The following is a 44,070-nucleotide window of genomic DNA, read 5'->3' on the forward strand; positions in this document are numbered from 1 at the left end:
GATCAGCCCATGGTCTACGCCAGCATTGCCAACAAGAGCGAAGCCAGCCTCGACGGTTCGGGTCGCTTGTGCATTGAAGATGATCACGCGACGCCGCGCGACCGCTTCGGCGAAGGACGCGTATTTCATGTGCGCCTCGACTTCGTCCTCGCTGCATGCGAAGAAGTAGACGGTGCCCGAGCGCACGAGGTCGACACCGGTGCCGTCGCGGAAAACCCCGGCCTCCACGAGCGCTTCGAAGGGACCCGTCACCTTGTCATGCACGCGCACCAGATAAGGAATGTGCGGCAGCGATTCGGCATAGTGCGCAGGATACGTCTTCGAGATCGCCAGATACTTGCGGAACATGCCGAGGCGCAGCGCGAGTTCCGCCCGCAGCGCGTTGATGCGCGCAGGCCACACTTCCTCGAGCGCCACCAGATTCTCGAGCAACATCGAGTGCAGCGTGCGGATCGCGGGTGCGTACTCAGTCACGTTGAGCAGTCGTGCGTGAGCATTGTCGAGGAACGCTACCCGCTCCTCGGGCGCCTCGATCGAGCGATAGAACCGGCCGAAACGCTCACTCAAAAGCACCCGCGTGAGGGTCGCCAACAGCTCATACTCGCTCTGACGGCGCATGGCCGATCCGCTACTGAGATTGTTGGCGTGCACGCGATAAAGGCAGGTCGATGCCTCGGAACCGACGAAGCTGCCTTCAAACAAAAGATTCAACCATAGTTCGAAGTCCTGCAGACGCTCATTCGACACACCCCAGAACGACTGCCTGAAGTGGTCGCGCCTGAACATCGAGGCAGGAGCGCACAGGAAGTTGCCGCTCAGCAGTTCAGCGAATAATTCCGCTCGCGTGCTCGTTCTCAGCTTGTCATGGCTAAAAATCTTGACGTTGGCGGGCATGCCGTCGGCGTCGATGTAGGTGACGTCCGCGAATGCAGCCGATGCGCCGGGATGACGTTCGAGTGCATCGGCGAGTGCGTTCAAATGACCGGGCAACCAGACGTCGTCGTGGCCGATCTGCGCAATGAAGCGGCCACGCGCCACGGCTGTTGCATCAACTAAAGCCGCGCATACGCCATAGTTGGTCGGCTTGCGAATGGTGCGCACCGCGAACGGCTGGGCGCTGGTCCAGCGCGTGATGATGTCCCAACTGTCGTCCGACGAGCCGTCGTCCACGATGACGACCTCGACATCGTCGCGCTGTTGCGCGCTGATCGACGCGAGTGTATCCCCGAGAAAGCGCTGTCCGTTGTAGACGGGCAGAACAACGCTGATTAGTGGCGTGTTTGAAGTCATGTAAGAGTACACCGGGTCAAACGACGAGAAACATGAGTTCGGACCGATCCAGCACGGCCCCGGCACCCTTGCGCACCAGCGCCGCGGGCCGCTGAAGCAGAACGGCGTCGAGAGCGGCGTCATCCAGCGTGTCGGCTGAAGCAATGAACGGCACGTCGGCGACATGCCGCGCTGCCTGCGTCGCCAGCTCACTTCCTTCTGGTACGGCCTTTCTCGGCAGAACGAGACAGTATTCGCCCACATAGTTCGCGAGATAGCCGACCGGCACGCGCGCAAGCAGATTGAGCATGAGCGGATCGGTCTCCGGCGTGAAGTCGACGCGACGTCCATCCGTCGTAGCCGAACCGGTCTCGAAGTGCGCCGCGATCAGCGCGGCAAGCGCCTCCTGCGATTCGCCCGACGAAAGCGGATGGTCATAGCGCACTACATATCGCGCGACAGGATCGACTGCAATTGCCGCTGTGTCGTCGAGCGGCTTGTACAACGTGACGGCAATCTCGAGGCGCTCGGCCTCCGCCTTGGGCTTCTGCCCAAGATCCATGGCCGTGCTGGCCGGATGCACTCGCCACCCGTAGGCGGCGTAAGGCAAGTGGACATGCCTGATTGACTTCACGCCGAAGTGCTGCTGATAGCCGAAGGCTAGCCAGATGTCGAAGCAGCTGCGGTAGTTAACTTCGGCGTCGGGCTGCGCGAGAATCATCTGCTTGCAGACGTCCGTGCGGAAGCAGGTGATGTGATGCATGTAGAAGTAATGCATCGCGCTCATGCCATCGAAGGCGGGCTTCCAGTAGCGCTCCCTGGTCTCGGGCGCGAACTTCGTTTCATCGGTGAAGATGAGATCGTATTGCTCGCGATGGCGCTCCAGAAACTGCACAAGCGGCACGAGGTCGACTTCGTCGTCGTGATCGAGAATGGCGCAATAAGGCGCGCTGGCGGCGACCAGCGCCGATGTGTACGCCGCAAAGATGCCGCGATTGCGGTCGTGGCGGACATACGTGAAGTGCGGGAAGCAGGACCCCATGCGTTGCGCGAAGGCATCGATGGTCGCGTCGTCGGGTGAGTCGTTGACGACCACCCACTGCACTTTGGACTGCACGGGCCACAACGACGTGGCGAGGCGCTCCAGGTAGTAGGCAACCGTCTTGTAGCAAGGCGTGACGATGGTCAGCAGCGGCATGTCAGCAGATGACTTTAGCGGTTCGTTCAAGGTGTTCATTTTCCTTCGTCTTCATCCAGCGCAATGCCACGCGCGGCAAGACGCGCCTCGAGCGCGTCAACGCGCTGCCTGCTCGCGGCAAGCTGCTCACGCAGGTCGCGCAGCGTCCTTTCGCTTTCGAGTTGTCTAGCCGCAGCCGCGCCGACGCCGGCACGTGCCTGCTCCGCCTCCGCCGCCCAGTGCGCGATGCTGTCGCCGAAGCGCCGCGCAATTTCCGGCGTATCCACGATGCGAATGCCCATCTCGAGGACCCATCCCGGGCCTACTTGCGACGCGATGTCGGCAGGCGGCACCGGCAGCATCTGCGGATCGTTGTCGGTTGCGTAGAAGAGCAGCCCGGCATCGCCCGGTGCGGAGTGCAGCGCAATGATCGACGGGGACAACACCAGATCATCCCGCAACGCACAGCACCAGCGGCGGATACCGCCTTCATCGAACAATTCGATGGCCGATATTTCGTACCAAGCTGGCCGATCCGACGGATCCAGGCGCAGCATGCTGGGCGACGACGCATCCCTTGGAATCGGGAAGCGAACGTTCTCCGGGCCGCCGCTCACCTGCAGTGCCACGGTTCTGCCGTCCGCAAATCCGGCGTCCGGATGGCCGTGATACACCGTCGCGGTAAAACGAGCGGGAGCGGCAGCCGCTAGCGGCAGGCCGTCCTCGGCCCAATCGGCCAGGAAGACCGCAGCGTCGCGGCCCGTGGCGAAACTCTGGAACTCGCTTTCTTCTGTCGCGTAACGATCGAAATCCTCGTTCCCGATCACGATCCCCGCCGCCCGTGCCGACCGGATGAAAAACTGCTTGCGGTCGAGCAACGCCGCATCGCTGTTCGGCGAGAAGCTGAAATTCCGGTTGATCAGCGACAGCACCGCCCGGAACATCAGGAATCCCAATTCGATGCTGTCCTCCGCCTGCCACTCGAGATCGATCGCCTGCGCGTGGCCGTCGTCGCGCAGCACGATGTTCTGCGGGATCAGATCTAGGTAACGGCCCGGCACGGACGCCCGCGCCGAATCGAGCGCGCAGTCATGCCCGTGTTCGCGCATCAGCCGCTCGGCGATCGTCAGATAGCGCCGCAGGAACGCACCGATCTTCGCGACGGTCCAGCCGTCCTGCGAGATGAGTTCGACGAAGTCGTCGGCGAGCAGGCGGCCCGTCGCATAAGCGTCCCTTGCATCGAGCACGAACCGGTAACGCCCCGATCGATGCGAGGCCTGGCTGGCGGGGGACAGGGCACGCGATTCGACGATCACCTGCGCACCATCGGCCCGAAACAGCACCTCCTTGCAAAACGGCGTTCGCCGCGTGGTGTTGTAGTAATGCGCGAGCACGTCGTGCTGCACACCGGAGCCTGATTCGCCGCGTTCAGCCACGACGATGAACGAATTGGCGACATCCATGCCCAGGCCGTTGCGGATCATCGTAGGCCAGGCGCGCTGCAGTATAAACGACAGATTCGGGGGTAGCTGCGGGTCCTGGTGCACGGTCTGGATTGCGAGCGCCGACGGCTGAAACGCGGGATGCGCGAAGCCCAACTCACTCACGACCGCCACGGGAAATTTATAGTCCGGAAACGGCGCGAAGAAGCGCGGCTCGGCAAAGGATGCCTGTTGGAAGACCGAAGCCAGTTCCGTCTTGCCGAAGGTGCGCGGGCCGATATCGTCATAGCGATCTTCAATGCCGAACATCGGCACGCCGACGTGGTCCTCGGGTGCACCAGCGAAGTATTTAAGGCCGACCTGATTCTCGATTGCCACGATCACCACACCTCCCGGCGCGAGCAGGCGCTGTACGCGTTCGAGCATTGCAACGGCTGGCCGGCTTCCCGACGTGAACAGCGAGGCGTATTCGAGCACGCCAATAAGCGTGACGACATCGAAGAGCTCGTCGGTTGCAAAATCGTCGAACCGTTCGGCGACGACAGTCACGTTTGCGAGGTCCCGCGACCGGGAAGCAGCGATGGCAGCGCGCCTTTGAGAGCCCTCGAGCGCAAGCAGTTGCGCGCCGGCCTCGCCGAGGTAACGGCTGATCGCGCCGCACCCGGCTCCGATTTCGAGCACCCGCCGCGACGCCAATCTCCCCTCGAAGGGTCGAAGAACGTTCGCGCGACCGCCTGATAGGTGATAGAGCGATGGCCAGTCGGTAATGCGCGCGGCAAGTTCCGGGGAGTGAAGCGAAACGTCGGCGGCGGCGCTGACGATATCGCCGATACGCTCTTCGACGGCATCGCCGTCGCTATAGGCGATTCCTTCATAGCCCGGCCGCCGCCATACCCGAGTGGCAGCATCGAACTGATATCCGAGTCGCTCCAGCGAAAAAGACATGCGTTAATCCTTGGTTCTATATTCGAGTGTTCTGCTGACCGCTGCCCTGCCGCGTCGCAGCGGCCAGGACTTTTGTTCAGGACGACTCCGCCCAGCGGTATGTCTCGTCGACACGGCCACCCGCACGGGCCCAGTTGCCGTCTGCAATCTGTCCGGTGTCGATGACGCTCATCCCCGCCCGTCGCACCGAAAGCGGAAGCACGCGCTCGAGCGCGTGAGCAAGCGTGCCATCGATCTGGCCTCCTTCTTCTTCGAAAGACTCGCGCGTGAGCCCGAGACCCAGCAGCGGTTCGAGCGCCGCCATTCTTGCCCAGAACATGGTGCCCGCCGCGAAACGATATCGCGCTCCCCTCGCGTCGAATCCGAGCGAAGTCGCGAGTTCGCGCACGCGGGCATCGTTCGATCCGCGGAAGCGGTCCGACCACACCATGTGTCCGGCCGGACCGATCATGCCGACCGACGGACGCGATTCGAACGCAAACAGAACACGGCGTGGGCATGGGTCTTCACCCAGTAGCTTGTCGAACAGATCTCTTCTCCAGGCGTCCCCGTCAAGACGGTGCAGCGACTTCTTCGAGTGAATCTTGCACACGAAGCGGCAGCCGTCGGCACGCGCTCGGGCGAGCAACTGCACGAAAGGTAGCAGATCACGGCCGCGATTTTCCAGCCGCTCTATCACCGCCCCGGGAAAGAGCGCGCGGATTGCGTCTTCGCATGCCGCCGCAGCGTATTCGCCGATGGACACGTAAAGCCTGAATCCGTCCGGCAGATGCGCGAGGTACTCGCTGATCTCCGGCCATAGTTCCGGATAGTGCAGATGCAGGATCACGGCAATGTCCCGCCCATGGGGCTGCCAATCTTCATGCATGGCGGCACCGAACTGTTCGAGCACCTGGCGCGTCTGTTCGAGATAGGCGAAGCCGTTGTCGCAGTCTGGCTCAAGCACCGCGCCATGCAGCCAGTCGTTCCACGATTGCAGAAAGACAAGAGGCGTGCGGTCAGGTTGGCTGACAGCGCGAGCGCATGCCTGGTGCAGAGCCGCCGCATATCGGGAAGGCGCCGCATCGGCGGAAATCCGCGCATGCTCGCGAGCGAGCGGGCTGTCGTCCATGGCTGCAGCGACTGCCGGGTAAGACGTCGAATGTCGCTTCTCATCACCGAGCAGGAGCCGTGCATCATCTGCATATAGCGAGACGGCGCCGGCGAAGGTCGAGTTGAGCAGCGTCGGCTGCATGCGCGTATCCGCCTGTCCCGGCCAGAGGCGCACCTCGGCATCGTAACCGGCGCCAGTAGGAACAGGCCCCGACACCGCGACCAGATGAACGTCGTCTATGTCAGTTTCAGCGAGCCAGGCTCGCCATTGCGACGCGTCGCCGTCAGTGGCCGACGCATCGACGAGGACCACCGGCCGTCCATCAACCTTGAGGCAGCGCGGATGCGTCAAGACCTGACGCCACGCCGTCGTCGAGGTCGGCTCGCTGCGGCGGTCAAAATGAACGCATACCTGCAGAGGCATGCCCGGGTCGTCCATTAGCGCGAACACCTCTGCCGCGGTTGCGCCATCGCCGCGACGTTCCGGGCCGGCTCCGGCATCGATGCAAAAGGCCCCAATGCCGTACCCGGCAGCAAGTCTCGCTTGTTCGATCGCAAGTTCTCGATCCGTGCGCGCGTAACAGCCGAACATCGCTGGCACTCTGGGCTGCCTGTGCCCGATGAATTGCGCCTGACTGCCTGTCACCGCTGCCCAGTTCCACTCACTGCTCCAGCGATACACGGCGACGGCAACAACGCGGCTTGGCGTCAGGCCGCCGACCAGACGCTCACTGTATTCCGGATGATGCGCCGCTCCCGTGGGCAGGAACGCGCGACGCAACCCGTCACGCGCGTACAGCGGCATTCTTACGATGAGCCGCTCCGCCGCCTCAACCTCATCCTTACCGACACGCTCGCCCATTGCGGCAGCGGCTGCGAGGGCGCGCGCGCCTACCACCTCTAGCACGGCAGACGCGGCACGAAGCATCGCCGTTCGGCCGCATAGCGAACGAACACGCCGCGTCCAGACGCTGGATTGAAAGCGCAGGACCGATTGCAAACGATTCAGTCGCGCGATGTCCATGGATCTCATGCCGGGCGATGCGTCCAACGCGATATGGCCCGACGGGTGGCGTCGAGGAAAGCGTGTTTGTAACGCATATCCGGTTCCAGGTGATTCCCCTCTCCCCACTCGTTCCACGCGTTGACGAAAACGATGCGCTCATCGCCGCAAGCGAAACGATCCGTATAGGACAGCGCCCGGTCCAGCCATGCTTCGTACGCCTCGGGGGATGCGCCGAGGAAAATGTGCCCCGTATTCTGCTTGCGTGCGGTGTTGTCCCACGACGGCATCGTGCCGCGGAACATCGGATATCCAGGATTGGGCTTCGCCAGGCAGACTTCGGCGGTGGCCTGGTAATCGAACAGCGCTCCGCGAAAGGCGGACGCGAGACCTTGTACATCTCCGGCGAAAGGCACGCCGCAGCCATGAGGTGGAAATTCGACGCTCGCATCGAAATCGAAATCAGCGGGCTTCTCACCGCGCGCCCAGCTGTCGAACGATTGCACGTACGCCAGGTACACGTCACCCAGTCCTGCCTCGCGCGCCATGCGCCGCCAGGTTGCCGCCGCTCTGCGCGGTTCCGGAAGCAGCGAAATGCGGTAGATAAGAACGAGCGGCTTCCCGTTGACGCGAATGTAGCGTTCGTCTCTCAGAAGCGGCAGCCAGTCACGGAAGAGCGCGACCTCATCTTCCTGCGTATAGGACTGTCCAATCAGAAGAGACGACTCCAGACCGTCCCAGCGACGCGTCCAGTTTTCATTGGCCCAGCAGATGCAGAACGGGAAGTTGGGCTTTCCGGTGTCGAGTACTTCCTGGAGTGGCCGTTCGAGAAGGCGATGACCGCTGAACCAGTAGTAGTAGTAGCAAAAGCCGGCGAGGCCGGCGTTGCGCGCGAGATCAGCCTGCGCTTGCCGGACTTCCGGCACGCGAAGATCGTAGAAACCGAGGTCGGCCGGGAGGTGAGGCTGATAGTGACCCTCGAAGTTCGGCCTCGCCTTCGAAACGTTGGTCCACTCAGTGAAACCCTTGCCCCACCACTCGTCGTTTTCGCGGATGGGATGGTATTGCGGAAGATAAAACGCCAACACGCGAATATCCGAAGCGGCGCGCGCCAGTGCGTCCGGTGCAGCCGAACGATCAGACTTCGCCGAAACAGAAATCGCAGGTGCAGGTGCAGACGGGGTCTCCTGGCATGCAAAGCGGGCTTCTGGTTCGAACACGATTGGATCGTTGCTCTGCCAGAGGGTGCGCATCAGCGCGTCAATGGCCGTCGCCCGAGGCTGCGTCCGGGCGGAATTCGCCGCGCGCAGCAGGACGTCGCGGCGAATCAGCACGCCAAGGTCGGTTGCGGCCGGCACGCGCCGGCTCACGCTGTAAGACGGATCGCTTGCGTCGTCGCCCTCGCCGAGACGGCGGAACGTCCCGTCAGGACTCCATGATGCGCCGGACTCGATTAGCGTCGCGTCTACTCGAAGAATGGCAGCGCATGCAGCGGCAGCCAGGACATCCGTGCGTAGCCGTCGCACGAGCGCGTCTATCGCGCCGGCCTGTGCTTGCACCGCGTCAGTCGTCAGCAACACGAATTCGCCGCGCAATTCCTGCGCGAACGCGTGGATGCCGTCCAGCAAGTCCGCTTCGGAACGGACCTGCGACCGACGCAAGCCCGGCAGCGGGTCGAGCGCTGCGTCGGCCTCTCCGCAACCGATGACACCGAATTCGATTGACTCTGGCACAACAGACGCGCGTTGCAGCGCAATCAGGGTCTCACGTGCAAGACGCGCGCCCTGGCGGTGAATCAGCATCACCGAGACTGTGGGCGCTTCGCCTGAAGCGAGAGTCGTCCCGCCGACATCGTTCATGAAAGAACCGTCGGTGGCGTTCAGCAGCGTCAACTGCGAAACCAGCGCGGCACGCGCCTCAGTGTTATCGCCTCGCACGTTGGAGCCTACTGGCCTTGTTCCGAGAACGTGCCGCGCGACTCGCGACCATAGGCCCGCCACGCCTTCGGTACGCAGCAGCCTGAGCGCATAACGCGACACAGCAGCTGGCCCGCCTGCGGCGGCAACGACGTTGCGCGCGCGACGGACGGTGCGCATCCTTGCGAGAAACGCGTCTTTCATGGCTGATGCAGTTGCATCGACATGTTCATGTCAAGCAATCCGAAGAAGGACGAATCGGGACTCACGACGAGATGAATCGAATCGTAGCGGCGGTCGTGCGGAACGATGTTCTCGCCCTCTCGCGTCGCGATTCCGAGCGAAATAAAGTAGTCGCCCTGCCCGAGTTTGCAGTCCAGGAACACCGTTGCCCGCATGCGCTCGCCGGCCCCGCCCATGTTGCGCACTTCGTCGCAGGCAAGTAGCTCCGAATTCGAGCCGAAGACCGTTACGCCTTCTTTCGTTTTCACGGTGACGCCAAGTATCGGCCGCACGAGTGTCCGCTCGAACGTCACGGCCACGTCGAGACGAAGGCGCGCGCCGGATTCGACCGAATGGGGATATTCAACGCCATCGCTTTCCAGCCGAAAATCGCTGATAACAGCGGATCCATCGCCCCATCGGTATTCGTAGGGGTTATAACCGGGCCGTTGCGCGAAGGCGTCCTGATCGAAAATCAGCTTGCCGGCCCCGACATCGATACTTTCGTCGATCCGTTTCTTGCCCTTGCCGTCCGCGCCGCCTTCGTCTCCATCGCCGTTCGACGCTTGCGCGCGCTTGCGGTTACTGTCTCGTCCGAACAGAAGATCGAGGTACCTGTTGACGATTTCGCGCGGCTTGCCTTCCTGCAGCATCTCGCCTTGGTCGATCAGCACTGCGCTGGAGCAATGAGTCACGATCTGCTCGCTGCTATGCGTGACAAGCAAAATACTGGTGCCGTTGTCCTTTAGTTGTTTGAGGCGGTCGAAACACTTGGCCTGGAAGCGCGCGTCGCCCACGGCGAGCGCTTCGTCCACGATCAGGATCTCCGGGTTCGTCTGAGCCTGAACGGCGAACGCGAGACGAACCATCATCCCGCTGGAGTAAGTCTTGACGGGCTGATCGACGAACGCGCCGATGTCAGCGAATGACACGATGCTGTCGAAGCGCTCATCCACTTCCTCGGAGCTGAGTCCGAGCAACGAAGCGTTCAAGTACACGTTTTCGCGGCCTGTGAATTCGGGATTGAAACCCGAACCAAGCTCCAGCAAGGCCGCGACGCGACCATGCACCGACACCGAACCCGTCGTGGGCGTCAGCGTACCGGCAATGATTTGCAACAGCGTGGACTTGCCCGAGCCGTTACGGCCCACGATGCCGACCGTTTCTCCTCTCGGAACCGTGAAGCCAATGTTCTTCAGTGCCCAGAATTGGCGAAACAACTGGCGGCGCCGGCCGACCAGCATCTGCAGCAAACGGTCGCGTGGGCGCTCGTAAATGTTGTAGCACTTGCCGACGTCGCGGATTTCAATCGCGGAATCACTCATAGGTCTATTCTTTCCGTGTCTGCGCTCAAAGGATGTCCGCGAAGCCGCCGCGCGTCCGCTGGAACCAGGCGTAGCCGAACCATGCGGCGATGTAGCCAAACACGAAATACTTCAAAATGCCGAGCCAATCCAGCGGATTACCCCAGATCAGCGCGTTACGAAGTTGCTCGATGACGAAGGTCAAAGGATTCCACTCGATGAGGAATCGCAGTTCCTCGGGCACCGATGTCGTCGGATAAAAGACGGGCGACAGGAACATCAGCAGCGAAGTGACGATGGACATGAGTTGGCCGATGTCGCGCAGAAAGACGCCGAGGGACATCAGGAACCAAGTCACGCCCGCAATCAGAAGCACGTAGGGAACGAGGATCAGCGGAACTGCCAGCGCGCTGATCGGAAGATGCTGCTGCCATAGCAATATCCCGCCGATCAAAATCAGAGACGCGATAAAAGTGTGAAACAGCGCAGTTCCAATCGTGATCCACGTCAGCGTCTCCAGCGGAAACACCACCCGTTTCACATAGTTCGTGTTCGCGACGATCATGCCGGGCGCGCGGTTGATGCACTCGGCCAACAACCCGTGCGTCAGCACGCCGACGAACATGACGACCGCAAACTCGAAGTGACTGGTCGACGCCGGGCGCCACTTGGACTTGAAAACCACTCCGAAGACGAACGTGTAGACGCTCAGAAGCAAAAGCGGATTCACGAACGACCAGAATAGGCCGAGGAACGATCCTTTATATCGGCCCGACACCTCTCGTTTGACGAACTGATATATCAGTGCACGCTGGCTCACGAGCGAATCGATGACTGCAAGGGGATTCCGATAGCTGTAACGGCTCATTCAATCCTTTTCTCTTCAAAGCTGTATTGCACGCGCCCGCACGCGGGGGCGCGAGCGTCAGGCGCCAGCGAGCTGGTCGATGATTTGCCGCATGCATACGTCCCACTCGGGACGATGCAAGCCGAATCGCGCGTCGAAGCCTGAACAGTCGAGGCGCGAGTTCGCCGGACGACGTGCTGGAAGCGGATACTCCGACGTCGCGATCGGAATGACGCGGCGCGCCTTGATATCGAACTGACCAACGGACCGCGCATAGTCGATAAGCGCTTCCGCGAAGCCGTGCCAGGTCACGCTTCCCGCCGCTGCCATATGGAAGCGGCCACTACGGAAGCGCCCGTGACGCCGCTCCGCCTTTGCCTGTGCGATACATTGAGCCGTCAGGTCGGCGATCAGCCGCGCGCTCGTCGGCGCGCCGGTTTGATCACTCACGACGCTCAGTTCCTCGCGCTGTGCTGCCAGCCTGAGCATCGTCAAAAGGAAGTTCTTGCCGCGCGCGGCATAGACCCAGGTCGTGCGGAAAATCAGGTGATCGCAACCGGACGCGACAATCGCCTCTTCACCACCCAGCTTGGAACGTCCGTAGGCATTAAGCGGTGCCGGTGCATCGACTTCCTTCCAGGGCTGGCTGCCGTTTCCGTTGAAGACGTAGTCCGTCGAGAAATGCACAAGCAGCGCACCGATGCGCCGCGCCGCTACCGCCAGTTCGCCGACGGCCTCCGCGTTGATTCGCCAGGCAAGCGCTTCCTCCTGCTCGGCCTTGTCGACGGCTGTATAAGCGGCTGCATTCACAATGACATCCGGACGGTGCGACTCGACAAGTGTCGCCACGCGCTCTGGCTCTGCGAGATCGGCGTCCTGGCGGGTCGCCACGATCACCTGTCCAAGCGGCAACAGACTGCGCGCGAGCTCCCAGCCGACTTGCCCGTTTGCGCCGATCAGCAGCAGCTTCATGCAAACACCTCTGCGTCGGCCAGCAACGCACCGTTGCGGTCCTTTTCCGCGATGTTCAATTCACCCGCGACCGGCCATTTGATGCCGAGTTCAGCATCGTTCCAAAGCAAGCTCCGCTCAAACTCCGGATACCAGTAATCCGTCGTCTTATAAAGAAACTGCGCCGACTCCGACAGCACGACGAATCCATGCGCGAACCCCGGCGGCACCCACAATTGCCGATGATTCGCTTCCGACAAATTCACGCCCACCCACTTCCCGAAGTTCGGCGAGCTCTTGCGGATGTCCACAGCGACATCGAACACTTCGCCTTCGACCACGCGCACGAGCTTCCCCTGCGCATGCTGAATCTGATAGTGCAAGCCGCGCAGCACGCCCTTCGCGGAGCGCGAATGGTTGTCCTGGACGAACTCGACACCCGCCTCAACCTGCTCGGCGAACTCACGCGCATTGAAGCTCTCGTAAAAGAAGCCGCGCGCATCACCGAACACCTTTGGTTCGATGATCTTGACTTCTGGCAACGCCGTTGCCGTTACCTGGATGGCCATGCGACTTGGTCCTTCGGAAGATTGAGCAAATATTGACCGTAGCCGTTCTTCGCAAGCGGCTTCGCGAGCGCGAGCAGTTGCTCGTCGCCGATCCACTGCTTGCGGTAAGCGATCTCCTCAGGACACGCCACCACGAGACCCTGCCGCTTCTGCAGCGTAGCGATGAAGGTCGCCGCTTCGATCAGCGAATCGTGCGTGCCCGTGTCGAGCCACGCATAGCCACGACCCATGATCTCGACATCCAGCCTCTGCTGTTCCAGATAGCGCGAATTCACATCCGTGATTTCAAGCTCGCCGCGCGGCGATGGCTTGATGTCCGATGCAATATCGCAAACATCCTTGTCGTAGAAATACAGGCCCGTCACCGCGTAATTCGAACGCGGCTTCGCGGGCTTCTCCTCGATGGAGAGCGCGCGGAATTGCTGATCGAACTCGACGACCCCATAACGCTCCGGATCATGCACGTGATACGCAAAAACCGTCGCGCCATCGGTGCGCGCATCGGCGCTTTCCAGCTGCTTCGCGAGATCGTGGCCGTAGAAAATGTTGTCGCCGAGAATGAGCGCGGACGGATCATTGCCGACAAAATCCTTGCCGATGATGAATGCCTGCGCCAGCCCGTCCGGCGACGGCTGCACCGCATACTGGATATTCATGCCCCACTGGCTGCCATCGCCGAGCATCGACTCGAAGCGAGGCGTGTCCTGCGGCGTCGAAATCACCAGCACATCACGAATGCCAGCGATCATCAGCGTCGACAGCGGATAGTAAATCATCGGCTTGTCGTACACGGGCAGCAGTTGTTTCGATACCGCGTGCGTGATCGGATAGAGCCGCGTGCCGGAACCGCCGGCGAGAATAATGCCTTTGCGCGCCATGCCCCGCTCCTTATGCCCGCTGACCGTAATTCGTTTCGACCCACTTGCGGTATTCACCGGAAGCCACTTCGTCGGCCCACGCCTGATTGTCGAGATACCACTGAACGGTCTTCGCCAAACCGGTTTCGAACGTCTCAGCCGGCTTCCAGCCGAGTTCGCGCTCGAGCTTGCGCGCGTCGATGGCGTAACGGCGGTCATGGCCGGGCCGATCCGTCACATACGCGATCTGATCGCGATACGAACCGCTCGCCTTCGGCTTCTTCTGGTCGAGCAGATCGCACAGCGTGTGGACGACTTCGAGGTTCTTCTTCTCGTTCCAGCCGCCGACGTTGTACGTCTCGCCGAGCTTGCCTTTGGCCAGCACTTCACGGATGGCCGCGCAGTGATCGCCCACATACAGCCAGTCGCGCACGTTCTGACCATCGCCATACACCGGCAAGGGCTTGCCCGCGAGCGCGTTGGCGATCATCAGCGGAATCAGCTTCTCGGGGAACTGGTACGGGCCGTAGTTGTTCGAGCAATTGGTCGTCAGAACCGGCAGCCCATAGGTGTGGTGATACGCGCGCACCAGATGGTCCGAGCCGGCCTTCGTCGCGGAGTACGGGCTGTTCGGCGCGCAAGGCGTGGTCTCGGAGAATTGCGGATCGGTGGCGGACAACGAGCCGAAGACTTCGTCGGTCGAGACGTGCAGGAAACGGAACGCTTGCTTCTCGGCCTCCGGCAGCGCGTTCCAGTACGTGCGCGCAGCTTCGAGCAACGTAAAGGTGCCGACGACGTTCGTCTGCACGAAATCGGCCGGACCGTGAATCGAGCGGTCGACGTGGCTTTCCGCCGCGAAGTGGACGACTGCGCGCGGCTTGTGCTTCGCGAACAGTTCGTCCATGGCTGCGCGATCGCAGATGTCCGCACGTGCAAACACGTGACGGGCGTCGTCCTTCAGAGATTTTAGGGTGCCGAGATTGCCCGCATACGTCAGCTTGTCGACGTTGAGCACGGGTTCATCGGAGCCTTCCAGCCAGTCAAGAACAAAATTGGCGCCGATAAAACCGGCGCCGCCCGTCACGAGAATCATAAATACCCTTTTAACTGCGTTCAGTCAGAATGAAACCGAACACACACTCGAATGTGTGGAAAAAATTGCGCACCGAACGGGATTCCGCACATGTTACGGAATCTGTGACCGATCGAGATTACAGCGCCCGCCGTCCGGTCAAACGTCGATTATAAAGGTACGAAGTGCAAAAACTACACGGCTAACAACTTGATACAGCTAGCATTCGGCCACGGACCGCCCTCGCGGTAAATATTTGTGGGCAAGCCGGATTCATCGCTTGGCCGATAACACCTTGCAATAACTTGATGCGACGTTTATTCACCTATTGCCCCACACGCCCGACGTGCAACGCAAAAAACATTCAATGACCGACGCACCCGCTCCTCTCGCCCGCGCAACCACCGCTCTTCCCGCCCCGCTGGTTTTCGGCGACCTTCAAGGCTGCTGCGATCCGTTCCATCGCCTGCTGCAAAAGGCGGCGCCGTCGCCGGAAACGCCGCTCTGGTTCGCCGGCGATCTCATCAACCGCGGCCCGAAATCGCTCGAAACGCTGCGTGAAGTCATGGCGCTCGGCTCCCGCGCAACTGTCGTGCTCGGCAATCACGACCTGAACCTGCTGTCCGTCGCGGCCGGGCTGCGCAAGCCGAAGAAAGGCGACACGCTCGACGATATCCTCGCCGCGCCCGACGTCGACGATCTGATCGAATGGGTGCGGCACAAGCCCGTCGCGCATTACGAAAATGGCGCGCTGATGGTTCACGCGGGCGTCGTGCCGCAATGGGACGTGACGATGACGCTCGAACTCGCGCACGAACTGGAAACCGCATTGCGCGCGCCGAACTGGAAATCGACGCTGGCCGAGCTGTACGGCAACGAGCCGCATCGCTGGGAAGATTCGCTCAAGGGCATGGATCGCTTGCGCGTGACGTACAACGCGCTGACGCGCATCCGTTTCTGCACGGCTGACGGCGCGATGGAGTTCGCCAACAACGGCGGCCCGGACTCCGCGCCGCCCGGCTATATGCCGTGGTTCGACGCGCCGGACCGGCGCACGCAGGACGCGACGATCGTCTTCGGACATTGGGCCGCGCTCGGCCTCATGATCCGCGACGACGTGCTATGTCTCGATTCGGGCTGTGTCTGGGGCAACAAGCTCTCGGCGGTCCTGCTGACGAGAAATCCCGCCGAGCGCGTGGTTACGCAGGTGAGTTGCGCGATGAAGAAGTGACAGGCTGAACGACCGGCGTATCCATTACGACGGCCGGCGCCCCGCGCATCCGCTCGAGCGCGGCCTGAACCGCCGCCTGCGCCTCGCTCGCCAACAAGCGCCGGTCCGCGCCCGGCGCGAGCGGGCTGCACACGTAGAGATGCGCGGTGACCGGCCCGCCGCGCAAGAGCGCATCGAGCGAATCGTTGAGCGACATCTCGCCGATATAAGCGGGCGCGGTCGTCTGCAAGCCGCGCGCATCCTCGTACATGAGGCAGACGGGCTGCACCGGACACGAAGCCGACACCGCCGCCTGAAACATGTTCGCGTGGAACGGCAAGAGCGAAACGCCGTCGCTCGTGGTGCCTTCGGGGAACACGAACATCATTTCGCCGGCAAGCAGACGGTCCGCCAGTTCGTGCATGATGCGCTTCGCGTCGCTGCGCTTCTCGCGCTGCACGAACACGGTCCCGAGCTGATGCGCGAGCCACCCGACTACCGGCCACTTGCGTATCTCGGCTTTCGAGACGAACGGCGTCGGCCGCCACGCGTTGATCACATAAATATCGATCCACGAAACATGATTGCCGACGACGAGCACGCCCGCATCGAGCCGCGCGTCGTCGTTATGCACGACGAGTTTCATGCCCGCGAGCCGCAGCATCTCCAGCGACCATGCACGGTTCATTGCCATGCGTTCGCCCGCGGATGCACGCGGAAAGCGCCGCGCCACGATCCACACGCCGACCAGCAGATGGACCGCAAGGCGCAGCTTGCGCAACACGAACTTCATGCTTCAGCGCGTTTCGAAGGCGAGATGTCCGCCGACGATCGTCGCGCGCACGCGAGCCGGCAGTTCGTAACCGAGGAACGGCGAATTGCGGCCCTGGCTCCTGAGCTTGGACGGATCGACGCGCCACGACGCATCGGCATCGAACACGCAGACATCCGCGAGCCCGCCGGTCGCGATGCGTCCGGCCGGCAGCTTGAGCACATCGGCGGGAGCGGCCGTGATGCGCGCGAGCGCCTTTGCGAGCGGCACGTTCGCCTCGCGCGCCCACTTCACCGTCAGCGAAAGCAGGAGTTCGAGGCCCGTCGCGCCGGGAGTCGCTTCGGCGAACGGCAGAAGCTTTTCGTCGTCGTCGAGCGGCGTGTGGTCGGAGCAGATCGCGTCGATCGTGCCGTCCTGCAGGCCCGAGCGGATCGCTTCGCGGTCGCGTTGCTGGCGCAGCGGCGGATCGAGGCGGAACTGCGAATCGAAGTAGCCGATGTCGAGGTCCGTCAAATGCACGTGGTTGATCGTCACGTCGCACGAAACGGCGAGCCCTTCGGCCTTCGCCGCGCGCACGAGCGCCACGCCCGCCGCCGACGACAGATGCGACAGATGCACCCGCGCACCGGTCACGCGCATCAGTTCGAAGATGGTATGCAGCGCGATGGTTTCCGCCGACACCGGCACGCCGGACAAGCCGAGCCGCGACGCCAGCGCGCCGCTCGCCGCGACGCCGCCGCGCGCCATGTACGCGTCTTGCGGACGCAGCCACACGGTGTAGCCATACGTCGTCGCGTATTGCAGCGCGCGCAGGAGCGTGCGCGTATCGACGATCGGGTTGTCCGCCTGCGAAAAGCCGATGCAGCCCGCTTCCGTCAGTTCGACCATCTCGGTGATGCTCTCGCCCTTCAGCCCGACGGTCAGCGCGCCCAGCGGATACACATGCGCCTGATGCAGCTTCTGCGCGCGGAACTTGAGCATTTCGACGAGGCCCGGCTCGTCGAGCGTCGGATCGGTGTCCGGCGGGCAAACGAGGCTCGTCACGCCGCCGGCCATCGCCGCGGCCATTTCCGATTCGAGCGTCGCCTTGTGCTCGAAGCCCGGCTCCCGCAGCCGCGCCGACAAATCGACGAAACCCGGCGCGACGTACAAGCCCGTCGCGTCGATGATCTTCGCCGCGTTGAAATCGGCGGGCGCGTCGCCGATCGCGACGATCCTGCCCGCCGCAATGAATACGTCCTTGCGCGCTTCCGTGCCCGCAGCCGGATCGATGATCGTGCCGCCTTGAATCTGGATCTTCATGTCGTTTTCGTTAATCGCTGTTGCCGGCCACAATGCCCATCACCGCCATGCGCACGGCGATGCCAAACGTCACCTGATTCAGAATCACCGACTGCGGGCCGTCGGCCACTTGCGAATCGATCTCCACGCCACGATTCATCGGCCCCGGATGCATGACGATCGCATCGGGCGCGGCGAGCGCGAGCCGCTCGGGCGTCAGGCCCCAGCTCTTGAAATACTCCTGCGCGGACGGCAGGAGCGCGCCGCTCATGCGCTCGTTCTGCAGGCGCAGCATGATGATCACGTCGACGCCCTTCAGCCCTTCGTCGAGGTTGTGATAGACGTGCACGCCCATCTGGTCGAGATTGCCCGGCAGCAACGTGCGCGGACCGATCGCGCGCACTTCCGGCACGCCGAGCGTGGTCAGCGCGTGAATGTCCGAGCGCGCAACGCGCGAATGCAGGATGTCGCCGACGATCGCCACGCGCAGCTTCGTGAAGTCGCGCTTGTAATGGCGGATCGTGTACATGTCGAGCAGACCCTGCGTCGGATGCGCGTGACGGCCATCGCCCGCATTGATCACGTGCACGTGCGGCGCGCAATGCTCGGCAATCAGATACGGCGCACCGCTCGACGCGTGACGCACGACGAACATGTCGGCGTGCATCGCGGAGAGGTTATTGATCGTATCGAGCAGCGATTCACCCTTGCTCGTCGACGACGCGTTGATGTTCAGATTCAGCACGTCCGCCGACAGCCGTTTCGCGGCGATTTCGAACGTGGTGCGCGTGCGCGTCGAGTTCTCGAAGAACAGGTTGAACACCGATTTGCCGCGCAGAAGCGGCACCTTCTTCACTTCGCGATCGGTCACGCTCACGAACTGCTCGGCGGTATCGAGGATGTGCGTGACGATGGAGCGCGGCAAGCCTTCAATGGTCAACAGGTGCTTCAACTCACCGTTCTTCGTGAGTTGCGGATTGCCTTTCAGAAAGCCGTAGCGGAACTTGTCGCTGGCCTTGTCGGAATGCTGCGCGCCAGTCTCGGCTGCGCTCTGGGTGGCGGTGTTCATGGTGATCCCAGGTATTTCTTTCGAAGATGGAGACTTGCGAACGCGGGCCGGCATGCAACCCGCGCAGAGCGCGCGTTACTGCGCGCGGGGTTCGGTCGTGAAAGCGAACGTGTCGCCGTTCTGGCGCGCGAGCACGAGGTCTTCGCCTGCGGGAACGTCGACGCTGCCGCCGGTGAAGCGCGCCGCGATCGGCATTTCGCGCCCGCCGCGATCCGCCAGCACGGCCAGATCGATCGACGCCGGGCGGCCGTAATCGTAAAGCTCGTTGATGGCCGCGCGCACGGTGCGGCCGGTAGACAGCACGTCGTCGACCAGCACGATGCGCCGGCCGTTGACATCGAACGGCAGCGAGGTCGGGCTCGCCTGGCTATGCAGGCCCTTCTTCGCGTAGTCGTCGCGATGCAGCGCCACGTTCACTACGCCGTAGTGCGGCGCGTTCAGGTCTTTCGCGAGCCGCTCCGCCAGCCACGCGCCGCCGCTGTAGACACCCGCGAGCACCGCGCCGTCTTCGGCCGCGAGCGACGCGCCATAGGCCGCGCGAATCTGTTCGACGAGCGTGCGATAAAGCGCCTCGGCGTCAATGGAACTCATGATCGTCGGGAAGTCCGTCGAGATATTGTTGAAGGATAACGCGGGCGGCTTCGGCGTCGATGCCGTCGAAGCGGCCGCGCGCATTCGTGCGCACGCCGCGCTCGCGCAGATCCGCTTTGGCGTCGACGGACGAATAGCGTTCGTCGACCCATTGCACCGGCACGTTGAAACGGCCGTTCACCTGATTGCCGAAGCGCTTCGCCAGCGCGCTCATTTCGTGCGGCGTGCCGTCGGGATGCATCGGCATGCCGACGACGACCGTATCGGGCTTCCACTCGTCGAGCAGCTTGCCCACTTCCTGAAAGCGATAGTCGCGGTCGCGATTCTCCACCACGGCGAGCGCGCGTGCGTCGCGCGTCAGCGTATTGCCGACGGCGACACCGATGCGTTTCTCGCCATAGTCGAAGGCCAGCAGCGTGGCTTCGCGGCTCATGCGTGCCCTGCTTCGCCCGAGAGCATCGAGCGCGACACGCCGAGCAGCGACAGCGCGGCTTCGAGCCGGTCTTCGGCGGGCACTTCGAAGATGATGCGCGGATCGGCTTCGACCGTCAGCCAGCCGTTCTTCGAGATTTCTTCCTCGAGCTGGCCCGCGCCCCAGCCGGCATGGCCGAGCGTCAGCAAGAAGCGCTCGGGGCCCTTGCCGCTCGCGACCGCTTCGAGCACGTCTTTGGACGTGGTCATGGCGAGGCCGCCGGGCACGCTCATCGACGAGCTATACGGCTCGCCCTGGCCCTCTTCGTGCAGCACGAAGCCGCGCTCGGTCTGCACCGGGCCGCCGAAATAGACGGGCAAGTGAACGAGCGGTTCGATTTCCAGCTTGAGGTCGATGCGATTGAAAAGCGATTGAAGGTCGATGTCGGTCGGCCTGTTGATGACGAGACCCAGCGCACCGCGATCGGTGTGATCGCAAAGGTAGACCACCGTTCCCGAAAACGTCGGATCGGCCATGGAAGGCATGGCGATCAGGAACTGGTTCGTCAAATTGATGCGATCGGAAGTCTTGGACATAATTCAGGATTTTAACAAAGGCGCTGGCGGATGGCCGACTTTGATCTGGGTCTGATGTGGTTCAGGCGGGACCTGCGCGCGACGGACAATGTTGCACTCTATCACGCGCTTACACGGTGCCGCCGGGTGCTGTGCGCCTTCGTTTTCGACCGGGAAATCCTCGATCCGCTCGCCCGAAACGACCGTCGCGTGGCGTTCATTCATGCAAGCATCGTCGAGCTGGATCGCACGCTGCGCGACGCGGGCGGCGCGCTCATCGTACGTCACGGCGTGCCGGTTCACGACATCCCGGCGCTCGCACGCGAATGCGGCGCGAACGCGGTTTTCGCGAACCGCGACTACGAGCCGTCCGCGAAAGCCCGCGACGATGCCATCGCCCGGACGCTCGCGAGCGCGGGCGTCGCGTTCTTCAGTTTCAAGGATCAGGCGATCTTCGATCATGACGACGTGCTGACCGGCGCGGGCAAGCCCTACACCGTCTTCACGCCGTACAAGCGCAAGTGGCTCGAAACGCTGACGCCCGATGCGCTCGCGCCGTATGCGTCCGAGGATCATCTGCATGCGTTGACGAAACCGGCGGCCAAAGCCGACACAGGCATTCCATCGCTCGCCGAACTTGGTTTCCCGGACGCTCACGCCCCGGCTTTTCCGCCCGGCACGAGCGGCGCGTACGAACTCTTCGACGACTTCCGCGACCGCATGACCGACTATGACCACGCCCGCGATTTCCCGGCGCAGAAAGGTCCGAGCTATCTTGGCGTGCATTTGCGTCACGGCACGGTGTCGATCCGCGCCCTCGCCCGCGTGGCGCACGACGCGCAGCGCCACGGCGACCGGGGCGCGGCGACGTGGCTTTCCGAGCTGATCTGGCGGGACTTCTACTTCGGCGTGCTGCATCACTTTCCGCGCGTCGGCGTGTCGGGCGATCATCGCGCGTTCAAGCCGGAATACGATCGCATCGAATGGGAAACGGGCGATGCCGCCGACGCGCATTTCGCCGCGTGGTGCTCGGGCCAGACCGGCTATCCGCTGGTGGACGCCGCGATGCGCCAGCTCAATACGTCGGGTTACATGCACAACCGGCTGCGCATGGTGACGGCGAGCTTTCTGTCGAAGGATCTCGGTATCGACTGGCGGCGCGGCGAGGCGTACTTCGAAGCGCACCTCAACGATTTCGAGCTGTCGTCGAACAATGGCGGATGGCAGTGGGCCGCGTCGAGCGGATGCGACGCACAGCCGTACTTCCGCATCTTCAACCCGATCACGCAGTCACGAAAATTCGACGCGGCTGGCAAGTTCATTCGGCATCACGTGCCGGAGCTCGCGGGTCTGCCGGATCGCGACATCCACGCGCCGTGGCTCGCGAAGCACGACATGCTGAAGGCGGCGAAGGTCGCGCCCGGCGTGGGGTATCCGCCGCCGATCGTCGATCACGACGCCGCGCGCAAGCGCACGCTGTTGCGCTATGACGTCGTGCGCGGTCCGGGCAAACGCGCGATAACCCCGGACATCGAGGACGACGACGGCTAGCGGACGATGGCCGTGGGCCGCTCGATCATCGCGGTGAGCGCAACGATCGACGCGCGGCCCTCCGACGGCGCGATGCCCGCAGCAGCCTGATGCAGCATCGAGCGCAGCGTCTGGGCGGCGCGTTCGGGGATGGCGGCGTCGAGCGCGCCCGCATCGCCGTGGGCGGCCGCGCCGTCGCCCTGGTGCGCGATGCGCCGCCAAGCGAGCCCGAGCGTATCCGCCAGCAGCGCGACATGGCCGAGCCCGAGCGCGCACGCCGCCGCGCCCAGCCGATGCGCGGCATCCGCCGCGTGCAGCGCGGAAGACGCATCGACGGCGCCGGTTGCGCTTGCCTGCGAGCCGCGTTCGACCAACCCTTCGATCGCCGCTTCCGCGCTCTGCAGAAAGTCTTCGTAGGCCGCCGCGTTGACGCGCAGCACGCCGAGGTCGCGTGTGGGCGCATCGCGCGTGCTTTCTTCGCTGGCCTGCGCCGCGCCCTGCTCCCATGCCGCCTCGGAGGCCGGCGTCGCCGCGACGTGCCACGCCACCGTCAGGCCGTAGTCGCGCAAGACGTCGACGTGTTCGGCGTCTTCAGGCGTCGCGCCATACAGCGCGAAGTCGCGCCACAGCAGCGCAAGCGTCGCGCGCACGAGCGAACGCGGCGCGTACGACGACGCATGCGCCTGATCGGCCAGCACGAGATTGAATCGCGCGTAGAGGCGCTTGGCGTCGGCGTGACCGGAAATGCCCCCGCGCGAGCGCAGCGCCCGCACCGTCGACGACGCGAGCCGCCAGAAATCGTACGGATCGGAGCCGGCGAGGTCCGCGAGGCAGGCGTCGAGACGCGCGAAGGTTTCGTCAGTGCCGCTTCGCGGCTGATCGGCCGGCGCGCGCAGCAGTGCCAGCAGCGTGTGCTCGTAATGCGCTCGCACACGCGTGAGCCGTTCCGATGCGACGCCTCGCAGCGTCGCCGGGGCGATCGCGCGGCCCGCGAGCGCGAGGTCGTCGTAGGAAACCGACGCGATGCGCGTGTGTGCGGCAAGCAGCGCGTGCAATCCGCGATAGTGATGAAAAAGCTCGGTCGAGCACGCCAGCTCGCGCAGATTGTGCCGATCGACCGCCATGCCGAAGGCGAGCAGCGCGTCCGCAATGCGCTGGCGCGTCGGCTCGGATTCATCGCCGAACGGCGCCACGAGCGCGAGCGCTTCCGCGAAACGCTGCGCAGGCAGCCATCCGGCGGCGTTCAGCGCCGCGATCGCGCGCTTCAGGGCGGGCGCCGTCTCGCCCTGCCGCTGGAACGCGTGCAGCGCATCCGCGATCGCCATTTCGGCGACTCGCACGGAGCCGCCGCGCGGATTCGGCAGGGCTTCGATCGGAACCGGTAGATCGGGACGAGAGGTCATAACGGGCGCTCACAAGCCAGATCGCGTGCGCGGCGAATGCGCCGGCGCGCGGTGAAACTGCATCATCGACGGGCCTGCGGCGGGAGTCGCCGCATCCCGCCCTCTGGAAGCGTATGCCTTTACCCGCAACTGCGCGAGCAGCCGCGCTAAACGGCTAATCAGCCGAGCCAGCCACGGCTCAACGGCTTCCGCACGGAAACGCAGGCCGCAAAAAACACGCGCCGCATGACGTAAGCCATGCGGCGCGGGTAAATAGGCGGATCAGATCTGGACCATCTCGAAATCTTCCTTGCGGGCTCCGCATTCGGGACAGGTCCAGTTGATTGGAACGTCTTCCCAGCGGGTGCCCGGCGCGATGCCCTCTTCCGGCAATCCCGCCTCTTCATCGTAGATCCAGCCGCAAATCAGGCACATCCAGCTTCTGTATTCCATACTTATGCCGCGTCGATTGATCGATTGAAATTAGGACATGATGGTACCGTGTTGCCGGGTGGATGCCTAGCAAGCCGCCCGCCCGCGTTCTCCCGAATAACGGGACGGCCACGCGCCGCCCGGCGGAAAATGCATCGTTCCGGGCGACAGGCGGGCGTCAATAGGCCGCATAATCGAATCTCACGGGGTGGCGCGCACAATAACGGCGCATTTCCCCGACCCGATCGTCTCACACGTGCCCAATCCACCATGTCCGCTTTTGCCATGACCGGCGACTCGCCACCGATCGTTCTGACTTTCGGCCTTTCGGACCCTACGGGCGGCTCAGGCATACAGGCCGACATGCTGACGCTCGCGAGCATGGGCTGCCACGGCGCCACGGTCCTCACAGGCTATGCGGTGCGCGACTCGGCGAGCTGCGACGAAGTGACCGGCCTCGATCCCGATACCGTCGCGACCCAGGCGCGCATGTTGCTCGAGGACATGCCGGTCGCCGCGTTCAAGATCGGCGCGGCGACGCGGGCTGAAGTCGTTTCGGCGATTGCCGAGGTGGTATCCGATTACGACGACGTCCCGCTGATCCTCGCGCCCGACTTCACGCTCGACGACGAACACGTACTGTCCGCCGACGAGTTGCGCGAATCGCTCGCCGATCTGCTCGTGCCGCAAACGACCATGCTGATCGCCGATCACGCCACGATTTTGCAGCTCGCGCAGCCCGACAGCGACGCCGAAGCCCCGACGCTCGATGCCGCGATCTCCCATATTCTGTCGCAAGGTTGCGAATATGTTCTGGCGATGGAAACGGGCACGCATCGGCATGTCAACACGCTCTACAGCGAGGAAGGCCAGGTGCGGCAAGACCTGTGGGATCGCGGGCTGAATCGCGTGATGGGGCTGACCGATACGCTGGGCGCCGCCGTCGCGGCGCTGCTCGCCAACGGTCAGGAGCCTGCTGAGGCCGCCCGCGAGGCGCAAGAGTACGTGTTTCAGGCGGCGCGCGCCGCGTTTCGTCCGGGGATGGGCGCGTATCTGCCGGATCGCTTCTTCTGGGCGCGCTCGAACGACGCCGACGACGAAAGCGAGACTTCCGCGCTGCCCGACGAATCGGCCGGGCTGCCGGGACAAGCGCGGCACTGACGAAAAGCAGTGAATCGAGGTAGCCGGAGACCACATAAGGGAGGCTTCGCGAACGCATGCCCTATCGATTGCCCCATCTGCACAAGCCCGGCCCGCAAGGCGCGATCCGCATCGGCTGCGCGGGCTGGTCACTGACAAGCGCGGTCTCCGCGAGTTTTCCCGGCGAAGGCTCACACATCGAACGCTACGGGCGCGTGCTCACTTGCGTCGAGATCAACTCCAGCTTCTATAAACCGCATCGCGAGCAAACCTACGAGAAGTGGGCGCAGAGCGTGCCGGAATCGTTCCGTTTCTCGGTGAAGCTACCGAAGGCGATCACCCACGACGCGCGGCTCGTCGATACCGAAACCCTCATCGACGAATTCCTGCTCGCCGCCAGCCAGCTCGGCGACAAGCTCGGCTGCTGGCTCACGCAACTGCCGCCGAGCCTGCCCTTCGAGCACGATCTGGCCGACACGTTCTTCAAGGCGCTGCGCGAGCGGACGAACCTGCCGGTCGCATGCGAGGCGCGGCATCCGACATGGTTCACCGCCGATGCGGCGGCGCTCTTGAAAGCGCATCACATCGCTTATGTCGATGCCGATCCGATTCCCGATGACTGCGAGGTCAAGCATCGCGCGGATGCGTCGCTCGTTTATGTGCGCTTGCACGGCTCGCCCGAGTTGTACAAGTCTTCCTACGACTACACGTATCTCGACCATCTCGCGCACACGCTGCAGGCACGCGCGAAGAAAAGCGCCGAAGTCTGGTGCATCTTCGACAACACCGCGCAAGGCAACGCACAGCCCAATGCGCTGCATCTGATGGACCGGTTGCGGCTTCATCACCGCTAAGCGCGGTTCAGCTTTCGCTCAATCGAAAGGAGAATGCCCGATGCACAAGCCGGCACGACGGATCGCACGCCTCGTTCAGGCCACGATGTTCGCTTCGCTGCTTCATATCTCGCTGCCCGCCCACGCGCAGAACGCCGCGCCGCCGCCTCCACCCGCGACGCCCGCCGGCGACGGCACGTTCCTGCTGACCATCTTCCTCAAACACGACCAGTCGAAGCCGCTGCCGAAGATCAACGAGCAGTTGAAGGAGCAAGGCTTCTTCAAAACGTTTCCGCCGCCGGGAATCGAAGTGATGTCGTGGTACGTGATGATGGGCATCGGTCAGGTGGTGACGCTGCGCGTGCCCGCCGAGCGGTTGCGCGAAGTGAATCGCGCGATCGAAACCACTGCCTGGGGCGGATATACGACCGAGTTCTATCCGACTTACGACTACAGAGCGGCTGCGCAGAATCTGCGTGAGCAGATGAATAAGTAACGCCGCGCTTTCGACAGGCGAAAAAAAACCCGCATCGCTGCGGGTTTTCTTGGCTGCGCAGACTTCGCTTCCGAAGAATCGAAGCCCGCGCGGACATCACTGGCCGAAGCCAGCTTACATGTCCATGCCCATGCCGCCCATGCCGCCGGGCATGCCGCCAGGCATCGGTGCATCTTCCTTCGGCAGTTCGGCGACGGCTGCGTCGGTCGTCAGCAGCAGGCCTGCCACCGATGCCGCGTTTTGCAGCGCCGTGCGCGTCACCTTGGTCGGGTCGACGACACCGGCTTCCACCAGGTCACCGTACTCGCCGGTTGCCGCGTTGTAGCCGTAGTTGCCCGAACCCTGAGCAACAGCCGCCACCACGACGGATGCTTCTTCGCCGCCGTTCGTGACGATCTGGCGCAGCGGCTCTTCCATCGCACGCAGGACGATCTTGATACCTGCGTCCTGGTCGGGGTTCGCACCCTTCAGGCCGTCGATTGCACGGCGAGCACGGATCAGCGCAACACCGCCGCCCGCCACGATGCCTTCTTCCACAGCTGCGCGCGTTGCGTGCAGTGCGTCTTCGACACGTGCCTTCTTTTCCTTCATTTCGACTTCGGTCGCAGCACCGACCTTGATCACCGCAACGCCGCCGGCCAGCTTGGCCACGCGCTCTTGCAGCTTTTCACGGTCGTAGTCCGAGGTCGCTTCTTCGATCTGCTTGCGCACCTGCTTCACGCGAGCTTCGATGTTCGCTGCTTCGCCAGCGCCGTCGATGATCGTGGTGTTTTCCTTACCCACTTCGATGCGCTTCGCTTGACCCAGCTCTTGCAGCGTCGCCTTTTCCAGCGTCAGGCCGGTTTCTTCAGCGATGACCTGACCGCCGGTCAGGATCGCGATGTCTTCCAGCATGGCCTTGCGACGGTCGCCGAAGCCCGGAGCCTTGACGGCGACGGTCTTCAGGATGCCGCGGATGTTGTTGACGACCAGCGTTGCGAGCGCTTCGCCTTCGACGTCTTCAGCGATGATCAGCAGCGGACGGCCAGCCTTCGCGACTTGTTCCAGCACCGGCAGCAGATCGCGGATGTTGGAAACCTTCTTGTCGTGCAGCAGCACGAACGGGTTTTCCAGAACGGCGACTTGCTTGTCCGGGTTGTTGATGAAGTACGGCGACAGGTAGCCGCGGTCGAACTGCATGCCTTCGACGACGTCCAGCTCGTCTTGCAGCGACTTGCCGTCTTCGACGGTGATCACGCCTTCCTTGCCGACCTTGTCCATCGCTTCAGCGATACGCTCGCCGATCGACGTGTCGCTGTTTGCCGAGATCGAGCCGACTTGCGCGATTTCCTTGTTGGTCGTGCAGGGCTTGCTGATCTTGCGCAGTTCTTCGATTGCAGCAGCAACCGCCTTGTCAATACCGCGCTTCAGGTCCATCGGGTTCATGCCCGATGCGACGTACTTCATGCCTTCGCGAACGATGGATTGCGCCAAAACCGTAGCGGTCGTGGTGCCGTCGCCGGCGTTGTCGCTGGTCTTGGAAGCGACTTCCTTGACCATTTGCGCGCCCATGTTCTGGAGCTTGTCCTTCAGCTCGATTTCCTTCGCGACCGAGACACCGTCCTTGGTGACCGTCGGGCCGCCGAACGAACGCTCGAGCACGACATTGCGGCCCTTCGGACCCAGCGTGACTTTGACCGCGTTGGCCAGGATGTTCACGCCTTCGACCATCTTGGCGCGTGCGGAATCGCCAAAAATAACTTCTTTAGCTGCCATATCCAGACTCCTTGATTCGATTCAGTGTGCCGGCCCCGCCGCCCTGTCGGCGCGAAGCCCGGCTAACAGGAAGGATGCTTACTTGCTGACCAGAACGGCCATGATGTCTTCTTCGCGCATGACGAGCAGTTCCTGCCCGTCGACCTTGACGGTCTGGCCGGCGTATTTGCCGAAGAGCACGCGGTCGCCCACCTTCACGTCGAGGGCGTTTTGCGTGCCCTTGTCATCGCGCTTGCCCGGGCCGACGGCCAGGATTTCGCCTTGGTCCGGCTTCTCTGCCGCTGCTTCCGGGATCACGATGCCCGATGCGGTCTTGGTTTCCTGGTCCAGACGCTTGACGATGACGCGATCGTGCAAAGGACGAAGGTTCATACACACTCCTCTCTAGATTGAGACTGAAAACGCGGAAAAACCCGTCTTTTAGGCGTAAACCCGCCGGACGGAAATTTTGTTAGCACTCTGGTGCTGTGAGTGCCAATTATATGGACGTCATTTGACAATTTCAAGGAGCGATCCCACTGCCGGTGTCGAATTTCACCGAACATTGAACTACGTTCAGCGACCGTTGAACCGCTAGACCGCGGGCACGCGTATCATGCCGGGCAAGAAGTATCGTTAAATCAGCGGTTTAGGTTGGTTGGACGCTACGCCCAGCCCGGGCAGTCGCCGTGTGCAAACCTGCTGACGACCTAAATTGGTCGGCTCGCCCACATGAAGCGTTGTCATTAGGGGTTAGGTGTTTACCCTCCCCTCTAGCCGTCTCCACCATTGAGGGCGCGGATTCAATTGATCGAACGTCGCAGATCGACCCACCCCAATCAGACGGCCGCCTCCAAACCGGTCAGTAAGCTAGATCCAGGTTTTGCGAAGTGGAGTGCCGATAAGCGGCCTATAAGGACCTTCCAGTTTTTGCAAGCTGGGTTTAGTGACTCATATGTTCGATTCCTGTATGAATCAGTGGAGGACTACAACGACAACGGGTGGCGGCGTGACAGACTGCATGCCTATAAACGGCCTTGTTGGGCGCCATCACAACCGCGCCTGGGCCCGGATAGTAACCGCGCAGCAGGACTCCATCCGTTGGACGGCGAATACATTTCGTGTAGCGCCTCACCGCTTATCGAGTTCGCCCGCTGCCGGTCTGACCTGTCGCTATCCTTCGTCGAATGCGTCCTCAACTACGGAACCAGTTTTTCGCGATGTCGTTTGGGGTATCAGGCGCCCGTCGCCCCACCAGTGCGGGCGGGCGCGTAGGACGGATCGAATCGCTCCCCGTTGGCGAGCACCGCCCACAGAATGCGTGCATGCTTGTTCGCCACGGCGACCAGTGTCTTGTAGTAGCCCACGCGCGCCTGTAACTGAACAATCCAGCGCGAGAGCCGGTCGTCACGTCGGTGCGCCGTCAGGACCGCTGAGCGGGCACCCTGGAACAGCAAGGTTCGCAGATAGTCGTTGCCCTGTCTGGTGATGCTCCCGAGCCGCTGCTTGCCTCCGCTGCTTTTCTGTTTGGGCACGATGCCGAGCCAGGCGGCCATCTGCCGGCCGTTCCTGAACTGGCGGGCATCTACCACCGTCGCCACTGCGGCCGATGCCGTTAGCCGGCCCACGCCGCACACGTCCATGCAGCGTTGCGCCTGCGGGTCGCGGTCGGCATGCTCGGCAATCTGCCTGTCAAACCAGGCAATCTGCTCATCCAGTACCTGCCATTGTTCCCAGCCGCGCAACAGGGCCAGCCGCGCCGGTCCTGTCAGCTCATTGCTGCCGTCCTCAATGCGCTCAATGAGGTGCTCATGTAGCCGGCGGATGCCTTGCGGCAGGAACACCCCGAACTCGGCCAGCAGCCCGCGCAACCGGTTCACCAGCGCGGTACGCTCTTCGACAAATCCGGTACGCATGCGGTGCAGCACCAGCACGCTTTGCTGCGCAGGTGACTTGACCGGCACGAAACGCATGTGCGGGCGGCTCGCCGCTTCGCAGACAGCTTCGGCATCGAGTGCATCGTTCTTTACATGGGCGCCGCCTTTACGATAGGGCGCGACAAATTGCGGGGGAATCAGCCGCACCTCATGCCCAAGCGCGTGTAGTTTGCGTGCCCAGTAATGCGCGGCACCGCATGCCTCCATGGCGATCAGACACGGTTCCAGATTGGCGAACCAGCTCACAAATCGGTCCCGCGGAATCGCTTTACGTGCTACGACGCATTCGGCGCTGTCGACCGCATGAATCTGCATCACGTTTTTCGCCAGATCCACGCCAACACGAGCAATCCTGTCCATGACATCCCCCTTCCCGGAAGGTAGTAGCACGAACCATGATGGCACCAAACGGTGTCGATCCTGCAATCAGGGCGGTCCTTACCAATTCGTTGGCGACTTCACCCGATCGGCCAGTTGCCGCCGCTCACCGTTGCTCGCGCATTGTCATTCGAGTGTCCGCTTGCTCTGGAACGAGACATTGGACAATAGACTGGCGAGCGCTCAACAGCGCCGGAGAAAATACTGTCGCGATGACGACCGTTAGACTGACTCAGTAACGGTCGCAAGCTACCCCTGGCTTTTGCCTCCGTTGCATAAGTCCGGAACAAGACTCCGCGCCCAAGGGCGGTTGTTGCCGACGGCAAACTTGACGACGTCTGAGGCCAACACTGTCCCTCATACAGTTCCTGCTTTTTGCCCGGCTTCGCTTTTGAGCCGTACTAACAGCGGGGCCGACCATGCCTGCTTCCTTGTTATGCCGTTTGAGCGTATTGACGCAGCCACCAATAGGCCTTTAAACGCGAAAGCACGGTCGGTCTCGTCGATTTACCGTGTGCACCGGGCACACGACAGTGACGTCGCGCGTTGTTGAGCAGGGCCGGCACCGTTACGTGTTCTTGCTTGCCCGCCTCGCGATTATGCAGCGCCCCCCCGCCCACGTGCACTGCTGAACAGCTTGATCACTTCCGGGTTGAACGCCGGGATATCGTCGGGCTTCCGGCTCGTGACTAAGTTTCGGTCGACGACCACTGGCTGATCCACCCAGTCCGCTCCGGCATTTTTCAGGTCGGTTCGGAGCGATGGCCACGAGGTCATGCGCCGGTCTTGCGCCGCGCCGGTCTCAATAATCGTCCATGGGCCGTGGCAGATCGATGCCACTGGCCTGCCGTCATCGAAAAATGCCTTTGCGAAGGCCACCGCTTTCGGCTCGGCCCGAAGCGCATCGGGGTTCAAGACGCCACCCGGCAGGAGGAGCGCGTCGAAGTCTTGCGGCTTGGCCTGGTCGAGGGCGACGTCGACCGGGAAGGTGTCTCCCCATTCCGTGAAGTTCCAAGCGCGCACGTGTCCATTCTTGGGGGATACGATGCGCGTGTCGGCGCCGGCTTCGTCGAGCGCCTTCCGGGGCTCTACCAATTCGACCTGCTCAAATCCTTCCTCGACGAGGATCGCAACCTTCAATCCCTTGAGAGTTTCGTTTGTCATGTTTCCAACTCCTATGATGAGCTTCGCTTCGAAATACCCTTACTCTGCGGCTAACGTCTGCTCGCACTCCGCAGTGATCGCGCCGTGGAGGCCGGTCGGCAGGATGCATTAACCAGAGCGAGCATTAGGCTGGTTTTGCAGTCCTAGGCCAACGTGCGAACGTATCTTTTGCTCAGGAGCAAGCAATAGGGCGAGCCTTCGCGATCACGGTGGAGCAAGACTGAGCACTGAGGTTTTCGACTCTAGTGTCATCGCCACCACGGCGGATGCGGCTGTAAATCGGGTCATGTTTCATCTCTTAGGCGGCACTTTCGACATGCGTCGAACTCACGGTGCGAACACGGCACGGACGCAGCCGTCGGTCTTGTGCTTGAACATGTCGTAGCCGCGTGGCGCCTCCTCCAGCGGGAAGCGGTGAGTGGCCAGATAAGCGGGATTCAGCTCGCCTTTCTGCGCGTGCGAGAGCAGCCGATCCATATAGGCTTGGCCGTGCTGCTGGGCGCTGCGTACCGTCATGCCCTTGTTCATGATGGCGCCCATCGGAAACTTGTCGATCAGCCCGTAGACGCCGAGCACCGACAGCGTGCCGCCTTTGCGGCAAGCCATCACGGCCTCACGCAGCGCCTGGCCGCGGTCCGTTTCCAGACGCAGGGCCTGCTTGACGCGGTCGTACGCGTATTGCGGCCCGGTGCCATGTGCCTCCATCCCCACGGCGTCGATGCAAGCGTCGGGTCCGCGCCCGCCCGTCATTTCGATGAGCGTGTCGAGAACGCTGTCGACTTTCGTGTAGTCGATCGTTTCCGAGCCGGCGTGCTCGCGCGCCATTTGCAATCGCTCGGGGAAGCGGTCGATCGCGATGACCCGCTCCGCGCCCATCAGACGCGCGCTTTGCTGCGCCATCAGCCCGACGCCGCCGCAGCCCCATACTGCGACGGTGTCGCCCGGCTGGATGTTGCAGAAATCGGCACCCATGTAGCCGGTCGGGGCGGCATCCGAAAGAAACAGCGCTGTCTCGTCCGCGACGCCGTCGGGGATCTTGAAGCAGTCGTTGTCGGCAAACGGCACCCGCACGTATTGCGCGTGCGCGCCCGCATAGCCGCCGAAGGCGTGGGTATAGCCGTAGATGCCGGCCGTCGTATGTCCGCCCAGAAGCGGTGCCTGTAGTTCGGGCTTCGGGTGCGTGTTGTCGCACAACGAGTAGAGGGAATGCTGGCAATACCAGCATTGCCCGCACACGATGAATGAAGGAACGACGACGCGGTCGCCCTTCGCGAGTCGCTTCACCTCGGAGCCGATGTCTTCGATCACGCCCATGAACTCGTGGCCGATGACATCGCCGGACTTCATTGTCGGGATATAGCCATCGATGAAGTGGAGATCTGACCCGCAAGTGGTCGACAAGCTGACGCGCAGGATCGCGTCATGAGGGTTGATGATCTCCGGGTCCTTGACAGTCCCGACGCGCAAGTCATTGACCCCGTTCCAGTACAGTGCTCGCATGCTCGTTCTCCTTAGCGCTTCGTTTCGCGAGCAGCGGGCTGCCGCTCAGTGGTGGGAATCTCGCCGGTTTCGACGAGGCTCTTGAAGCGCCGCAGCGCGTTGTCGGCGATCATATTCAGCGGCGTGGCGCCCAACAGTTGGACCAGGCCTTGGCCGAGGGCGCCGCCGGGCGGATCGAACCGAACATGCAGTGTCGCTATCGTGCCGCGGTCGTTCGAGGCGGCGTCGAAGCGGATGGAACCCTCGTTCGCAATGGCGGCGCCGGGCAGCGAGCGCCAGCCGATGCTCCCGCCGGGTTCATCGACGATCTCCGATTCCCATTCGTAGAGGCGACCGAGGGGCGTCCTTATCTCCCAGCGCATGCGGTTGTCGCCAATCGGGCGCAACGTCGCGAAGCCTGACATGAGTTGCGGGAGCGTGCGAGGGTCGAGCCAGCGTTGACGGAGCGCGTCCGCCGGCTTGCCGACCGTGATGACACGCTTGGCCTCAGGCTCGGCGCGGGCAATCCCACTGTGCGCCTTGTCATTCGCGCTGCCGCGTTGGAGCGGGACACCGCGCCCCGCACTCAGCACGGCTGTCCCCGCGCAAGCCGTGAGCGCGAAAGCCAGGGCACCCTTTTTCCGGCCGACGAGTCCTGAGACAATCAAGGCTGCGCTCAGCGCCACCGGAATCCAACCCATGCTTTGCATGAATTCACCGGGCGAGACGTCCGACGGAACGTGGCCGCGCCCCGACGATCCGTGCGATCGGATACCAACGATGTTGCCTGCCATGATGAATGCTCCTGGGAGTTCACTGCTCGCTACGCGGAAGGGCTCCGTGCAGCGAGATCGCTGACATGTAGCGCGACGTTCGTGCTCACGCCACGCGTGGCCATGAATCGCGGAACTGCGCCGTGGGCTGCATCGCCCAAGGTGTAGCGGGCCGGTTCGCGGTTTTATGGACCTCGACAAGTGCTTCGACTCCGCCGCCGCTACGATCGCGGCGTCGCTTCGCTAGCCTCCGGGATGCAGGACGACCTTGGTCCAGCCATGTTCGCGCACGTCGAAGTGTTGATAGGCGTCGGGCGCCTCGTCGAGCTTCAACTCATGGGAAACAATGAACGACGGCTTCGCGCGTCCGACTGAGATGAGGTCGCGCAACTGCCGGTTGTATGCCTTGACGTTGCATTGGCCCGTGGCGATGTGCTGGCCTTTGAACCAGCACTTGCCCCAATCGAACGCGATCTTTCCCTGCTTCGCCAGTTCGTCTTGCGCGCCGGGGTCCTCGGGAACGAACACGCCAACTACGCCAATCCCGCCAGTGAATTTGACCGACGACACCAGATTGTTCATCGTCAGATTGGGATGCTCATGGCGTTGCGGAGCCGGATCGTGACACTGGTAGCCGACGCATTCGCAACCCACGTCCGCGCCGATTCCGTGCGTCAGGTCCATGACGCGCTGCACCGGGTCTTCCTTGGAATAATCGATTGCAATCGCGCCAATGGACTCCGCAAGCTTGAGCCGGTCGGGGTGGCAGTCGACAACCATGACGCTGCAGGCTCCTTTGATCATGGCCGAGTGGGCAGCCATGAGACCCACTGGTCCGGAGCCGTAGATCACTACGGCGTCGCCGGGCCGCATGCCGGCGAGTTCGGTCGCGTGCCAGCCAGTCGGGAAGATGTCGGCGCACATCACGTAGTCGGTCTGCTTCTGCTCTGCGTCCGGCGGTAGCTTCAAGGCCATGAAGTCCGCCCAAGGAACCCGGAGAAATTCGGCTTGGCCGCCCGGCCACGGTCCCATGTCCGCGAAGCCAAAAGCGCCGCCGGCGATTCCGGGCTGGTTGGCGTTCAGGCAAAACGCAGTGAGGCCGCGTTCGCAGTTTTTACAGTGACCACAGCTTATATTGAATGGTAGACACACCCAGTCCCCGGGCTTGAGTCGCTCCACCGCAGGTCCGACCTCCACAACGACGCCTAGATTCTCGTGACCGAAGATGCGACCTTGCTCGAAGTCCGTTCGACCTTCGTACATGTGCAGGTCGGATCCGCAGATGTTGGTGCTGGTGATTTTGACGATGGCGTCGGTGGGGCGTTCGATCTTGGGATCAGGCACGTCTTCTACGGCGACCTGGCGCGGACCACGATACACAACCGCTTTCATATATCTCTCCTGTGAAGGTAACTGAAAGCATGAGCCGATCGGCGACTCACGACATCGACGAACCCGCAGGCGTACCTGTGGGAATCCTGGTCCTAGTGGCCACGCGTCTCCCGGTACGGAAGTCAGGTCCGTTTCCGCATGGCATCGCTAACCTTGCGACCGCGCTCCCTATGAGCGGTTGCGACTTGGAAGTCCGTAGCTATCCTAAGGTGGTGCCCCATGCTGGGGCGCCAGACCACGGCCGGTGACCGCCTAGTCCGCAGCTATTCATATGCCCGCCTGCGCAACGAGAGCGCAACTAAACGGCCAGGTGCCAGAGTCCGCTGCGCTCGATGCGGCGCAGAAGCTAGGAGGGCTAATGTCCGTTTCGCTTTGACCGTACACTGGGACCCACGGGAGAGGACGCCTTATTCGGCGTGCTGGACCGCATATCAGCGCTAACGGGAGACCAAGGCGCGCTTGCAAGAGCAATGTTCTTGCTAAGAACGGGTCTATGAGGGGTTCGATAAATATGCTTTTCGATTGCTCGTGAGGAGTTTGCCGAACGTCCGGAGTAGCGAAGCGACCGGCCATTAAGCGCATGGATGCGTGGTCGGCCGGTATGGGCCGGCTGTGGCCGGCACCACGGGGACGGAGCCGGCCATAATTGGCCGTTCGATTGCGGGACTGTGCGACTTTTTCACGGCCGCTGCGCTCACATAACCGGCCATCGAGGGATGTTGGCGGCCTTACGGCGCCGCCGGCTCCGCGCTCGTCGCCTTCGTCTGCCTCTAGTGCCAGAAGATCGCAACCGCTATTCCGCCGAACAGCAGCCACTTCACGATGTAGTACACGATCAGGTTCCACGCCTTCAGACGCTTGCCGACGAGCCGGATCGAATACAGATATTTGAACGCGCGATTCAGGCCGCCGGTACGGTCACCAATCTCGTTGGGTGAGGTAGCCGCGCGCATCAGGAAGCCGCCTACCGCGTGGTTGAACGCCTGCGCCCATCGGTATTTCATCGGTCGCTCGATGTCGCAGAATAGGATGATGCGGTCCTTGTCCGTTTTGTTTTCGGCCCAGTGCAGATAGGTTTCGTCGAAAACGACTTCCTCGCCGTCGCGCCATGAATAGCGGCGGCCGTCGACGACGATCGCGCAGTTGTCGTCGTTCGGCGTCACGAGTCCCAGGTGATAGCGCAGCGATCCCGCGTATGGATCGCGGTGCAGTGTGAACACGCCGCCGGGTGGCAGCATGGCGAACATCGCCGCCTTTACCGTCGGAACCTTTTGCAGGATGGAGACCGTATTCGGACACTGTGCCACGGCGGACGGATGAGGGCGGTCATACCATTTAAGGTAAAAGCGCCGCCAGCCGCGCCGGAAGAATGAGTTGAAGCCAATGTCGTTGTACGCGCCTGCCGCCTGAATCTTGCTACCTTCGTGAAGTGCGATGGCCTCGGCACGGATGACTTCCCAGTGTGCCTTGATCCGCGCGAGCTCGGGAAAGAGCGAAGGCTCGAGAAAGGGCGTCGACGGCACGCCCGAGAACAAATAGACGAAACCGTTCAGCGGCGACATGAAAGTCGAATGGTCGGAAAGCTGGCGGAAGAACCCGTGCCGGACCTTGCCGCGCCAGTGGGTGTGCGCAGCGCAAGCGATAAAAGCTAGCAACATCACCCAGCGCATGATTTCTCCTCGCATCCAATTTCTGGCTTTGCGCTTCGCAGCATTCCAAATTATACGAATTGGTAACTGAGGCCCGCTGGGATGGTGACAGGGAATTTGCCTTGCGCGCACACCTCGGATCATCGTCGCGCTCGGTCGTCGGCGCAGATTCGGCAAATTCCGGTCAATCACCGTTCCGGTACGAACGCCGTTCGAATGGCCGCTCCGCGCCGCGGAGGCGAATCTAACGTGCGAGGATCAGCGGCATCGAAGTCAAATCTGCGATGGCATGCCATTCACTGAGAGCGATACGGGCATGCCACATCGCGTGTCCTATGACCCGTTGGTATAGCGCGGAAATTCACCCACCCTTCAATGGCGTCCTTGTGGGGAAGACCGCTCGAATTTCGGCGACCAGCTCCTCAAGAAACACAGGTTTTAAGAGGTACCGGTTGACCGCAGGATCATCCAACGATACGTGCGCCACGGTCCACGTGCCAGCTGGCGTGCGTCCAAGTTTTGGATCGAAATCAAGATTGCTGCACAACGTCAATCCATCCATACCCGGCTTCATGTAATCGGTTAGGGACGAGATCGGGATGCGATCGCTTCGCCTGTTCCAGGCCGGCGATTCCGTTTGCTGCGGTCACGACTCAAACCGCTGACCTTTTCAGCAAAACCCGCCGCACCTCGAGCATATCAACGGCATCGTCAACGATGGGGATGGGCGGTCGGATTGAACGGGCAAGTGCAGCGTGGGACAAAACGGGTTGCCTCAGCTTCGACTGAACGCAACTGTGAACGCACACGAGGGCACGCCACTGGAAAGCATTATGCAATTCTCGCTCCAGCTGCCGCACGATCGAATTTTCGTCGTATCTACAGTTCCGCCGCTTGCCCTTCCAAATCGGTTCGAATCGTTGCGATTAGCGAGCTTATAATCGTGTGCGTCGACAACCCTTCAGGCGGCGTTGTTGGCTGGCTGACCCACTCACGATGTTGGCTTTCTGCTCGCCTCTCTTTCGCGCTAAACAAGGGGGAACGCAATGTCCGATGTGAACACACGCGTGATTACCGCGCACGTGCCGCTGCCTTTAGCTGAGCAGGTCGATGAGCTTGCCGCTCGGCTCGACCGCTCCCGTGGCTGGATTATCCGGCAAGCTCTGGCCGCGTGGATTGAGCAGGAAGAAGCGCGTAATCGAGCCGAGACCATTAAGCCGCGGCGCGCAGGCGGTCGCGAGAAGCGCTAGACGCCTCTCCGACGCATGATGGTGTACCCGCGACGATCCCGCGGCGCTTGAATCCATGACTAGCGAATCAAGACGTTTTCGGCGTCGCTAGGTGGATTCCGGCGAACCGAATATTTGCATCCTGGAGACGACGTGATCGATCCTACATCAGCCGCTAGCGAGGCGACGTCGCCGGTCTTCCCTCTGGTAGGCGTCGGCGCGTCGGCGGGTGGCCTAGAGGCGATTTTCGAACTGATGGCGGAGATTCCTGCAGTCAGTGGGATGGCGTTTCTGGTTGTACAGCATTTGGATCCCTCCCGTCGCAGCCTGCTACCCGAAATCCTGCTTAAGAGAGTATCCATGCCGGTGGTGCAGGCCGTCGACGGGATGGCTGTCGAAGCGGACCACCTGTACGTCATTCCTCCCAACACGAGCATGCTGGTTGATCAACGTCGGATCCGCTTACGGCCGCGTGACGGAACGCTCGGCCCGCCGATGCCGATCGACGACTTGCTGAGTTCGCTCGCGAGTGATCAAGGTTCGAGAGCCATCGGGGTGGTCCTTTCTGGCAGCGGATCCGACGGCGCGCTGGGTCTGAAGGCCATACAACAAGAGGGTGGCATTACGTTCGCTCAGGACGAGGCCTCAGCGCAATACAGCAGCATGCCCCATGCAGCGATCGCGATGGGCGGCGTCGACCGCGTTCTCTCACCGCGTGAAATCGCGAAAGAATTGATGAGTTTGGGAAGGCATCCCCATGTGCGGCCGCCACAGATTGCCGAGGTAGATCCACAGGGCGAGTCTTCCGAGACGAGTTTGCGCTCGATCTTTCGGCTCCTGCGGAATGCCTGCAATATCGATTTCAGTCGTTACAAGCATGGCACCATTCAGCGCAGGCTGTCTCGTCGCATGGCCCTGCGACAGCTGATCTCCGTGGGCGAGTACGTCGCGGTGCTGGAGTCGGAGCCAGCGGAAGTCCTAGCGCTCGGACGCGATCTGCTGATCCAGGTGACCAGTTTTTTCCGTGATCCAGAGTCATTCGATGCGTTGAGTCAGACGGTCTTTCCCCGGCTCACAGCTGCGAACGATCCTAGAACGCCGCTCAGGATCTGGGTGCCTGGCTGTGCAACCGGCGAGGAAGTGTACTCGATCGCGATATGCCTGATCGAGTATCTCGGCGAACGACGCGACAGCCTCCCTGTGCAGATTTTTGGCACCGATATCAGCGCGGCGGCGCTGGAGACGGCCCGCGCGGGGCGGTATATCGAAAATATCGCGAGAGACGTGTCGCCGGAGCGTCTGGCGCGCTTCTTCGTGCGTGAAGGCGAGTATTACTGCGTCGACAAGTCGGTGCGCGAACTCTGCACTTTCTCACGTCACGATGTATTGAATGATCCACCGTTCTCGCGGATGGACCTGGTGAGCTGCCGTAATCTGCTCATCTACCTGAGTGCGCCTGCGCAAAGAACGGTGATGCCGCTTTTTCACTACGCGCTGAAGCCGGACGGTCTCCTGATGCTCGGACCTTCAGAGACGGTGGGTGCTTTTTCCGAGCTTTTCGGCACGGTCGAAGACAGGCGTAGCAAACTGTTCAGCAAGAAGCCACGCCTCGGCGCGCCCGTGGCGCTTGGCCGGACATCCACGCGCGTCCCGACATCGCCCACGCGTACCGTCACCGTTGCAGAAAGCCCAGTCGAGGGCGGCGACGCGGCCTCGTTGCGCGCCGAGGTCGCTCGCATCACGCTCTCGCGGTACGCGCCTCCGTCCGTGTTATGCGACGACGACCTGAACATCATCGAATATCGTGGCGATACCTCCGCCTATCTGGTGAACCCCAACGGTCCTCCGATCAACGACTTGCAGCGTCTTGCACGGCCGGAAGTCTTCCTGGCCCTCAGCGAGGCGATCAGGCAGGTCCGTCAGGAAGGCGCGCCGGTGCGCAAGACCGGTGTGCGGACCGTCGGTATCGGCGGTCCTCAGACTATCAGTGTTGAGGTGCATCCGCTCCAGGCCGCTGACATCGATGGACGCTGGCTCCTCATCTTTTTCGAGAACACACGGCGATCGGACGAGTCCACCGCTCCGCGGCAGGATACGTTGAAAGCGTTGATGATTCAGACGTTGCGGCAGCGACTGGGCCGAAGAATTGCCGACAAAGACGCGGATCCCAGAGACGACGAAATCGCACGGCTGAATGCCGAGCTGAACGCCATGCGCACGCAGATGCGAACCATGCTCGAAGAGCACGAAAGCGCCCGCGAGGAACTTAAATCGAGCGAAGAGGAGCTGCTCTCAAGTAACGAGGAGTTCCAAAGCACCAACGAAGAACTGGAGACTGCCAAGGAAGAGCTCCAGTCGCTGAACGAGGAGTTGCTGACCACCAACGACGAATTGCGCTACCGCAACCGGGAACTTAGGATGCTCCACGAAGAGGTGGCACGTGCCCGCGACTATGCGGACGCGATCATCGAGACGATGGCCGAGCCGCTCCTCGTATTGCAACCGGACCTGCGTGTGACGCGAGCTAACCGCGCGTTCTATCAGACCTTTCGAACCACTCCGGATGCTACGATCGGCACACTGCTCTATGCGTTAGGAAACGGGCAGTGGAACATTCCGAGCCTGCGCGAATTGCTCGAGAAGATCTTGCCGCAACAGACACTCGTTCGCGATTTCGAGATCTCACATGCCTTCCCTCGCATTGGACAACGTACGATGCGACTGAACGCTGCGCGTGTGGTGGGACCTGTGAATGAACTCATCCTGCTGACGATCGAAGACATCACTCAACATCAACTCGCCGTCGAGCGTCTACAGGCGGCTGATCGCCATAAGGATGAATTCCTGGCGATGCTCGGGCACGAACTGCGCAATCCGCTGGCCGCGATCGGTAATGGGTTGGCGATCTGGGGTCGTGCGGATGTCGCGAAGGAAACACAGCAGTTGGCGCGAGCGGCCGCGACGCGCCAATTGAATCACGAGATTGGGCTGGTCAATGACCTGCTAGACGTATCTCGCGTGACGCGCGGCATCATCAAGCTCAACATCGAGCCGGTCGACCTGGCACAGATCGTCCAACATACGGTGGCCGCGCTACGCGCAGAAGTCGAGGGGCACAATCACGAACTGACGGTTTCATTGTCGACGCAGCCCTTTGCCATCGACGGCGACGCCATGCGACTTGAGCAAGTCGTCACCAATCTGATGAACAATGCCATCAAGTACACGCCTGCCGGTGGCCGACTTGAGATTTCGCTTTTGCCCGACAACGGCGATGCGGTCCTGACCGTGTCCGACAACGGCATCGGCATGACCGCGGACTTTCTGCCGACCATCTTTACGATTTTCGTTCAGGCGGAGCGCTCGCTGGACCGCAAATCTGCAGGGTTGGGACTGGGACTCGCGCTGGTTCAACAGTTGGTCGAACTGCATCACGGAACCGTGCGGGCATTCAGTGACGGACTGGGCCAAGGCAGCCAGTTCGTGGTCCGGCTTCCGATATCGAACGCGAAGACGCTCTCGCCGCTCGTGCAGGATCTGACTCATGACGCGGACGTGCCTGAATCTCGCAAGATTCTGGTGGTAGACGACAATGTCGATGCGGCCGAGAGCACAGCGATGTTGCTGAGGCTGGACGGGCATAAGGTGATGGTCGCACCTGATGGCCCGGGCGCCTTGCAAGTCGCAACGGACTTCCTGCCCGACGTCGTGTTACTTGACATCGGGTTACCGGACATCGACGGTTGCGAAGTCTGTCGCCAACTACGTGCGACGTCCGGATTCGCTGATACCTTGTTGATCGCGCTCAGCGGTTACGCGGGGGAAGAGCATCGCGAGCGCGCGAGACAGGCCGGGTTCGATCACTACATTGTGAAACCAGCCGATCTCATCGAACTGAACCGGATCATGTCGTCCTACCGCAATGACTCAAGAGGGAGCTGATAACAAATCCTACTATAAGCATGGAGGAGGACGGTTAAGAGAGTGCCCACACTGGATAACACGGCGCTTCGTGCGTAGCTCCGTGCATTCCCAGTGATAAGGCTGGCCGAATACAGAGACGTGATGGGTCGAACGATCTTCCCTGATTGTCGTTGAGACAGCGAACCAGTTCGGGCAATGTCGCAGGCCTCACGAAATGCCGCTCAAAGCTGGCAGCCAAAGCTCGCTTGACGTACCCCGACTGACCATAGTCTGTTAGAGCACAAAGACGGGTTTATGCGTGCTGGAGTTGCGCCCGCAGGCGAGAGCTAGTTCATACCTGTCCATATCCGGCAGCCGAATGTCGAGAATGGCGATTTGATTTTCGAGCAGTGGCCTTCTCGAACGCCGATGTGCCCTCATTGCGCGCTATCACCTAAGTTGCGACGGCCGTTGCTTGCTCGAGAGCTGCCATTCGGACGGTCGCTACGCGAACGGCAGAAGAGGGTCGGGCTGCGTCAGTCCGCTCTTCGAAATGATAGCTGGAAAGCGGCCAGTGGCATTGAGCCCTTGGAAGCGGCCAGTCGGCAGTGCGTACTCCCGTTAAGGTTTATTCGATGCCTGCCCTCGACCACGGGCTCGTCATCGAACGACAACGCGTGCGGGCAGGCGTTGGATAAACCTCGAGGAAGGAAACCGCGGAGTAGTCCGATGCAGCCAGCGTTTTCGCTATGGCGATTGATCAATGTGGCTGATCTGGGTTGCGGGCCGGCGGCGGGCGATGCAAGCGTCCGGAGCGGAGTGGAGGCGGCAATGAAGACGATCTCGCATGTGACCGTCAGCTCGGGTCAGGGCTGTAGGACCGTGTATGACGCTCAAGGCACAACCGTCCGCTCGTCGGCGGCGTTGACGCAAAGCCGACGGTTGAGATGGAGATCGAAGCAAAGCGCTCATCGCTGGGCCGCCTATGGTGGGGCACGAATCGGTACGGTACGCGGGAGGATGTCAATGACAAGCATGGGCGCGCCGCAGTGCCGACAGATAAAGGTCGGTCGATCGACGATGACCGTGTCGTGCGGTGTTGGGCGGAGTTCGGGGGGCACGCCGAGCAGCGTACGTATCTTTCTTAGATTTGCGCGGCGCACCGGGTTAGCGAGCAACCCGTAATGCCGGATTCGATGGAACCCGACTGGCAGCACGTGGAGCAGGAAGCGGCGCATAAACTCCCCAGTGTCGAGCGTCATGGCCTTGTAGCGGGTGCGGCCCTTCTCGCGGTAATCCTTCCAGCGGAAGGTCACGCCTCGCTCATCAAAGGCAAGCAGACGCTGGTTGGAGATCGCGACGCGATGTGTATAGCGTGACAGGTACGCGAGCACCGCTTCAGGGCCCGCAAACGGACGCTTGGCATACACGAACCATTCCGAAGCCCGCAGCGGTGCAAGCCACTTCGCGAAGGCCGCGCGATCTGCGAGCTGCGTGTACTCGCCGAAGAACTGAAGCCGTCCGCGCTGATGAGCATCAGTGAGCGCCTCGAGGAAGCGCCTGCGAAACAGGCGCGAGAGCACGCGCACCGGCAGGAAGAAGCCGCGCCGACAGGCGATCCAACGTGCGCCATCGGCTGAGAGGCCACCGCCAGGGACAATGCCGTGCACATGAGGATGATGCGTGAGCGCTGAGCCCCAGGTGTGCAGCACGAGCGTGGCGCCAATGTCGGCGCCTAGGTGCTTAGGGTCCGCCGCGATGGTGCGCAGCGTCTCGGCGGCGATATCGAACAGCAGCCCGTAGATGACGCGCTTGTTATACCAGGCGATCGCACTGATCGGTGCGGGGAGCGTGAAGACGACGTGGTAGTACTCCACGGGCAGCAGGTCGGCCTCGCGCGCTTCGAGCCAGCGGCGTGCGGCACTGGCCTGACACTTCGGGCAATGGCGATTCCGACATGGTTATACGCGATCTCGGTTCGCTTGCAGCCCGAACAGCGCAGCACATGTCCGCCCAGCGCCGCGCTGCGGCACTGTTCGATGG

Annotated in this window: 34 protein-coding genes and 1 pseudogene (1 of these 35 only partly in view); 7 read left to right on the plus strand and 28 right to left on the minus strand. The window is 62.2% G+C overall.

Annotated features, from left to right (window positions below; all coding sequences use genetic code 11):
* The 11 genes from BG57_RS31090 to rfbB form a co-directional block, all read right to left on the minus strand.
* Positions 1-1,290: the 5' portion of a glycosyltransferase gene (locus tag BG57_RS31090; RefSeq protein ID WP_052005562.1), read on the minus strand. It extends 189 nt beyond the left edge of the window; 1,290 of the gene's 1,479 nt are visible here — the first part of the coding sequence; it begins with the start codon at positions 1,288-1,290; the stop codon falls past the left edge of the window.
* Positions 1,291-1,306: 16 nt separating this feature from the next.
* Positions 1,307-2,506 (minus strand): glycosyltransferase family 2 protein, encoded by a 1,200-nt coding sequence (locus BG57_RS02135; RefSeq protein WP_035959780.1) that lies wholly within the window; start codon positions 2,504-2,506, stop codon positions 1,307-1,309.
* Positions 2,503-4,833: a class I SAM-dependent methyltransferase gene (locus tag BG57_RS02140; protein WP_052005563.1), complete on the minus strand. Its 2,331-nt coding sequence runs from the start codon at positions 4,831-4,833 to the stop codon at positions 2,503-2,505. Before BG57_RS02140 ends, BG57_RS02135 begins: the two co-directional genes overlap by 4 nt.
* Before the next feature lie 76 nt (positions 4,834-4,909).
* On the minus strand, positions 4,910-6,949 hold the full coding sequence (locus BG57_RS02145; RefSeq protein ID WP_035959781.1) for a glycoside hydrolase family 99-like domain-containing protein: 2,040 nt from the start codon (positions 6,947-6,949) through the stop codon (positions 4,910-4,912).
* Positions 6,950-6,954: 5 nt separating this feature from the next.
* A complete protein-coding gene (locus BG57_RS33550) occupies positions 6,955-9,048 on the minus strand; it encodes a glycosyltransferase WbsX family protein (RefSeq protein WP_206539420.1) in 2,094 nt (697 codons plus the stop codon).
* A complete protein-coding gene (locus BG57_RS02155; protein ID WP_229753886.1) occupies positions 9,045-10,490 on the minus strand; it encodes an ABC transporter ATP-binding protein in 1,446 nt (481 codons plus the stop codon). Before BG57_RS02155 ends, BG57_RS33550 begins: the two co-directional genes overlap by 4 nt.
* Positions 10,417-11,238, minus strand: a complete 822-nt coding sequence (locus BG57_RS02160) for an ABC transporter permease (protein ID WP_035959785.1) — start codon at positions 11,236-11,238, stop codon at positions 10,417-10,419. The genes BG57_RS02155 and BG57_RS02160 overlap by 74 nt, the downstream gene beginning before the upstream one ends.
* Positions 11,239-11,295: 57 nt before the next feature.
* Positions 11,296-12,189, minus strand: coding sequence for a dTDP-4-dehydrorhamnose reductase (gene rfbD / locus BG57_RS02165; protein ID WP_035959786.1), 894 nt, complete (start codon positions 12,187-12,189; stop codon positions 11,296-11,298).
* Entirely contained in the window at positions 12,186-12,737 is a 552-nt protein-coding gene (gene rfbC, locus BG57_RS02170) for a dTDP-4-dehydrorhamnose 3,5-epimerase (protein WP_035959787.1), read from the minus strand. Before rfbC ends, rfbD begins: the two co-directional genes overlap by 4 nt.
* On the minus strand, positions 12,722-13,615 hold the full coding sequence (gene rfbA / locus BG57_RS02175; RefSeq protein WP_035959788.1) for a glucose-1-phosphate thymidylyltransferase RfbA: 894 nt from the start codon (positions 13,613-13,615) through the stop codon (positions 12,722-12,724). Before rfbA ends, rfbC begins: the two co-directional genes overlap by 16 nt.
* 10 nt (positions 13,616-13,625) lie before the next feature.
* Positions 13,626-14,687, minus strand: coding sequence for a dTDP-glucose 4,6-dehydratase (gene rfbB, locus BG57_RS02180; protein WP_035959789.1), 1,062 nt, complete (start codon positions 14,685-14,687; stop codon positions 13,626-13,628).
* Between the two features lie 346 nt (positions 14,688-15,033).
* Here rfbB and BG57_RS02185 point away from each other — a divergent pair, with 346 nt between their 5' ends.
* The gene (locus BG57_RS02185) at positions 15,034-15,897 is read left to right on the plus strand and encodes a symmetrical bis(5'-nucleosyl)-tetraphosphatase (RefSeq protein ID WP_035959790.1); all 864 of its coding nucleotides are present in this window, start codon (positions 15,034-15,036) and stop codon (positions 15,895-15,897) included.
* On the opposite strand, the gene BG57_RS02190 is transcribed toward BG57_RS02185, so the two are convergent.
* From BG57_RS02190 to BG57_RS02215, 6 genes are all read right to left on the minus strand, one after another.
* Positions 15,866-16,669, minus strand: a complete 804-nt coding sequence (locus BG57_RS02190; protein ID WP_035959792.1) for a lysophospholipid acyltransferase family protein — start codon at positions 16,667-16,669, stop codon at positions 15,866-15,868. The two genes, BG57_RS02185 and BG57_RS02190, sit on opposite strands and share 32 nt — an antisense overlap.
* A gap of 3 nt (positions 16,670-16,672) precedes the next feature.
* Positions 16,673-17,950 (minus strand): dihydroorotase, encoded by a 1,278-nt coding sequence (locus tag BG57_RS02195; protein ID WP_035959898.1) that lies wholly within the window; start codon positions 17,948-17,950, stop codon positions 16,673-16,675.
* Positions 17,951-17,960: 10 nt separating this feature from the next.
* Complete coding sequence (locus BG57_RS02200) at positions 17,961-18,998, minus strand: aspartate carbamoyltransferase catalytic subunit (RefSeq protein WP_035959793.1); 1,038 nt, start codon at positions 18,996-18,998, stop codon at positions 17,961-17,963.
* Positions 18,999-19,073: 75 nt separating this feature from the next.
* Positions 19,074-19,589, minus strand: a complete 516-nt coding sequence (gene pyrR, locus BG57_RS02205; protein WP_035959795.1) for a bifunctional pyr operon transcriptional regulator/uracil phosphoribosyltransferase PyrR — start codon at positions 19,587-19,589, stop codon at positions 19,074-19,076.
* Positions 19,576-20,022 (minus strand): Holliday junction resolvase RuvX, encoded by a 447-nt coding sequence (ruvX, locus tag BG57_RS02210; RefSeq protein ID WP_035959796.1) that lies wholly within the window; start codon positions 20,020-20,022, stop codon positions 19,576-19,578. Before ruvX ends, pyrR begins: the two co-directional genes overlap by 14 nt.
* Positions 20,019-20,597, minus strand: a complete 579-nt coding sequence (locus BG57_RS02215) for a YqgE/AlgH family protein (protein ID WP_035959797.1) — start codon at positions 20,595-20,597, stop codon at positions 20,019-20,021. Before BG57_RS02215 ends, ruvX begins: the two co-directional genes overlap by 4 nt.
* 30 nt (positions 20,598-20,627) lie before the next feature.
* Between BG57_RS02215 and BG57_RS02220 the strand changes: the two genes are divergently transcribed.
* Positions 20,628-22,127, plus strand: coding sequence for a cryptochrome/photolyase family protein (locus BG57_RS02220; RefSeq protein ID WP_035959798.1), 1,500 nt, complete (start codon positions 20,628-20,630; stop codon positions 22,125-22,127).
* On the opposite strand, the gene BG57_RS02225 is transcribed toward BG57_RS02220, so the two are convergent.
* Positions 22,124-23,509 carry a hypothetical protein gene (locus BG57_RS02225; RefSeq protein ID WP_035959799.1) on the minus strand — a complete coding sequence of 462 codons (1,386 nt, stop codon included), beginning with the start codon at positions 23,507-23,509 and terminating at the stop codon, positions 22,124-22,126. The two genes, BG57_RS02220 and BG57_RS02225, sit on opposite strands and share 4 nt — an antisense overlap.
* Positions 23,510-23,770: 261 nt before the next feature.
* Positions 23,771-23,941: a rubredoxin gene (locus BG57_RS02230; protein WP_025527884.1), complete on the minus strand. Its 171-nt coding sequence runs from the start codon at positions 23,939-23,941 to the stop codon at positions 23,771-23,773.
* A 264-nt stretch (positions 23,942-24,205) separates the two neighbouring features.
* Here BG57_RS02230 and BG57_RS02235 point away from each other — a divergent pair, with 264 nt between their 5' ends.
* Genes BG57_RS02235 through BG57_RS02245 form a run of 3 tightly spaced genes read left to right on the plus strand, consistent with a single transcriptional unit; the run spans position 24,206 to position 26,389 of the window.
* A complete protein-coding gene (locus tag BG57_RS02235; RefSeq protein ID WP_035959801.1) occupies positions 24,206-25,081 on the plus strand; it encodes a hydroxymethylpyrimidine/phosphomethylpyrimidine kinase in 876 nt (291 codons plus the stop codon).
* Positions 25,082-25,137: 56 nt separating this feature from the next.
* Positions 25,138-25,914, plus strand: a complete 777-nt coding sequence (locus tag BG57_RS02240; protein WP_035959802.1) for a DUF72 domain-containing protein — start codon at positions 25,138-25,140, stop codon at positions 25,912-25,914.
* Positions 25,915-25,954: 40 nt separating this feature from the next.
* Positions 25,955-26,389, plus strand: a complete 435-nt coding sequence (locus tag BG57_RS02245) for a hypothetical protein (RefSeq protein WP_035959803.1) — start codon at positions 25,955-25,957, stop codon at positions 26,387-26,389.
* Positions 26,390-26,503: 114 nt separating this feature from the next.
* Here the strand turns inward: BG57_RS02245 and groL are convergent, their stop codons facing one another.
* The 8 genes from groL to BG57_RS02285 all read right to left on the minus strand — a co-directional run bounded on the left by groL (position 26,504) and on the right by BG57_RS02285 (position 36,916).
* Complete coding sequence (groL, locus tag BG57_RS02250; protein ID WP_035959804.1) at positions 26,504-28,144, minus strand: chaperonin GroEL; 1,641 nt, start codon at positions 28,142-28,144, stop codon at positions 26,504-26,506.
* Positions 28,145-28,222: 78 nt separating this feature from the next.
* Positions 28,223-28,516: a co-chaperone GroES gene (locus BG57_RS02255; protein WP_035959805.1), complete on the minus strand. Its 294-nt coding sequence runs from the start codon at positions 28,514-28,516 to the stop codon at positions 28,223-28,225.
* A gap of 842 nt (positions 28,517-29,358) precedes the next feature.
* Positions 29,359-30,420, minus strand: a complete 1,062-nt coding sequence (locus BG57_RS02260; protein WP_035959806.1) for an IS110 family RNA-guided transposase — start codon at positions 30,418-30,420, stop codon at positions 29,359-29,361.
* A gap of 615 nt (positions 30,421-31,035) precedes the next feature.
* Positions 31,036-31,602, minus strand: coding sequence for a type 1 glutamine amidotransferase domain-containing protein (locus BG57_RS02265; protein ID WP_035959808.1), 567 nt, complete (start codon positions 31,600-31,602; stop codon positions 31,036-31,038).
* Between the two features lie 327 nt (positions 31,603-31,929).
* Positions 31,930-33,102: a zinc-dependent alcohol dehydrogenase gene (locus tag BG57_RS02270; RefSeq protein WP_035959809.1), complete on the minus strand. Its 1,173-nt coding sequence runs from the start codon at positions 33,100-33,102 to the stop codon at positions 31,930-31,932.
* A gap of 11 nt (positions 33,103-33,113) precedes the next feature.
* Positions 33,114-33,875, minus strand: a complete 762-nt coding sequence (locus tag BG57_RS33555; RefSeq protein ID WP_206539421.1) for an SRPBCC family protein — start codon at positions 33,873-33,875, stop codon at positions 33,114-33,116.
* Between the two features lie 222 nt (positions 33,876-34,097).
* On the minus strand, positions 34,098-35,246 hold the full coding sequence (locus tag BG57_RS02280) for a glutathione-independent formaldehyde dehydrogenase (RefSeq protein ID WP_035959811.1): 1,149 nt from the start codon (positions 35,244-35,246) through the stop codon (positions 34,098-34,100).
* A gap of 770 nt (positions 35,247-36,016) precedes the next feature.
* Entirely contained in the window at positions 36,017-36,916 is a 900-nt protein-coding gene (locus tag BG57_RS02285; protein WP_035959812.1) for an aspartyl/asparaginyl beta-hydroxylase domain-containing protein, read from the minus strand.
* 1,025 nt (positions 36,917-37,941) lie between these two features.
* Here BG57_RS02285 and BG57_RS31390 point away from each other — a divergent pair.
* Both BG57_RS31390 and BG57_RS02295 read left to right on the plus strand, forming a co-directional pair.
* Complete coding sequence (locus BG57_RS31390) at positions 37,942-38,145, plus strand: ribbon-helix-helix domain-containing protein (RefSeq protein ID WP_075583077.1); 204 nt, start codon at positions 37,942-37,944, stop codon at positions 38,143-38,145.
* A 132-nt stretch (positions 38,146-38,277) separates the two neighbouring features.
* Positions 38,278-42,066 carry a chemotaxis protein CheB gene (locus BG57_RS02295; protein WP_052005564.1) on the plus strand — a complete coding sequence of 1,263 codons (3,789 nt, stop codon included), beginning with the start codon at positions 38,278-38,280 and terminating at the stop codon, positions 42,064-42,066.
* Positions 42,067-43,010: 944 nt separating this feature from the next.
* Here the strand turns inward: BG57_RS02295 and BG57_RS02300 are convergent.
* Positions 43,011-44,070: pseudogene (locus BG57_RS02300) on the minus strand (IS91 family transposase); the annotation flags it as partial.

The sequence above is a fragment of the Caballeronia grimmiae genome (genome assembly GCF_000698555.1).
Classification (GTDB): Bacteria; Pseudomonadota; Gammaproteobacteria; order Burkholderiales; family Burkholderiaceae; genus Caballeronia; species Caballeronia grimmiae.

Bases quoted from the DNA above. Each gene is read 5' to 3' on its own strand.
- pyrR (WP_035959795.1), bottom strand. From the start codon at position 19,589: ATGAGTTCCATTGACGCCGAGGCGCTTTATCGCACGCTCGTCGAACAG.
- ruvX (WP_035959796.1), bottom strand. From the start codon at position 20,022: ATGAGCCGCGAAGCCACGCTGCTGGCCTTCGACTATGGCGAGAAACGC.
- BG57_RS02245 (WP_035959803.1), top strand. From the start codon at position 25,955: ATGCACAAGCCGGCACGACGGATCGCACGCCTCGTTCAGGCCACGATG.
- BG57_RS02160 (WP_035959785.1), bottom strand. From the start codon at position 11,238: ATGAGCCGTTACAGCTATCGGAATCCCCTTGCAGTCATCGATTCGCTC.
- BG57_RS02190 (WP_035959792.1), bottom strand. From the start codon at position 16,669: ATGAAGTTCGTGTTGCGCAAGCTGCGCCTTGCGGTCCATCTGCTGGTC.
- BG57_RS02220 (WP_035959798.1), top strand. From the start codon at position 20,628: ATGGCCGACTTTGATCTGGGTCTGATGTGGTTCAGGCGGGACCTGCGC.
- BG57_RS02145 (WP_035959781.1), bottom strand. From the start codon at position 6,949: ATGGACATCGCGCGACTGAATCGTTTGCAATCGGTCCTGCGCTTTCAA.
- BG57_RS02255 (WP_035959805.1), bottom strand. From the start codon at position 28,516: ATGAACCTTCGTCCTTTGCACGATCGCGTCATCGTCAAGCGTCTGGAC.
- BG57_RS02140 (WP_052005563.1), bottom strand. From the start codon at position 4,833: ATGTCTTTTTCGCTGGAGCGACTCGGATATCAGTTCGATGCTGCCACT.
- rfbD (WP_035959786.1), bottom strand. From the start codon at position 12,189: ATGAAGCTGCTGCTGATCGGCGCAAACGGGCAAGTCGGCTGGGAGCTC.
- BG57_RS02270 (WP_035959809.1), bottom strand. From the start codon at position 33,102: ATGCGAGCACTGTACTGGAACGGGGTCAATGACTTGCGCGTCGGGACT.
- BG57_RS02200 (WP_035959793.1), bottom strand. From the start codon at position 18,998: ATGAACACCGCCACCCAGAGCGCAGCCGAGACTGGCGCGCAGCATTCC.
- BG57_RS02240 (WP_035959802.1), top strand. From the start codon at position 25,138: ATGCCCTATCGATTGCCCCATCTGCACAAGCCCGGCCCGCAAGGCGCG.
- groL (WP_035959804.1), bottom strand. From the start codon at position 28,144: ATGGCAGCTAAAGAAGTTATTTTTGGCGATTCCGCACGCGCCAAGATG.
- BG57_RS02235 (WP_035959801.1), top strand. From the start codon at position 24,206: ATGACCGGCGACTCGCCACCGATCGTTCTGACTTTCGGCCTTTCGGAC.
- BG57_RS02135 (WP_035959780.1), bottom strand. From the start codon at position 2,506: ATGAACACCTTGAACGAACCGCTAAAGTCATCTGCTGACATGCCGCTG.
- rfbC (WP_035959787.1), bottom strand. From the start codon at position 12,737: ATGGCCATCCAGGTAACGGCAACGGCGTTGCCAGAAGTCAAGATCATC.
- BG57_RS31390 (WP_075583077.1), top strand. From the start codon at position 37,942: ATGTCCGATGTGAACACACGCGTGATTACCGCGCACGTGCCGCTGCCT.
- BG57_RS33550 (WP_206539420.1), bottom strand. From the start codon at position 9,048: ATGAAAGACGCGTTTCTCGCAAGGATGCGCACCGTCCGTCGCGCGCGC.
- BG57_RS02285 (WP_035959812.1), bottom strand. From the start codon at position 36,916: ATGCGCTGGGTGATGTTGCTAGCTTTTATCGCTTGCGCTGCGCACACC.
- rfbA (WP_035959788.1), bottom strand. From the start codon at position 13,615: ATGGCGCGCAAAGGCATTATTCTCGCCGGCGGTTCCGGCACGCGGCTC.
- BG57_RS02215 (WP_035959797.1), bottom strand. From the start codon at position 20,597: ATGTCCAAGACTTCCGATCGCATCAATTTGACGAACCAGTTCCTGATC.
- BG57_RS02195 (WP_035959898.1), bottom strand. From the start codon at position 17,950: ATGAAGATCCAGATTCAAGGCGGCACGATCATCGATCCGGCTGCGGGC.
- BG57_RS02260 (WP_035959806.1), bottom strand. From the start codon at position 30,420: ATGGACAGGATTGCTCGTGTTGGCGTGGATCTGGCGAAAAACGTGATG.
- BG57_RS02185 (WP_035959790.1), top strand. From the start codon at position 15,034: ATGACCGACGCACCCGCTCCTCTCGCCCGCGCAACCACCGCTCTTCCC.
- BG57_RS02280 (WP_035959811.1), bottom strand. From the start codon at position 35,246: ATGAAAGCGGTTGTGTATCGTGGTCCGCGCCAGGTCGCCGTAGAAGAC.
- BG57_RS02230 (WP_025527884.1), bottom strand. From the start codon at position 23,941: ATGGAATACAGAAGCTGGATGTGCCTGATTTGCGGCTGGATCTACGAT.
- BG57_RS02225 (WP_035959799.1), bottom strand. From the start codon at position 23,509: ATGACCTCTCGTCCCGATCTACCGGTTCCGATCGAAGCCCTGCCGAAT.
- BG57_RS02265 (WP_035959808.1), bottom strand. From the start codon at position 31,602: ATGACAAACGAAACTCTCAAGGGATTGAAGGTTGCGATCCTCGTCGAG.
- rfbB (WP_035959789.1), bottom strand. From the start codon at position 14,687: ATGATTCTCGTGACGGGCGGCGCCGGTTTTATCGGCGCCAATTTTGTT.
- BG57_RS33555 (WP_206539421.1), bottom strand. From the start codon at position 33,875: ATGGCAGGCAACATCGTTGGTATCCGATCGCACGGATCGTCGGGGCGC.